Source organism: Actinoplanes sp. ATCC 53533 (genome assembly GCF_003947245.1).
The window spans coordinates 1-57,671 of the sequence record NZ_QHHV01000029.1 but is presented as its reverse complement, the minus strand read 5'-3'; the positions used below and the strand labels follow the sequence as shown (position 1 = coordinate 57,671).

The following is a 57,671-nucleotide window of genomic DNA, read 5'->3' as shown; positions in this document are numbered from 1 at the left end:
ATCCCTCCGGCACGCCTGCGAGGTTAGCTGTCGGGTTCGGGCGGGAAGGTTGCCCGGCCACCGGTGGTGGCTTCACCCCGAGGTCCTCATCGGTTCGCCGCGAGCGGCGTTCCGTGGGACCGAATCTGGGTCCCCCGTCCCTGCCCCCGTATGCCTGTGTCGTTGTTCGCGATCACGATCGCGCCGCTCGGACCGGGGCAGGGCTCGGCGTGGTCCGTGGCGGTGCGAGCGGCGAGCGGTTGCTTACCGGCTCACCCTTGCTACCCGATTTCCGGTCGGACCGCTGGGGTGGTTTCGACTACCGAACGTGTTTGGCACATGGAACACTGTCCGGTTTGTAACCGCGCTGTGACAAATGCCGGTACTTACCGTGTTGAAGTGATCACCATTCGTCGAGGGTTGCGGGTGAAACACAACACACAAAAAGCCGCATCGAGGTCGATCATGGTCTGAGTCAAGGTCAGGAGAATGTGGCCGTAAACGCCCCCAGCGGCGGAAACTCGGCGCCGGGCGGTGGGGTGGAGATCATCCGTTCGGCCGAGGGTGCCGCCCGGCGGTGACCTGGACCGCTCCATCCACAGCGCCACTCGACGTAGTGTCCGTTTCCGGTACCCTCGTCGCCGTGACGGACGGGAAGATGCCCCTACGGGCCAAGGTCGCGACCTCCGTGTCGCGAACCGCTGCGGCGCTCTCGCGGGCGGCGGGCCGCGGCGACGGCTCGGTGATCGGCGGGTGGATAGGTCTCAAGATCGATCCTGACCTGCTGAGAAACCTGGCCGCCGGCCGCGCGATCGCGCTGGTCTCGGGGACCAACGGCAAGACGACCACGACCCGGTTCACCGCGGCCGCCCTCGGCGTGCTGGGCCCGGTCGCCACCAACTCCTTCGGCGCCAACATGCCCACCGGGCACACCTCCGCCCTGGCCAAGGCGGGCGCCACGCCGTTCGCCGTGCTCGAGGTCGACGAGCACTACCTGGCCCGGGTCATCGACGAGACCACGCCGCGGGTGGTGGCCCTGCTCAACCTCTCCCGCGACCAGCTCGACCGCGCCAAGGAAGTCGCGATGATGGCGCAGATGTGGCGGACGGCCCTGGCCGCCCACCCCGACGTGCACGTCGTCGCGAACGCGGACGACCCGATGGTGGTCTGGGCGGCCATCAACACCGAGCACGTCGTCTGGTTCAGCGCCGGCCAGCGCTGGCACGACGACTCGTTCGTCTGCCCGGAGTGCGGCTCGCCCATCGAGCGCGCCAACGGCGACTGGCGGTGCACCGGGTGTCCGTTGCGCCGTCCGCAGGCCCAGTGGACCGTCGAGGACGACGGCGTCGTCGACCCCCGCGGCGACTGGCACCTGGTCAAGCTGCAGCTGCCCGGCCACGTCAACGTCGGCAACGCCGCCACCGCGCTGGCCGTCGCCGCCGAGTTCGGCGTCCGGCCGATCGAGGCGGTCCCCCGGCTGGCCGGGGTCACCTCGGTGGCCGGCCGCTACGCCCAGGTCGATCGGGACGGCCGCAACATCCGGCTGCTGCTGGCGAAGAATCCGGCGAGCTGGCTGGAGGCGTTCGACATGGCCGAGGTCGCGCCGACCCTGCTGTCCATCAACGCCCGCGACCCCGACGGCTTCGACACCTCGTGGCTCTACGACGTCGACTTCTCCCCGCTGCGCGGGCGGCAGGTGCTGATCACCGGCGACCGGGCCTATGACCTGGCAGTTCGGCTGGAAGTGAACGATGTGGCCTTCCGGCACGTTCAGACCTTTGACGAGGCGATCCGGGACAGTCCCCCCGGCCGCCTCGAAGTGATCGCGAACTACACGGCGTTCCAGGACATCCGAGCGGAGTTGGACCGTGTCAACTGAGAGCACCCTGCGGATCGTGTGGATCTACCCCGACCTGCTGTCGACGTACGGCGACCGGGGCAACCTGCTGATCCTGGGCCGCCGGGCCGCGCTGCGGGGCATCCCGGTGGAGACCTACGAGGTCCGCTCGGACCAGTCGATGCCCACCACCGCCGACATCTACCTGATCGGCGGCGGCGAGGACGGCCCGCAGGCGCTGGCGGCCCAGCGGCTGATCACCGACGGCGGCCTGCGCCGGGCGGTGCACCAGGGCGCGGCGGTGCTCGCCGTCTGCGCCGGCTACCAGCTCTTCGGCAGCGCCTTCTTCGCCAAGGGCGCCAAGTGCGCCGGGCTGGACCTGCTGGACATCAGCTCGGACCGCGGCGAGACACGCGCCGTCGGCGAAGTTCGCGGCGACATCGATCCCCGGCTAGGGTTGCCCCCGTTGACCGGTTTCGAAAACCACGGCGGCCGGACCCACCTCGGTCCGGGGGTCGCACCACTGGCCCGGGTGACCGCCGGCATCGGCAACGACGGGCAGACCGAAGGCGCCTGGCACGGCAAGATCCTCGGCACCTACGCGCACGGTCCAGCGCTGGCCCGCAACCCAGCGATAGCCGATCTGCTACTCCGCTGGGCGATCGGCGCGGATAGCCTTACACCGCTCGACGACACCTGGGCCGACCGGCTCAGAGGCGAGCGGCTCGCCGCAGCGGGCGCCTCCTGACCGCACGGCGCTCGACCAGCTGACCTGGACCGACGAGATTTAGGGGAACGCCTGCATGCCTGACACCCTGATCGCCCCGCGGGGCATCGTTAGCCCCGCCACGGACCCTCAGGTCAGCACGCAGCACCCGGCGACCCCGATCGGGTGGCACCGCCGCCTCGCCCGCGTCGGCGTCCTCGCCGTCGTCATCGCCGCGCTGGGCGTGGCCGCCGCGATCCTGCCGCTGCAGGCCATCGCGGACTCGGTCGTCGCCCTCGGGCCGGCGGCCGCCGTCGCGATCGCGGTCGTCGGAGGCCTGCTCCTGTCGGTGCTGGTCCCCCGCACCGCGATCACCCTGGCCTGCGGCGCCCTGCTCGGCCCGGCCACGGGAGCGGCCACCGCGCTGGCCGCGGCCATCATCGCGGCCGTCGCGACCTACTACGCGGGCCGCTGGGCGGGCCGGGGCGTCCTGGGCGCGAGGGCGGGCGGCAAGCTCGACCGCCTGGACGGCTGGCTGAACCGCCGCGGCCTGTCGGCGGTCCTCCTGGTCCGCTTCCTGCCGCTGGCGCCGTTCGGCCTGATCGGATACGCCTACGGCACCACCTCGGTGTGCCGCAAGCGCTACCTGCTGGGCACGACGCTGGCCTCGGTCCCGTCGGCGGTCTCCTACGCGGTGATCGGCGCAGCGGTGGCCTCCCCCGGCTCGATGAACCCCCTGACGCTGGCCCCGGCCGCGATCGGCATCGGCCTGACCACGACAATCGTGCTGCGCTGGCGCCTGGCCGCCCGCCGCGACGCTGCGGCCGCCGCGCTGGCCACTCCGGTCGCCGCCTGACCCACCCCGGCCGGATGAATTCCGACCCCGAACGACGAACGACGAACGGCCCGCCGCGACCGCGGCGGGCCGTTTCGCGCTTCCGGTGCCCTTGCCGGTCCACGCCCGCCCCGCCTACCCGCCATCCCGAAGGGTCACCCCGTCGAGCGGCGGGCAGGCCAGCGATCCCCTGGGCGGGCATGACAGCGGCCGGGTAGGCGAGCAGGCCAGCCACCGGGCCAGGCGGAGCGAGCTGGCGGACCGAGCAGGCCAAGCAGGCCGGCGAGCCACTCAGGCCGTGCAGGCCGCCGCCTGCCGGCTACCGACCGGCGGCTGGGCTAGCGGTTTGCGGCTGGAGCTGACGACTGACGGTCAACGGACGCGGACGGCGGGCAGCGGGCAGCGGGCAGCGGGCAGCGGGCAGCGGAGGATCCCAGCGCCCTCGCCGCGCGTTTCAGGACAACCGGGCGAGGTCCGTGAAGAAGTCCGGGTAGGTCTTGGCGACGCAGCCCGGGTCCGCGATCTCGATCCCCGGCGACCTCAGCCCCAGCAGCGACAAGCTCATCGCCATCCGGTGGTCCTCGTAGGTAGCGAACCGGGTCGGCCGCGGCGTTCCCGGGTGGATCGTGAAGCCGTCCTCGTCCTCGACCGCGTCGATGCCGGCCCGGCGCAGCTCGGTCACCACCGCCGCTACCCGGTCGGTTTCCTTGCCGCGGATGAAGCCGATCCCGCGGACCCGGGTCGGCGAGTCGGCGAAGACCGCCACCGCGGCCAGCGTCTGCGCCGTGTCCGAAATGTCGGCCATGTCGACGTCTACGCCGTGCAGCGGGCCGCCCGCGGTGACCGTCAGCTCGTTCGCCGAGCGGGTCACCGTCGCGCCCATCCGGCCCAGCACGTCCGCGAAGCCGACGTCGCCCTGCAGGCTGCCCGTGCCGAGCCCGCGTACCGTCACCCGGCCGCCCGCGATCGCCGCCGCGCCCAGGAAGTAGGACGCCGCGCTCGCGTCCGGCTCCACCGCGTACTCGGTGGGGCGGTAGAGGGCCGGCGCCACGGTGAGGCCGTCGACCCGCACGCCGAAGGCCGCCATCACCGCCCGGGTCATCTCCACGTAGGGCACCGACACCAGCGGGGAGGTCAGCTCCACGGCCAGGCCCTCGGCCATCAGCGGGCCGGCCATCAGCAGGCCGGAGAGGAACTGGCTGGAGATGTGCCCGCTGACCTCGACCCGGCCGCCACGCAGCGGGCCGCGCACCGTCGCCGGCAGGAACCCGGTCGCGGAGACCTCCGCGCCCAGGTCGCGCAGCGCGTCCAGGACCGGCCCGAACGGCCGGGCGCGCAGCTGCGGGGTGCCGTCGACCACGGTACGGCCGGGACGCAGCGCCGCCGCGGGCAGGATGAACCGGGACGTGGTGCCGGACTGCCGGGCGTCCACGGCCGCGTCCGACGACCCGGTACGGGGGTCCACCCCCGTCACCCGCAGCACAGCCGCCTCGGCGTCCGCGTCGACGGTCGCGCCCAGGGCGACCACCGCGCCGAGCATGGCCCGGGTGTCGTCGGCGAACAGGGCGCCGGTCAGCGTCGAGGTGCCCGGGGTCAGCGCGGCGCAGAGCAGCGCCCGGTTGGTGATGCTCTTCGACCCGGGTGGGCGCACGGTGGCATCCAGGGGCGAGCTCAGCGGGGCGACGGTCAGCACGTCCGGAAGATCAGCCATGTCCGAAATTCTGCCGGGCCGCCGCGCAGCCGCCGCAGCCCGGCCCACCGGTGTCCTGCATGTGGAACGGCCCGCCGCGATGCGACGGGCCGTCCTTCATACAAGAGCGTCAGACCACGACGCTGACCAGCCGGCCGGCGACCACGATCACCTTGCGGGGCTCGCGGCCCGCCAGCACCTCGGCGACCGACTCCAGCGCCGCCGCGCGTACCGCGTCCTCGGTCGTGTCCGGCGCGACCTCGACCCGGCCGCGGACCTTGCCGTTCACCTGCACCGGGTAGGTGATCGACTCGGCGACCAGCTGGGCCGGGTCGGGCACCGGGAAGTCGGCGTACGCCAGCGTGTCGTCGTGGCCCAGCTTGCGCCACAGTTCCTCGGCCAGGTGCGGGGCGAACGGCGACGTCATCAGCACCAGCGGCTCGATCGCCTCGCGCGACACCGTGCCCAGCGGGGTCAGCGCGTTGGTCAGCTGGATCAGCTTGGCGATGGCCGTGTTGAAGCGCAGCTCGTCCATGTCCTCGCGGACCCCGTCGATGGTGCGGTGCAGCACCCGCCGGGTCGCCGGGTCCAGCGGCTCGTCGGTGACCCGCACCGCGCCGGTCTCCTCGTCCACCACCAGGCGCCAGACCCGCTGCAGGAAGCGCTGCGAGCCGACGGCCGCGCGGGTGTCCCAGGGGCGGGACACGTCCAGCGGGCCCATCGCCATCTCGTACACCCGGAAGGTGTCGGCGCCGTACTGCTCGCTCATGTCGTCGGGGGTGACGACGTTCTTCAGCGACTTGCCCATCTTGCCGTATTCGCGGGCCACTTCCTGATCGCCGAAATACCACTTGCCGTCGCGCTCGACGACCTCCTCGGCGGGCACGATGACGCCGCGGGCGTTCCGGAACGCGTACGCCTGGATGTAGCCCTGGTTGAACAGCTTGCGGAACGGCTCGAAGGACGAGATGTGGCCCAGGTCGTACAGCACCTTGTGCCAGAAGCGGGCGTACAGCAGGTGCAGCACCGCGTGCTCGACGCCGCCGACGTACAGGTCCACGCCGCCGCAGTCCGCCGCGTCGCGGGGGCCCATCCAGTAGGCCTCGTTCTCCGGGTCGACCAGCGCCTTGTCGTTGTGCGGGTCCAGGTAGCGCAGCTCGTACCAGCACGAACCCGCCCATTGCGGCATGGTGTTGGTCTCGCGGGTGTAGGTGCGCACCCCGTCGCCCAGGTCCAGCTCGACGGTGACCCAGTCCTTCTTGCGCGACAGCGGCGTCTCCGGGTCGCTGTGCTCGTCGTCGGGGTCGAAGGTGCGCGGCGAGAAGTCGTCGGTGTCCGGCAGGACCACCGGCAGCATCGAGTCGGGCAGCGCGACGGGCAGGCCGGTCTCGTCGTAGACGATCGGGAACGGCTCGCCCCAGTAGCGCTGCCGGCTGAACAGCCAGTCGCGCAGCCGGAACGTGGTCGCGCCCCGGCCGTGGCCGTGCTCCTCCAGCCAGGTGATCATCGCGGCCTTGGCGTCGGCCACGGCCATGCCGTTCAGCCAGTCGCTGTTGATCGCGGGCGCCTCGCCGGTGAAGGCGCCGTCGAAGCCGTCCGGCGCCTGCACCGTACGGATGATCGGCAGGTCGAAGACCTCGGCGAACGCCCAGTCGCGCTCGTCCTGCCCGGGCACCGCCATGATCGCGCCGGTGCCGTAGCCGGCCAGCACGTAGTCGGCGATGAAGACCGGGATGCGCGCGCCGTTGACCGGGTTGGTCGCATACGCGCCGGTGAAGACACCCGTCTTGACCTTGGCGTCGGCGGTCCGCTCCTCCTCGGTCTTGGCCGCGGCTTCGATCCGGTACGCCGCCACCGCCACCGCCGGGCTCGGGTGCCCGCCCGTCCAGGCCGGCTTGGTGCCCTCCGGCCAGGCGGCCGGGACGACCGAGTCGACCAGGGTGTGCTCGGGCGCCAGCACCATGTAGGTCGCGCCGAACAGGGTGTCGGGCCGGGTGGTGAAGACGCTGATCACATCGTCGCCGCCGACCGGGAAGTCCACGTGCGCGCCCTTGGACCGGCCGATCCAGTTGCGCTGCATCAGCTTGACCGGCTCGGGCCACTCCAGCGTGTCCAGGTCGTCGACCAGCCGGTCGCCGTAGGAGGTGATCCGCATCATCCACTGCTTCAGGCTGCGCTTGAAGACCGGGAAGTTGCCGCGCTCGCTGCGCCCGTCCGGGGTGACCTCCTCGTTGGCCAGCACGGTGCCCAGCCCCGGGCACCAGTTGACCGGCGCCTCGCTGACGTACGCCAGCCGGTAGTCGTTGATCACCTGGCGGCGCTCGGTGCCGGACAGCTCGGCCCACGCCCGCCCGTCCGGGGTCTCCCGCTCACCCGCCTCGAACTGCCCGACCAGGATCTCGATCGGCTTGGCCTTCGAGTCGGTGGGGTCGAACCAGGAGTTGAAGACCTGCAGGAAGATCCACTGGGTCCAGCGGTAGTACTCCGGGTCGGTGGTGGAGAAGCTGCGCCGCTCGTCGTAGGCCAGGCCCAGCCGGCGCAGCTGACCGCGGTAGCGCTCGACGTTGGCCTCGGTGGTGATCCGCGGGTGGGTGCCGGTCTGCACCGCATACTGCTCGGCGGGCAGGCCGAACGCGTCGAAGCCCATCGGGTGCAGCACGTTGTATCCGGCCATCCGCTTGTAGCGGGTGTAGGAGTCCGTGCCGATATAGCCCAGCGGGTGCCCGACGTGCAGGCCCGCGCCGGACGGGTAGGGAAACATGTCCTGAACGTGCAGTTTCGGCGCCCCCGCGCGCGGGTGGCCGGGGTCGGCCAGCTCACCGGTCGGGTTCGGCGCGTGGAACGTGCCGCGGTCGGCCCAGTAGGCCTGCCAGCGGGGCTCGATCTCCGCGGCCAGGGCCGCCGTGTAGCGGTACGGCGGGACGTCCGCGTTGCTCTCGGACTCGCTCATCGTCACCATCTCGATCATTGGAAGTCAGTCGACAGGATCACCTACTTCAGGGCACAAAAAAGCCCCTCTCGCAGGAGGGGGCGCCGCGCTGTTCTCTGCTAAGAGATCAACACGGCTTGCTAAGAAGCAGGAACGACCGAGCCATGACTGCATGATACCGGGCGTCCGGTTCTCGCGGCGACCGGTATCAACCTTACCGATTCGTAACCTATCCGATATGCGTGTCCAGTTGACCACAGGCGGTTACTGACGCTAATGCGCCCTCGGCAGCTTGCTGTGACCGGGCTAACCTGTTGGGAACGGGCGGCGAGCGCCGGAGGCCCACGGACCGCCGGCCGCCCGCGAACCTTCGGTTCCTTTTCTACGTAGGCACGTAGGAAGGGGCTTGAACGACATGGAGGAGGCCCGTGACAACGCCAACCTGGGACCAGCCCGGCGGTCCCATGCCGAGTGATGAGTTCCTCGCCGCAAGCGGGGCCATCATGGCCAACATCGAGCAGGTCATCGAGGGCAAGAGCGCGACGGTCCGGCTGGCACTCGCCGTGCTGCTCGCCGAAGGCCATCTGCTGATCGAGGACGTGCCCGGCGTCGGCAAGACCAAGCTCGCCAAGGCGCTCGCCCGCTCGATCGACTGCTCGGTCCGGCGCATTCAGTTCACCCCCGACCTGCTGCCCAGCGACGTGACCGGGGTCAGTGTCTACAACCAGGAGACGCGCGACTTCGAGTTCAAGCCGGGCGCCGTGTTCGCCAACCTGGTGGTCGGCGACGAGATCAACCGGGCCTCCCCCAAGACCCAGTCCGCCCTGCTGGAGTGCATGGAGGAGCGGCAGGTCACCGTCGACGGCACCACCTACGAGCTGCAGGCGCCGTTCATGGTCATCGCGACCCAGAACCCGATCGAGATGGAGGGCACCTACCCCCTCCCCGAGGCGCAGCGCGACCGCTTCACCGCCCGCATCGCGATGGGTTACCCGGACCCGCGCGCCGAGATGGCGATGCTCAACAGCCACGGTGCCCACGACCCGCTGAACGACCTGCGCGCCGTCTCCGACGCCGCCCTGGTCCGCCGGCTGATCGCCACCGCCCGCGACGTGCACGCGTCCGAAGCCGTCCAGCAATACGCGATCGCGCTGGTCACGGCCACCCGGGAGGCGCCGGAGATCCGCCTCGGCGCGTCGCCGCGATGCACCCTGCAGCTCATCCGTACGGCCAAGGCCGTCGCGGCCCTGGAGGGCCGCGACTACGTCCTGCCGGACGACCTGCAGACCCTGGCGGTGCCGGTGCTGGCTCACCGCATCATCCCGACGGCCGACGCCCAGCTGAACAGGCGCACCACCGACGCCATCGTCGCCGAGATCGTGCACCGGCTCCCCCTGCCGCACGACCGCAGCCGCTCGCCGTACGACACGCGTGCGGTCGGCGACACCCGCGGGCAGTACGAGTCCCGGGGGCGCTGACATGCGGGAGGCTATGCGGGGACTGACCACCCGCGGCCGTTCCTTCCTGGCCGCCGGCTCGGCGGCCGGCGTCTCCGCGTTCATCCTCGGGGAGAAGGACCTGCTGCGCGTGGCCATCCTGCTGGCCATGCTGCCGCTGCTGGCCGCGGCGTACGTGGGCCGCAGCCGCTACAAGCTGGCGTGCACCCGCTCGCTGGAGCCCGGCCGCGCGCCGGTCGGCTCCAGCGCGCGGGTCATCCTGCGCCTGCAGAACATGTCCCGGCTGCCCACCGGCACGCTGCTGCTGGAGGACCGGCTGCCGTACGCCCTGGGCAGCCGGCCCCGGGTGGTGCTGGAACGGCTCGGCGCGCACCAGGCCAGCTCGGTGGCATACACGGTCCGCGCCGACGTGCGCGGCCGTTACCCGGTCGGCCCGCTGGTGATCCGGCTGACCGACCCGTTCGGACTGTGCGAGTTGACCCGTTCGTTCCCCAGCGTCGACCGGCTCACGGTCATCCCGCAGGTCGTCCCGCTGCCGGCGGTACGGCTCGCCGGCGAATACGCGGGCACCGGCGACAGCCGCGCCCGCTCGGTGGCCGTGCACGGCGAGGACGACGCGGCGACCCGGGAATACCGGCGCGGCGACGACCTGCGCCGGGTGCACTGGCGCTCCACGGCCCGCACCGGTGAGCTCATGGTGCGCCGCGAGGAGCAGCCCTGGGAGAGCCGGGCCACCGTGGTGCTGGACACCCGGCTGGCCGCGCACCGCGGCGAGGGCCCGACGGCGAGCTTCGAATGGGCCGTCTCGGGGGCCGCCAGCATCGCCATGCACCTGCGCCAGGCCGGCTACAAGCTGCGCCTGGTGACCGGCGCCGGGGTGGACGTCGACGCCACCGAGATCGGCGGCGAGGGCGCGATCCTGGACACCCTCGCCGACGTCAAGCTGACCGACGCCGGCGACATCTCGGTCCTGGTCGACCAGGTCCGCCGGCGTTCCGACGGCGGCCTGGTGATCGGCCTGTTCGGCACGCTCAGCGTGGCCGAGGCCGAGGTGCTGACCGGGCTGCGGGGCAACGGCGCGACCTGCATCGGGTTCGCGATCGACAGTTCGACCTGGGTGAACATGACGTCCGCGGACCGCGTCGAGGCCGACCGGGCGCACGGCGCCACGGCGCTGGCGCTGGTCCGCAGCGGCTGGCGCTCGGTGCCGGTCGCGCACGGCGACTCGCTCGCCGCGCTCTGGCCGGCGGCCGGCCGCGGCTCGCAGGGGTTCGCCTACCGGGCGGCCATGGCGGAGACGGTCGGGCGATGAGGGGAGTTCTACGGTGACCGGGCGACGACGACTGGGGCTCGTGGCGGCGGCCGCGACCCTGCTGGCGGCGGCACCGCTGTCGGCGATCTTCGACACCTGGACCTGGCTGCTGCAGTGCGTCCTGGCGGTCGGCCTGGTCGCCGGCGCGGCGGTGCTGACCCGTACGCTGCGGTTCCCCACCTGGGCGCAGGCGCTCAGCATGGTCGTGGTGCTGCTGCTGACCCTGACCTGGATGTTCCCCAGCGGCGACGAGTTGCTGTCGCTGATCCCGGCACCGGCGACGTTCGAGCACTTCGGCGCGCTGTTCAGCGACGCCGGCAACGACACCCGCTCGTACGGCGTCCCGGTCCCGGACCGCGAGGGCCTGCTCTTCGTCGCGGTCCTCGGCATCGGCGCGGTCGCCATCGCGGTCGACCTGATCGCCGTCGTGGCCCGCCGGCCGGCCCTGGCCGGCCTGCCGATGCTGGCCATCTACTCGGTCCCGGTCGCCGTCTACGTCGACAGCGTCCCGGTGTTCCCGTTCATCGTCGGCGCTACCGGCTTCCTCTGGCTGCTGGTCGCCGACAACGTGGACCGGGTCCGCCGCTTCGGCCGCCGGTTCACCGGCGACGGCCGCGACGTCGACGTGTGGGAGCCCTCGCCGCTGGCCGCGGCCGGGCGCCGGCTCGCCGTCATCGGCGTCGCCACCGCCGTGCTGCTGCCGCTGATCATCCCGGGCCTCAACACCGGCCTGCTCAACACGCTCACCCAGGTCGGCTCCGGCACCGGCACGGGCGGCGCGGGCAGCGGCGGCACCGGGCGGATCAACCTGTTCGCGTCGCTGAGCGGCCAGCTCAACCAGACCCAGGTCACCAACTACGTCCGGGTCAAGACCAACGAGCCGGACCCGTTCTACCTGCGCTTCGGCGTCGGTGACGTGCTGAGCGCCGACGGCGTCGGCAACCGCGCACCGAACGGCCGGCCGCTCTCCCGCGGCCTGGAGGACCCCCGGGAGGGCGGCACCGAGGCCGGCGGGCAGTTCAAGCAGTATCGCGCCGAGGTGGAGATCACCAACGACTTCGGCCAGACCCTGGCGCCGGTCTACTCGACGCCGATCGAGACCGACGGCCTCGACGGCGCCTGGTCCTACGACCCGAACACCCAGGTGGTCTACTCCAACCGCACGACCACCAAGGGCAAGAAGTATTCGTTCGACTACGTCCGGGCCAAATACACCGCCGCCGAGCTGCGCACGGCCCAGGAGCTCCCGCGCGACAACCCGCTGCGCGCCCAGTTCACGACGGCGCCGGACGACCCCCAGGTCAAGGAGCTGGTGGACGGCCTGGTCAAGGGCAAGGACACCGAGTACGACAAGGTCATGGCGATCTACCGGTACTTCTCCCGGGACAACGGCTTCACGTACAGCCTGCAGACCGCGGACCCGAAGGCCGGCGCTTCGGCGATCGCGGCGTTCCTGCAGGGCAAGGCGGGCTACTGCCAGCAGTATTCGGCGGCGATGACGTGGATGGTCCGCGCGGCGGGCATCCCGGCCCGGGTGGCGTTCGGCTTCACCCGCGGCAGCATCCGCGACGGCGACGCGTACGTCCTGACCAACCGCAACGCCCACGCCTGGACCGAGGTCTACCTGGACGGCTTCGGCTGGGTGCCGTTCGACGCGACCCCGGCGGCCGCCGTGGTCGGCTCGAGCCGCTCGGACTGGGCCCCGGACACGGACGCGGTGCAGGCCCCGACGGCGACGTCGACGGCCACGGCCGCACCGGGCGCCGACCCCTCGTCGTCGGCCGGCGCGGCGAACCGCCCCGACCGCGACCCTGACGCGGGCGGCCTCGACGCGGCGGGCTCGACCGGCCAGTCGGTCCTGTCCCCGACGGTCCTGCTGACGGTGGCGATCATCGCGCTGGTGCTGGCGCTGCTGGCGGTGCCGGCCCTGCGCAGAGTCCTGGTTCGCAAGCGCCGGCACGCGGCGACGGTCCCCAAGGCCGCGGCGGTGGCGGCGACCGGCCCGGCCCCGCCGGGCTCCCGCGAGGTCGTGGTCACCACCGAGGCGGTCCGCGCCCGCGAGGACGCACACGCGGCGTGGGACGAGCTGGTGGACACGATGGTCGACTACCGCGTGCCGGTGGACCCGACGGAGACGCCGCGGCACACGGCCCAGCGCCTGGTCCGCGAGGCGGACCTGCGGGAAACCCCGGCGGAGTCGGCGACGCTGCTGGGCCGGGCGGAGGAGCGAGCCCGGTACGCCCGCCAGCCGCTGCAGGGCGGCGAGCTGACGGCGGCGCTGCACCAGGTCCGCAAGGGCCTGGCCAAGACGTCGACCAGGCGCACCCGGCTGATCGCGATCGTGCTGCCGCCGTCGGTGCTGCTCCGGTGGCGGATGGGCATGGGTGACGTGTCGGCCCGCTGGGTGGACGGTTTCAGCCGGGGCCGGGACCTGCTGGTCCGCTTCAGCCCTCGGCGCCTGCTGGCGAACAAGGCCCGCTGACCCGGGCCACCCGCACCACCGACGCCGCCCTGTTGGATCTCGATCCGGCAGGGCGGCGTCTCGGTCGCACGCCCCGGCTTGACGATCAAGGGGCCAGCCATCAACTTTGGCCTTCACCGCCTGTGCACTCGAACAAGAGACGAACACACCCCCACCGAAAGGATCTTGACGGACGGTCACGTCCACCCGGCGGCTTGTTCACGGCCCGTGTGTCGAGTCGGGAAGCGGTGCCGCGCGGCCCGGCCGCAATCTTGGAGCGCTGCGGTGTGCTCGGCACCGCAGCTCATCAAGGTCGCGCCGAGCGACGACGAAATGGGTGGTTTGAGAGGTTAGACGCCAGGAGGTGGGACGGATTGTTCACCCAGCGGTACGCAGCCCCGTATCTCGGGGCTGGGGCCAAGATCTCCCCGCAGCGAGGCTGTGGAGGAGGGCACGCGGCGGCTGGCGGAGTTCCCCGCGGCGTCCTGGGCCGGGCGTAGCAATGAGCGGCGTCCCTCGCCGGGACGCCGCTTCGGTTTGCGGCTCATCGTCAACCGATGAGCGTTGCGGCTCATCGTCAACCGATGAGCGTTGCGGCTCATCGTCAACCGATGAGCGTTGCGGCTCATCGTCAACGATGAGCGTGCGGATACGGCGATGGCGGCCGGATGGCCGCCATTCGTCGCCGCTGGTTGTCGGGGTTAGCGATGGCCCTCGGGACGCTGACGCCAGCGATCCTCGAGTCGTTCGATGAAGCCCGACTTCCGGGTCTGCCGGGTGCGGCGGGTCGCGGTGCCACCGACGGCGTGCAGGTCAGGCGCCTGCCCCTTTCGGCGGCTCTGCATCCCGAACGCTGCGGCGGCCAGCATGACCACGAATCCCGCCACGCCGAGCAGCGTGTTGCTACTCACCGTGCCGTAGACAACCAGCGCTAGACCAGCGACGATCACGAACGCGGCGACCACGAGTCGACGACGAGCGTGGAAACGCGGGTCGCTGGCCCGCACAGCCGAGGCGAATTTGGGGTCCTCGGCAAGCGACTGCTCGATTTGATCGAACAGCCGCTGCTCGTGCTCCGAGAGCGGCACGGCATTCCTCCCCGGGCGCATGTCCGGCCCCCCGGCGTTGGTGCAGGCGGGCCGATGGTGCGAGACAGCCGACCGGCTGCCTTACCGCAAGTCTACGAGGGCGTTGGCGGGTCGGAAAGCGGGACGACCGTCGAGTGCGGGTGATTTTCGGTTCTGCGTTGATCGGTTTGTCCCAAAAGACTGGCCGGTCCGACGATGGAGCGGCCGAATCGGGCCGCCAGGGCGTCCGTCGCGGCCTCCGCCTCGCGCCAGCCGCGCTCCGGCTCACCCAGCGTGAGCTGGCGTGATGCGGACGCCGCGGCGGTGAGCCCCTCGACCCGGACGCCGACGAGACGGATCGGCTCGCTCGCGCGCAGCGCCTCGAACAGCGCCCACGAAGTCGCGAAAATCTCCCGCGCCACATCGGTGTTCGTCGGCATCGTGCGGGACCGGTTGACCGTCCGGAAGTCCGCCAGCCGGATCTTGATCGTCACCGTCCGGCCGACGTGGCCGCCGGCGCGCAGCCGGCCGCCGACCTTGTCGGCCAGCGCCAGCAGGCTGCGCCGGATCGTCGCCGGGTCGGTGACGTCGGTGTCGTAGGTCAACTCGGCGCCGACCGACTTTTCGACGTGCTCGGAGACGACCCGGCGCGAGTCGCGCCCCCAGGCGAGCTCGTGCAGGTGCGCCGCGGACGCCTCGCCGAGCGCGGCACGCAGCATGCCCAGCGGCGCGGCGGCCAGGTCACCCACCGTCATCAGGCCCAGCCTGCGCAGCGTCTCGGCGGCCCGCTCGCCCACGCCCCAGAGCGCGTCCACCGGCAGCGGGTGCAGGAAGTCGAGCACCTGACCGGCCGGGACGACGATGACGCCGTCGGGCTTGGCCCGGGTCGAGCCCAGCTTGGCCACGAACTTGCTCGGCGCGACCCCGACCGAGCAGGTCAGCCGCTGCTCCTCGGTGATCCGGGCGCGGATGTCGCGGGCGATCAGCGCCGGGCGGCCGAGCAGGCGCTGGGCGCCGGCCACGTCGAGGAAGGCCTCGTCCAGCGAGAGGGGCTCGACCAGCGGCGTGACGTCGCGGAAGATCCGCATGACGGCGGCCGAGGCGGCCGAATATTCGGTGAAGTCGGGGGGCAGGAACACCGCGTGCGGGCACAGGGCCCGGGCCCGCATGGCCGGCATCGCGCTGCGGATGCCGTAGCGGCGGGCCTCGTAGCTGGCCGAGCTGACCACGCCGCGGGGGCCGAGCCCGCCCACGACGACCGGCTTGCCGCGCAGGTCGGGGCGGCGGCGGACCTCGACGGCGGCGAAGAACGCGTCCATGTCGACGTGCAGGATCGTGCAACCCGCGTCGTCGGCCTCCGGCCCGAACCGCGGATCACGACCCCGGCCGATGACCTGACTCCGTCCCACGATCAGCAACCTATCCCCGGGGTACGACAAAAAACGACGGCACAGGAACAGGCGGCCACCGACACGAGCGGCGAAGAGCCGATCAGCGGACGATCACCAGCGGAACGGTCATCTCGGCCGCGGTCACCGACCCGTGGTATCCGACCAGCCGCCCGGCCGCCGGCGGCTCCCACCCGCTGGCGACAACCACCGCCCGCCCCTGGCAGATCACCACCACGTCACCGAGCCGGCTCAGGTGCGCCGGCGGCACCGGCCCGTACCAGCCGCCCGCGATCGCCTCCTCGCGGGTGAGCACCCAGGCCGCGTCGCCCAGCACCCCGCGCCACGCGGCGATCACGTCGTCGCGCGCGCCGTCCTCGACGTACAGGTAGCGGACCCGGGGTTCGCCCGAGACCGCGACGATCCCGGCCGCCAGCACCGGGTCCGAGCCAAGGTCAAAACGCCCCTCCAGAGGCACGTTGAGCTGTCCGTGGTCGGCGGTGACCAGCAGCGCGGCACCGGCCGGCAGCCCGTCGACCAGCCGCTCGACGAGGCTCCCGACCTCGACCGCCGCCTCCTGCCAGGGCAGCGAGCCCACCCCGGCCACGTGCCCCTGGTGATCGAGGTCCGGGTGGTAGCCGTAGACCAGGCCGGGCCGGGCCAGCGCCGCCAGCATCCGGGTGGACAGCGCGAGCGGGTCGCCACCGCCGGAGAACGCGGCGCCCCGGTTCGCGGCCACGGTCAGGCCCGTCCCCTCGAACTCCGGCCGGGTCACCTGGGTGACGTTGACCCCCGCGGCGGTTGCCGTCTCGAAGCGGGTGGGCAGCGGCTGCCAGTCGGCCGGGTCGGGATCGTCCTTCCACTGGATGTGGTTGAGGATGCCGCCGTCGGGCTTGCGCAGGGTGAAGCCCAGGACACCGTGCGCGCCGGGCAGCGCGCCGGTGCCGAGAGTGACCAGGCTGACCGGGGTCGTGGAGGGAAAACCCGAGGTCAGGGCCCGGGTGGGCAGCTCGCGCAGGATCGGGGCGTGCGCCGCGGCGACCGGGATCTGGTACGTCCCCAGCCCGTCGACCAGCAGCACCGCGATCCGGTCGACGCCCGCCAGCTGAGCGCCGAGGCCCAGCACGTCCGTGGCGCCGGGCACCCCGAGCACCGCGCTGACGCTGGGCATCAGGTCTGCCAGGCTGGCACTCCCGTACGCGGGCCGCACCGGAGTGAGAGCCTCCGGCGGCAGGTGATCGGTCACGGGCGCCGCGCGAAGAGGTGCAGCTGGGAGGCGATGTCGCGGAACGGCGGCCGGGCGGAGAGCGCCAGCTCCAGCTCCAGCATCGCCTGTGGGTCGGCCTCCACCACGGCGGCCGGCACCAGGTCGGCGAGCACGCGCACCCCGTGGATCTCCTCGACGGTGAGCCCCGCCGCGGTCAGCAGCGCCGACGCGGTCTCCGCGTCGTATCGCCGGCGCAGGGTGTCCCGGACGCCGGCCCGGCCCTCGTCGTCGCCCAGCAGCGCGGCCGCCGCCCCGAGGTTGCCGTTGACCGCCCGGCCCAGCACGGCCGCGGCCCGGCCGGCGACCAGCAGGCTGACGGCACCGCCGGGGCGCAGCGCGGCGCCGATCGCGGCGACGACCTTGGCCGGGTCGTCGACGACCTCCAGCACGGCGTGGCAGAGGATCAGGTCGGCGCTGCCCGGCGCGACCAGCCCGGCGAGCGCGTCGCCGTCGCCCTGGACCGCGCGGACCCGGTCGGCCACGCCCGCGTCGGCGGCGCGGCGGGTCAGCGCGGCGAGGGCGTCGGGGCTGGCGTCCACGACGGTGACGGTGTGTCCCGCCTCGGCGAGCGGCACGGCGAAGCCGCCCGTGCCGCCGCCGACATCCAGCACGGTCAGCTCACGCCCGGCGCTGCGGTCGAGCTCGCGGCGCAGCACGGCCCAGACGGCAGCGGTACGCACGGTGACGGGCGGGCGGGGGGTTCGCGTCGATGCGGTGTCCACCTGCGCAGCGTATCGGCCGGGCGCTGCTCAGAAGGCCGTGAGGACCCCGGTCGTCCGGTTCATGTCGCATCTGTTGCCGAATTTGTGCGACCAGTCCACCCTGCGGCCCTGCCAGGTGCCCTTGACCTGGGCGGTGATCGGCGCGTACTCCATCGTGCACATCATCGCGGCGGGCCTGAGGCGGGCCGGGTCGCCACCGATCCTGGCCAGCGACCGGCAGGCCTGGGCCTTCTTCGGGTGGGCGCCACCGGCCGGGTCGCAGCGCAGCTTCACCGCGGCGGCGTAGCCGGCATCCGCCAGGTAGCTGACCGTGAGGTCGGTCTTCTTCGCCGTGGCCGCGGCGGCCGGGTCCGCCGCCAGCAGGAGGGCGGCGGCGGCCGTGGCGGCGATGGTACGGATCATGACGGTCTCCCCGATGACACATTTCGGTGCGCATCCGGTCTACGCCAGAAAAGGTGCAGGACGCGCAGAACGGAAATATAGTGCCCGTTCAGCGGAAGTCGCGGGAGGCCGGGCTGATCGGCGGGGTGACCGCCTCCAGCCGGTCCGCCACCAGGTTGAGCACCCCCTCGGACTTCTCCAGGCGCCCCCGCACGATCAGCGCCGCGCTGCTGCGGGCCACCCGCCGGTACCGCTGCCACAGCCCCGGCGAACAGGTCACGTTGAGCATCCCGGTCTCGTCCTCCAGGTTGATGAAGGTGACCCCGCCCGCCGTCGCCGGCCGCTGCCGGTGGGTGACGATGCCGCCGACCCGGATCCGGGTGCCGGCCTCGACCCGGCCCAGCCGCGCGATCGGCAGCGCGCCGGCGCGCTCCAGCTCGGCCCGGATGAACTGGGCGGGATGCGCGTCCGGGGACAGGCCGGTCGCCCAGACGTCCGCGACCAGCTTGTCCACCTCGGCCATGCCGGGCAGCGTCGGGGCGGTCATGCCGGTGACCGTACCCGGCAAGCGGTCCGGTTTGTCCTGGGCGGCGGCCCCCGCCGCCCAGAGTGCCTCGCGCCGCGAAAGGCCGAAACCCGCGAAGGCGTCGGCGGTCGCGAGGGCCTCCAGGTGGGCGGTCGAGCATCCGGCCCGGCGCGCGAGATCCGCGAGATCCCGGTACGGTCCGTGCGCGCGCCGCTCGTCCTCGATGGCCTTGGCCAGGTCGTCGCCGAGGGTACGGACGCTGCTCAGTCCCATCCGCACGGCCGGGCCGCCGAGCCCCCAGGCGTGCGGCGGCTCCCCGGGCTCGCCGCCCCAGCGGGTCCGCGCGGTCGACTCCAGGACCGCGGCGGCGGCGCTGCGGTTGATGTCCGGGCGGCGCACCTCGACGCCGTGCCGGCGGGCGTCGTCGACCAGCGACTGCGGCGAGTAGAAGCCCATCGGCTGGGCGTTGAGCAGGGCCGCGCAGAACGCCGCCGGGTGATAGCGCTTGAGCCAGGAACTGGCGTAGACCAGGTAGGCGAAGCTCATCGCGTGGCTCTCCGGAAAGCCGTAGCTGGCGAACGCGGACAGCTTCACGAACAGGTCGTCGGCGAGCTCACCGGTGATCCCGCGCTCGGCCATGCCCTGGTAGAGCCGGGTCTTGATCCGTTCCATCCTCTCCACGGACCGCTTGGAGCCCATCGCGCGGCGCAGCTGGTCGGCCTCGGCCGGGTCGAAGCCCGCGACGTCGATGGCCAGCTGCATCAACTGCTCCTGGAACAGCGGCACGCCGAGGGTCTTCTCCAGCGCGTTGCGCATCAGCGGATGCGGATAGCTCACGTCTTCCAGGCCGTTCTTGCGCCTGATGAAGGGGTGCACCGAGCCGCCCTGGATGGGGCCCGGCCTGATCAACGCGACCTCGACGACCAGGTCGTAGAACTCCCTCGGCTTGAGGCGGGGCAGCGTCGCCATCTGCGCGCGGCTCTCCACCTGGAAGACCCCGACCGAATCGGCCCGGCACAGCATCGCGTAGACCTCGGGATCGTCCAGCCGCATGGTGCCGATGTCCAGGTCGGACTCGATCATGTCGTACGCGTAGTGCAGCGCCGACAGCATCCCCAGCCCCAGCAGGTCGAACTTGACCAGCTCGATCGCCGCGCAGTCGTCCTTGTCCCACTGCAGCACCGTGCGCCCCGGCATCCGCCCCCACTCCACCGGGCACACCTCGATGATCGGCCGGTCGCAGATGACCATGCCGCCGGAGTGGATGCCCAGGTGCCGGGGAAAATTCTGCACCTCGTTGGCGAACGCCACGACGTGGGCGGGAATGTCCTCATTGTCGACCGACGCCACCCCGGGCCGACCACCCCGCCCCCACCCTTGACCGGACTGAAGACCGCCCCACCGGTCGATCTGCTTGCTCCACGCATCCTGCTGCCCGGGCGAGAAACCAAAAGCCTTGGCCATATCCCGTACGGCGGAACGCGGGCGATACGAGATCACGTTGGCCACCTGTGCCGTGTGCTCCCGGCCGTACCGGCGGTAGACGTACTGGATGACCTCCTCGCGGCGGTCGGACTCGATGTCGACGTCGATGTCCGGCGGCCCGTCCCGCTCGGGGGCCAGGAACCGCTCGAAGAGCAGGTCGTACGCGACGGCGTCCACGTTGGTGATGCGCAGGGCGTAGCAGACCGCCGAGTTGGCGGCCGAGCCCCGGCCCTGGCAGTAGATGTCCTGGTCCCGGCAGAACTTCACGATGTCGTAGACCACCAGGAAGTACCCGGGGAAGTTCAGCTCCTCGATCATCTTCAGCTCGTGCTCGATCTGCGCGTACGCCTTCGGATGCGCCTGCGGCGGCCCGTACCGCTCCCGCGCCCCCCGCATGGTCAGCTCCCGCAGCCAGCTCATCTCGGTGTGCCCGGCCGGGATGTCGAAGTCGGGCAGCTTCGGCGCGACCAGGTTGAGATCGAAGGCGAGATCATCACCGAACATCGCGGCGTTCTCCACCGCACCCGGATAGGCGGCGAACCGCCGGCGCATCTCGGCACCGCTGCGCAGATGGGCGGTGCCGGCGGCGGGCAGCCAGCCGTCCATGTCGTCGAGGCTGCGCCGCGCCCGCACGGCGGCCAGCGCGGTGGCCAGCCGGCGCCGCGCGGGGGTCGCATAGTGCACGTTGTTGGTCGCGACGACCTCGATCCCGCGGCCGCGGGCCAGCTCGTACAGGGCGTCGTTACGGTCGTCATCGTACGGATCGCCGTGCGCGCTCAGCTCCACCGCGACGTTGCCGCGGCCGAACAAAGCGACAAGCCGGTCCAGCTCGTACGCGGCGGCGGGCACCCCGCCCCGCGCCAGCGCCCGGGGCACACTGCCCTTGCGGCAACCGGTCAGGACCAGCACGTGGTCACGCAGGACCGCGGCGACGTCCTCCAGGTCGCCGTACGCCGGTTTGCCCTTCTCCTCGCCGTCGAGCTGACCGCGGGAGATGGTGCGGGCCAGCCGGGCGTACCCCTCGGGCCCGTGCGCGAGGGCGAGCAGATGCCGGCCCTCGGGATCGGCCTCGCCGTTCTGCGGCCTGGTGAGATCCAGCGACAACTCGGCGCCGAAGATGGTGGGCAGCCCCAGCTCGCGGGCGGCCTCCGAAAACCGCACGACCCCGTAGAACCCGTCATGATCGGTGACGGCGAGCCCGGTGAGCCCCAGGCGGGCGGCCTCCTCGGCGAGCTCCTCGGGATGGCTGGCACCGTCCAGGAAACTGAAGTTGGTGTGACAGTGCAGCTCGGCGTACCGGTCGCGACTGGCTGCCCGAGCCAGCACCGGCGCCTGATAGGGCTGCCGCTTGCGACTCCAGGCGGGGGAATCCCCGCCGTCCCCGTCGACGGCGAGCGGATCGACGACGTGCAGGTGCCGCTTGCCGGAGAGCGTGCCCTCCAACGTGGACCACGGCATCCGCGGATTATGAAAACTCACTGTCCCGCCCCGTTAGTCATAGAACTCGCTGTCCCGCCCCGTTAGTCATAGAACTCACTGTCTCGCCCCGTTAGTCATAGATGGCCTCGATCGCCCAGTGCCCGGAGACCAGGGAGAGCAGCAAGGCCCGGCCGTCACCGAGAACGACCTGGAACCGCGCCCGGCGGCGGGCCTCGGCCGGGGCCCACCAGCGCTCATCGACCGGCCACGGCCCGGCCCAGCCGGTAATCTCGACGGGAGCGCCGGCACCGGCGGCACCGAGGAGCAGGTAGGCGGGGTCGCCGGTGAGCTCAAGCCGGGCGCTGACACCGACGGGCCGCCGGTCGGCATCGAGCACGACGGCGGGCAGGGCCTGCGGAAGAACCAGGGCGGGCGCGGGGCTGGGCAGGCGACCGGGCCAGGGCGGCATCGGTACGGGCCGCTTGCGCTGCCTCCCCCGCACGGCCTCCTTGCCCGTCCCCCGCCGACCGCCGCCCCCACCCGCGCCCCCATCGCCAGCCCTCTGCCGGTTGTCGCCCCCGGCCGCGTCCTCATCACCAGCCTTTGGCCGGCCGTCGCTTCCGGCGGCGTCCTCATCACCAGCCTTCGGCCGGCCGTCGCTTCCGGCAGCGTCCTTTTCGGCCGGTGGTGCTGGTAGGGCTACCAACGCGGGCGGATCGGTCAGGGCGACCACCGCGGGTTCGAGTGCCGGCAGCGGGGTGGCCGGTTCGCCGGTGGGCCGGTCCGGGGTGCGCTCGTCACCCCACGGGACCAGGCGCACCTGATCGTCCGCGGAACGGCCACCGCCGAGCACGGCCGTCAGCACCGCCTCCGGCCCCAGCAGACCCTGGATGCGGCTCAGTGCGCGATGGGCACGTTCCCGCTCGGCGCCGGCGTCACCCCACAGGCCGGGCTGCAGCCCGAGATGGACGAGAACGCCGTCGGGGACGAGCCGCAGCCGGACCAGCCCGGCGGTGGGCCGGTTCGGCGCGCCCCGGCGGGCGCCGGTGAGCCAGCCGTCGAGCTGCCACCGTACGCGTTCGGCGATGGCCGCGGCCGTGAGCAGGCCCTCGTGCCGCCACACCCGGTGCAGTTCCTGCCCGTCGGCGGTGACCGCCTCGATGCCGAGCCGCGTGCAGGCCAGCCCGTGCGCGGCCAGCCGGTCGTGCAGCCGCTCGGCCAGCACCCGGCCGGCGAACGCGGCGACGTCGACCCGTTCGAGCGGCTCGTCGTAGGTGTCACTGACATCCAGGTCGGGCGGCGGCTGCCGCACCGCGAGCGGCCGATGATCGAGGCCACCGGCGAGCCGGTGCGCAAGCGCCCCGTCGAACCCGAACCGCGTAAGCACATCGGAAGCGGGCAGCGCGGCGAAATCCCCGAGACTCTTGACCCCCAACCGCCGGAGCAGGTCGGCCAACTCGGGCCGCTCCAGCGCATCGACGGGCACGGCGGCAAGAAACTCCCGGGTACGCCCGGAGGCGACAATCGTCCCAGAACGCGCGGCGAGCCCGGCGGCGAAAACCCCATCGGCGATCCCGACCTGACTCTCGACGGCGCAGGCCTGAGCGACCTGCTCAACGATCCGCTCGGCGGCGAGCTCCTCGCCCCCGAAGTATCGCGAGGGCCCCCGAGCGGCAAGCGCACAAGCCCCCGGCCGAATAACCTCGACCCCGACGGCAACCTCCTCGACGGCGGCGACCACCGGCTCGAAAGCCCGGGCATCCCGCCCAGGATCATGATCGACAACAACAAGCTGAGGACAACGACTCTGCGCCTCCCGCCGCCGCAGCCCACGCCGCACCCCATCGGCACGCGCGGCCTCGGAGCAGGCAAGAACCCGGTTCCCATGCAGAACGGCAACGGCCCCGGAAGCAACAACCCCATCAACAATCTCCGCGGCGACAACCGGCCAATCCGGACACCAAAGCAGCAAGGTCCGCACCCCGACAGGCCCGCTCACGCGCACCCCACCCCCGCTCGCCGCTCACCGGCGGCAAGACGCCTTGCCGCCGCAGGCTCGGCGCTCGCAGCCGGCGGCGAAGCTGATGCCGCGGAAAGGATCGGCGTGACAGACGCGAGCAGAGCGGAGCCCGTCGACTCCCTGGTCGCCTGGGCCGAAGACAGCGCCGGCTTGTCAGCGATAATCGCCTGGGTCGAAGACGGCGCCGACTCCACAACGGTGGCGGCGGCCGGGGTCAAAGACGGCGGCGGCTCGTCAGCGGTGGTGACCGGCGACGGGACTGCGGTGGGCCGGGGACGAGTGCCAGAAGCGGGATCATGGGGAGGCGCGACGGAGATCCCCGGCATCCACATGGTGATCTCTTTGGGCCGGGCCGCCGTGCCCCGGCCGCGAGCAACAACGGTGACCTTGCGACGCCGCAGCCGGCCGTGCCCCGCGCCGAGACCTTCCCAATGCCCCTGGGTGACCTGCAGCGTCACATCCGCACCGTCCCAGCGCCCGTAGGGCACCAGAACACACCCCCGCTGCCGGGCCCGGGCAACCAGCCGGCTGGTGATGGAGGGGGAAACCTGCCCCGGCACGGCGATGACGACAACATCAACACCATCGATGAGCGCGGCGACCACAGTCGGCCACTCGGGGCCGGGATCAGGCACAAGCGCAAGCCGATCCAGAGCGATGCCACTCTCCGCGGCGGCAAGCGCACCAAGCGTGGGAACGCCGACGACGGCACACCAGGAACCGGCGCTACTCGCGGCCGAGAGCAGCGCTAGGAGCAAAGAAGTGCTCCCGCTCCCGGTCAGCAGGGCACCCCGGGCAGCGGCATGGCCAGCGCCGGGCAACGTCCCCCGCAGCGACGAAGACCTCCCCCCGCCGAACGAGATTCCGCCAGTGAGCGAGTTGCCCTCAGCGAGCGAAAGGCTCCGGGAGTGCGAAGCACTGTCGGCAGAGCCGCCGACCACCGCGTCTTCCTCGGCAGGACCGCCGCCCCGGCGGTCCTGAGCCCACCCTCCGCCGCTCGAGATGTGAGGAACAGCACCTCCGCTAAGTGAAGCGCCGTCGGAAGGCCCTGCACCGGAGAAGTCGCTGCTCGACCTGCTTGCCGGGGCAGGGTCCCTGCCGCGCAAACCCTTCGCGGCTTCCGCATCAGCGGCAGGAGCAAATCTTGGCGAATCACGGCGCCCTCCAAGCCCAAAACCTCCAAGATCACGGCCGCCATCGAGCGGCACCGCAGCGGAAGTGGGAGCGGGAGCGGGAGCAGAAATGGGAGCGGAAGTGGGGGTGGAGGGTGCGGGGGTGGGGAGGGCGCCTTGGTGGACGGTGGCTCCCGGGGTGATGCCGATCGCGATGGTGCTGCCGCGGCGCAGTCCGCGGCTCGGGAGCAGGTTGCTTAGTTCGGGCAGCACCGGCAGCACCCGCTGCGTCCCGGGCTCTCCGGTGTCACTCGCCGGCCGAATCAGCTCAGCGAGGGCCGCAGCACCGTTGATCATGCGCCCGGCCATTTTCCGCTCCGTTGTTGCGTTTATCGAAGTTGATCTTTGTGGCTATGGGACGCCGGTGTGGTGCGATGAGATCCGGGTGCCGCCTCTTTCCTTGCGGCGCCTGTCCGCCTCGCCGACCACGGTTCCTGCAACCAGTTCAGCGCCCATGCCGATGGGCGTCGAGGACAGCGATCAGCCGGCCGCTCGCGCGACACACCGACAAGGCGACACACCGACAGGGTGGCTCCCGGAACCGGCCGGACCGCGAGGAGTCGTGCGCCCACCCACGCCACGACTGTTGGACAGCAGTGGTCGGCCCCTCGGGCAGCTTGTCTTCCGGAACGGCCACAGTGGTGCCCCGGCGGCTTCCCCTCGCGAGGCAGCCAGGCGGAGCCGGGCCACCTCGACGACCGATCCCGGCCGATCGGGTGCGAGGCCGCGATGGCGGCTGCCGGGCTCGCCTCGGCCGAGGGCTCCGCGTTGCGGTCTTGGTAACCAGGTGGCCCAGTGCGAGCCAAAAGCAACCAAGATCTATCGAAGCGCCCGATAGCCTCTCATTGCTGCTTGGAATAGATCATCTAGGCGGCTTCCAGGGTCGGCTGATAGGCCACACCCAGGGCCGATTCGACCAGGGCGACGAAGCGCTCTGCCGCGCGCAGCAGGTCGTCCGCCTCGCGAGCGCTGACCACCCGGGGGATCCCCGCTTCGGCCGCCGCCCGCTTGGTCGCGGCCAGGGCGAAATAGCTGGCCCAGTCGCTGAACTCCGGTGCCACCAGGACCAGGAGAGACCAGGCGCTCGTCACCCGGCTGCGCTTCGTCGGCGCCGCCGGCCTGGCGCGGGCCGCGAGGACCGCTGCCGCCGCGCGCAGTGCCGCGAGGTGGGCCGCCGCATAGCGCAGGCCGTCCGGGCGGGTGCGGGCCGCTTCCACCAGGCCCTGCCGGGAGATGGCGAGCAGCTGGGCCGGGGTGCGGTGCGGCAGCAGGTTGGCCGGGACCGTGGGTGCCGCCTGGGCTGCCGCCGTAGGCGCGTGCGCCAGCGGGCCGGGGCTTGCCACCGGGCCCGGGATCGGGCTCGGGTAGGCGCTCGGCGGCCTGAGAGTGGGCACCGGGTGGGCCTGGTTGCTCACCATGGTCGTCTCCTCGCGTGTGTTCGCATCCGACGTGCAGGTCGAACCGATCCGCTGCAGAGGAAGGCACAGCGGTGTGGCAGCCGGCCGGGTGTGAAGCTTCCCCACACCACACCCGGCCGGACTTGCCGGCGGGTCCGTCGCCCGCCGCTCGGGGGTCGAGAACAGCGGACGACGGTCCTGCCTTTGTGCTGGCCCGGACCCGCGAATGCCCGGACCTCGCGTGCGACGCTTCGCGGGCGCCGCATCCAGGAGCCCCGCCGCGAACGCGACTCCCAGGTAGTCAGTCCGAGTGCCCTGCTGGCACAGGAGTTCGAACCAATCGAACACTCGTTCTAACTACGAATGAGAGTACACCCCGGGTACGACAAAAAAGCAACATGTGCGGGGTCCCCCGGCAGCGCCCGGGGCCAGCTGGAGATCACCTTTGCGCGAGCCCGGCAGGGAGGGAGGAATTCGCTGGTCAGGGCAGGTGCGCCGGCCCAACAGAACTCGCAGCCCAGACCGCCGGCAAACCTCCACCGGAGCGGTGACGGATCGCGTCGCTCAGCCGCCACCGCGAAACCGGACGTCACCCGAGTCGCCGTCCGGCTTCGCGGGCCAACGCGACCACCCCGCACACGGTGGTCTCCGCAGGGAAGGATGCGCGAGCCGGCCCGGACCACCCCCAACACCATCGTCTCCGTAGGGGAGAAATCGGTGGCCGTTTCGGCACCTACCCCGAGGAGCCCGTGCTCTGGTCTGGTGTTTCCCGAGCGCAACGCGAAGGAGCATCGAGATGAGACACACTTCCCGGCCGCTGATGGCGCTGGCCACCGCGACGATGATCGTGACAGGGGGCGTCCTCGTCGGCGCCGCGCCCGCGTACGCCGACACCAGCTGCACCCCGAAGCAGAAGAAGTCCTTCGCCACGCCGGGTTACAACACCGACCTCGAGGTCCAGGTCTGCGTGGCGAACAGCGGGCCGCACCGCTCGGCACACATCCAGGTCGGCTGGCAGGACGGGGGCAGCAGCTCCACCGACGGCGACCGCAAGTTCGACAAGCTGGTGCTGCACTACCGGCTGGAGCGCAACGACCGGGACTACGCCACCGGCTCCTGCAGCATCGCCGGCCGGGTCAACACCAACCGCTCGGGTGCCTGGGTGTGCGGGACCACCGAGGTCACCTCGTCACTGACCGGCGGCTGGAGCGGCGACGGATACGTCCAGTACGACCTCGACCGTGACGGCGAGGGTTCGAGCAACTGGCAGCTGACCGGTTCGCCGCTGGTGAGGTGAGCACCTGATCGAGACGCGCATGGGCCCGGGCCGGCTCAACCAGCCGGCCCGGGCCGCGAGGAGCCGCCGGCCACGCCGACTCCGGGACCGAGACCGAGACCGACATAAAAGACCAAGCCGACAGACCAGGGCCAATCACCAACATAAAAACCAAAACCACAGACCAAGGCCAACCACCAACATAAAACCAAGCCGACAGACCGAGATCAGCCACCGACATGAAGACCAAGACAGAGCAGTGCCAACCACCGGCGTAGCGGCCGGGACGGCAGACCGGGGTCAGCCGCCGACGTGGATGCCGGGGCGGCGGGCCGGATCGGGCTCGCTCTTGCGGATGATCTCGCGGACCACCGGCGCCGTGTCGCCCCTGCCCAGCAACAGATATCGGAACAGGTGCACCAGCGGGCTGCCCTCCGCCCACTCGAAGTAGCAGTGCGGGCGGACCCCCGTCGCGTCGCGGAGGGCGAGGAGCACCGCGGCGATCGCGTTCGGTGCTGCCGGGCTCTGCACCCTCAGCACCCGGTGTTCGCCCACCTGTTCGCCGTGGACGCGCAGGACCTCGCTGAATTCCGACGGGTCGATCACCGTGATCTCCAGGAACAGGATGTCCGCCGCGCCCGGCACCGGGTTCATGCCTCGCTGCTCGTGCTCCTTGGCCGCGTATTCCTGCTCGTCGCCCGCTTGGCGGCGGTTGGCGACCACGTTGAGCTCGCCGTCGTATCTGATCGAATCCGCGATGAACCGCCTGGCCTGCTCGTCGAACTCGATGCGGTCGGCGCGCAACTCCGTGGTGCGGCTGACCCGGGAGATCAGCGAGACCACGATGATCGCCGCCACGAAGACCGCCGAGATGGCGATGCCGTCCGGCTTCTCCACGATGTTCTCGCCCAGGGCGTACAGCAGGATCAGGGTGAGGATCGTGAAGCCGGCCGTGGCCACGTGCCGGCGGCGGCGGGCCGCCGAGATCGCCACGGCCACCGCGCCCGAGACCATCATCGCCAGGATGCCGGTGGCGTACGCGCCGGCCTGGGCGTTCACGTCCGCGCCGAAGACGATCGTGATGCCGATGCTGATCGCCGTGTAGACCAGCACCACCGGCCGGATCGCGCGGCCCCACTCGGGCGCCATGCCGTAGCCGGGCAGGTAGCGGGGCACGATGTTGATCAGGCCCGCCATCGCGGACGCGCCCGCGAACCACAGGATCAGGATGCTGCTGATGTCGTACGCGGTGCCGAAGACCTCGCCCAGCTTCTCGTGGGCCAGGTATGCCAGCGCGCGCCCGTTGGCCTCTCCGCCCTCCTTGAACTCCTCCGCCGGGATCAGCACGGTGGTGACGAAGCTCGTCGCGAGCAGGTAGCCGCTCATGATCAGCGCGGCGGTGGTGAGCAGCTTGCGGGTGTTGCGGATGCGCGCCTTGAGCCGGTCGGCGGCGGACTCGCCCGGCGCCGCGATCAGCGGCATCATGCTGACCCCGGTCTCGAAGCCGGATAGGCCCAGGACCAGGGCCGGGAAGGCCAGGACGGACGGGCCCAGCAGGTCGAAGAAGCCGGTGCCGTGCGCGCCCAGCGCGTCCACCCAGGTCGACAGCGCGCCGGCGGTGGTGAACACGTCGACCAGGCCGACCACGGTGATCACCGCGCTCAGCACCAGGAAGACCACCACCAGCGGGATGGCGACCTGGACGGCCTCGCTGAAGCCGAGCAGGAAGACGAAGCCGAGGATGAGCAGCAGCACGATGGTGATCAGCACCGCGTGGCCGTGCAGGAAGCCCGGCAGATACGGATTTTCCGACATGTGCACCGTGGCGTCGGCGGCCGACAGGGTGATCGTGATGATCCACGAGGTGACCACGAAACCGAGCAGGACCAGCACGAACAGCTTGCCGCGCCAGAATGGCAGCAGATCCTCGAGCATGGCGACCGAGCCCTGGCCGTGCGGGCTCTCCTGCGCCACCCGCCGGTACATCGGCAGCATGCCGAGCAGGGTCAGCGCCACGATCAGCAGGGTGGCCAGGGGCGACAGCGCCCCGGCGGCCAGCGCCGCGATGGCCGGCAGATAGGACAGGGTGGAGAAATAGTCCACCCCGGTCAGCGCCATGACCTTCCACCAGGGCTGGGTGTGCGAGCCCTCGGCCGCCTCCGGGCCGACCGGCTGGACCCGGTGGGCGAGCAGCCAGCGGGTGACGGCATGCGCGGGCGGCGGCGCCTGCACCGGGGTCTCCACGGACCCTGGCACATTGATCTCGGTGCTCATCGATCTCTTTTCATCGGACCGGCCCGGAACCGATCACCGGTGTCAGGATGCACGATGGGTACGACAGCCCAGACCCGAGGAGTCCCCATGCCCCGCACGATCGTGATCACCGGCGCCAGTTCGGGTGTCGGCCTGGCCGCGGCCCGGCAACTCGCCGCCCAGGGCGAGCAGGTGGTCGTCGTCGGCCGCGATCCCCGCCGGTTGGGCGCCGCGATGGCCGCCGTCCGGGCCGCCGCCACCGGGCCCGAGCCGGACGAGTTCCGCGCCGACTTCGCCGCGCTCGACGAGGTGCGGGAGCTGGCCGCCAAGCTGCTGGCCGCGTACCCGAAGATCGACGTCCTGGCGAACAATGCCGGCGGCATGGTGGGCTCCTATGTCCGCACCGCGGACGGCTTCGAGGCCACGATCCAGGGCAACCACCTGGCGCCGTTCCTGCTCGCCCACCTGCTGCGGCCGGCGCTGCGCGACGGCCGGGTGATCAACACCGCGTCGCGGGCGCACCAGGGCGCCAAGCTCGACCCGGACGACCTCGTCGGCTCGGCCGGAAATTACAGCTCGTGGCGCGCCTACGGGGCGAGCAAGGCCGCGAACATCCTGTTCGCGGCGGAGGCGGCCCGCCGCTGGCCGGAGATCACCTCGGTGTCGTTCCACCCGGGCGTGGTGCGCAGCAACTTCGGCGTGGGCGGGGTGACCCGGTTCTTCTACCGGGTCGCGCCGTTCCTGACCACCCCCGAGCAGGCCGGCGACCTGCTGACCTGGCTCACCACCGCGGAGGTCACCGACGGGGCCTACTACGTGGGCCACAAGGTGACCCGGCCGGATGCCCGGGCCGCCGACCCCGTGCGGGCCGCGCGGCTGTGGGAGACGAGCGCGGAGGCGGTCGGCGTCAAGGACTGATCCGGTACGGGGCACAGCGCCGCCAACCGCACGGCGGAGCCCCGGCACAATGAACGAATGGAGAGTCATCCCAACGTGCTGGCCGTGCAGGCCGCTCTGGAGAACGCCGACGCCCGCACCTCCGACGGCGGCGCGCCGCGGATGGTGGTGTTCGACGAGGGCGTGCACACCGCCGCCGCGGCCGCCGCCGCCCTGGGTGTCGAGGTGGGCCAGATCGCCAACTCGCTGATCTTCGACGCGGACGGTGAGCCGCTGCTCGTGCTCACCTCCGGCGCCCACCGGGTCGACACCAGGAAGGTCGCCGCCGGCCTGGGCGTGGCGAAGCTGGGGCGGGCCACGCCCGAGTTCGTCCGGGCGCACACCGGGCAGGCGATCGGCGGGGTCGCCCCGCTCGGGCACCCGAAGCCGGTACGCACCCTGGTCGACACCGCGCTCGCCCAGTATCCGGAGATCTGGGCGGCGGGCGGCGTACCCCAGGTGGTCTTCCCGATCACCTACGCCGAGCTGCTGCGCGTCACCGGCGGCGCCGCGACCGACGTGGCCTGAGCCGGGTGCCCCCATGAACGACGTCCCGCCGCTGGTCACCCTGCACGTGTGGCGGGTGCCGCGGCGGGCGCTGGGCAGTGCCCTGCTGCGGATGGCGCTCGACCGGCGGCGGCTGCGAGCGCTGCCCGGCGTGCGGTTCGGCAAGTTGCTCGGCACCGGGACCGGGACCGGCTTCGGGCCGGGCGACGCCGATCCGACCCGGTACGCCGCCGTGGTGGCCTGGGACGATCCGGCCGGCGGCGACCTCGGGCGGGTGGCCGCCGCCTGGGACGCGCTGGCCGACGGGTCGGCCCGGCTGGAGCTGACCCCGCTGACCAGCCGCGGGAGCTGGTCCGGGCGGAGCCCGTTCGGCGCGCCGTCGGGAGGACGCACCGACGGGCCGGTGCTCGCGCTGACCCGGGCCCGGCTGCGCCCGGCGCGGGCCCTGACGTTCTGGCGGGCCGTTCCGCCGGTCGCCCGGGAGCTCGCCGCGGCGCCCGGTCTGCTGGCCCGTTTCGGCATCGGCGAGGCGCCGATCGGCTGGCAGGGCACGGTCACCCTCTGGCGCACCGAGGCGGAGCTGACCGGGTTCGCGTACCGTCAGCCGGAGCACCGTGCTGTGATCGCGCGCACCCCGGCCGCCCGGTGGTATGCCGAGGAGCTTTTCGCCCGGTTCGCGGTGCGTGGCATCAGCGGCGACAAGGCCGTGCTGGGTTGGAAAGATTTGGGCTGGTGAGAAGGAGCTTCGACTAGTGGTTGTTTTCCTGCCTGGACCTGTCTGTGGTTACGTGCCGTGGACAGGGCTAGGCGGTGGTCGGGTGGTCCTGTTCGGCGGCTTCGGCGATGCTGAGCGGGACGATGGCGGCTACGCGGCGGCCTCGGTTGGTGAGGTAGGTGATTCGGCCGCGGGTAGACGCGGCGTGCACCACGTCGGCGAGCTGGGCTCGAGCCGCTGCCAAGCTGACCTCATTCATGTTGTTCTGCATACTCTTATGGTAGTTCAAGTACATGGACGTACAGTAGCGTTCATGAAGGTTACCAGGGTGGCGTACTCACACCGGTTGAACACCGGTAAGTACACGGCTCTGGCCGAGCAATGCCGCCATCTGGGCCGGGTTCGCTCCGAGGTATGGCAGCGCTACGGTTCGGTCGGCGGGGCCGCACTGTCGGACCGGCAGGTCCGTGACCGGTGGCTGGCCGACGGCACCCACGTCCAGTTCGGGGTCCTCGCGAACGCATGGAAGGAAACGGTCCGCGACGCGATGGCTGGCATCGCCGCGAGCCGGGCCGCCGCTCAGCTCGCCGTGAAACGAGCCGTGTACCGGCGCACCACCGACCCGGCCGAACACAAACGGCTATTCACCGCCCTGAAATCCGGCCGGTGGGCCGACGATCCGTTCCTGGCCCGGCTGATGCGCAAGTACTTGGCTCGCGGCCACAACCGGACCCGCAACCAGATCGTTGTCCGCGCCGACCAGCACAACACCCGCGCCGACGAGTCCGGCCGATTGTGGCTGGCCGTACCCGGCCTGGTGCAGCGCAAGATGATCCGCATCCCGCTGAACACCACCGTCGCCCCGGCCGGCACGCTGCGGCTGATCCTGCGCAACAACCGGGTAGAGATCCACTACCAGATCGACGCCGCCGACATGCCCTCGTCGCAGCGACCCTGTGGCGCCCGCGCGATCGGCGTGGACAAGGGCTACACCGAGGCCCTGACCGACTCCGACGGCAACCACCACGGCCGGCGTCTTGGCAAGCTCCTGACCGCAGAGTCCGACTACCGCAAGGCCAAGGGCCGCGCCCGCGCCCGGCTGCGCTCGATCGCCAACAATGCAGCCGCCCGGGGCGACCACGGCAAAGCCGACCGGATCCACCGGAACAACCTCGGCACGATGAAACGCGAACGCCGAGCCGCCCGGTGGGAAGCCCAGGTCCGCACCGAAACCTTCACCGCCGTGCACCAGGTTGTCGACAAGGCCTCCACTGTCGTGGCCGAGGACCTGACCAAAACGTTCGCCGGCCGCAAGAATTTCGGCCGTAACACCAACCGGCGTTTGGCGGCCTGGACCAAAGGGGTCATCGCCGAAGCACTCACCAACGTGTCGCAGCGCAGAGGTTCTGCGCTCGTGCACGTCAACGCCGCCTACACCTCACAAGCCTGTCATCGCTGCGGAACCCTCGGGAACCGCAGCGGAGACCGGTTTCACTGCACCTGGTGCAGGGTCGTGTGGCAGGCCGACGTGAACGCCGCGATCAACGTCCTGCAACGAGCCGCCGACCGCGACATCGGCCTGCACACCCCGCACCGCGTGGTGAAGCAGATCTTGCGAGCACGGACCGATCGCCATCGGACCAGACTGCCGGTCCAGGACTCCAGCCGCCACCCAGCGGCGGAGAGCGAAATATCCGAACTGCTCAGCAATGAACAGGAAGCAGAGCGATGAGGCTCGTGCCCTGGCAGCCGGACGACATGCTCCGGCGGCTGGACGACGTGGTCAGCGTGTACGGCGAGGCGATGGGCTACCGCGCCGAGCTGTTGCAGACCCGGCGCGGGTACATCGGTGCCCACGTACGCCGCGCCGGTTTCCGGGCCGTCGCCACCCTGACCACCGACGGTCACCTCGCGGGCTTCGGCTACGGCTACGTCTCCGGACCCGGCCAGTGGTGGCACGACCAGGTCCGCTCCGCCCTCGACGAGGCCGGCCGGCGGCGCTGGCTGGGTGACTGCTTCGAGGTCGTCGAGCTGCACGTCAAGCCCAGCGCGCAGGGCCACGGCATCGGCGCCCGGCAGTTGCGCGCGCTGCTGTCGATGGCCGACGGCGCGACCGTGCTGCTCTCCACCCCGGAGGCCGACGAGCTGAAGTCCCGGGCCTGGCGGCTGTACCGGCGGTTCGGCTTCGAGGACGTGCTGCGCGACTTCATCTTCCCCGGCGACGAGCGGGCGTTCGCGATCCTCGGGCGCGGGCTGCCGCTGGCCGGGCGGCCGGCGGTCGAGGACGCCCCCGGCATCGTCGGCATCTGAGCCCGCCCGCGGCGGAAAACCCATGCGAGTTCGTTATTCGAGCGTGGCAGGGGCCTTACCGTGGGCACTGCTCGGCGGGCTGGTCCTGACCCAGATCTGCTATCCGCTCACCGGCGGCGGGCTGCGCGCCGGCCTGACCGTGCTCACCGTCGTGCTCGGCTACCTGCTGTCGGTCTCGCACGCGCTGCTCACCCGCGGGGTCCGCGGCGCCGCGGCGCTGGTCGCGACCGCGACGCTGGGCGGCTTCGCGGTGGAGGCGGTCGGGGTGGCGACCGGTTTCCCGTTCGGCACCTACGACTATTCCGGCCAGCTCGGCCCCAAGCTGCTCGGCGTACCGCTGATCATCCCGCTGGCCTGGACCTGGATGGCCTGGCCGGCCTGGCTGGCGGCGCTGCGGCTGGCCCGGTCCACGCCGGCGCGGATCGCCCTCGCCGCGGCCGGGCTGGCGGCGTGGGACCTGTTCCTCGATCCGCAGATGGTCGCCGAGGGCTACTGGACCTGGGATTCCCCGACGCCCGCGCTGCCCGGTGTGCCCGGCATCCCGGTCGGCAACTACCTGGGCTGGCTGGGCTTCGCGGTGCTGCTGATGGCGGGCCTCGCCGCCGCCGCGGGACCGCGCGCCGCCGTGGTCCTGCCGGGGGACACACCGATGCTCGCGCTCTGGTGGTGGACGTACGCTTCCTCCGTGCTCGCCCACGCGGTCTTCCTCGGCCTGCCGGCCTCGGCGCTGTGGGGCGGCGCGGGCATGGGCGCGGTCGTGCTTCCGCTGCTGCTCCGGCGCGCTCTTCCACGGGTACGGGCATGAGATGGCCGACGCTCCGACGGGTACGGGCATGAGATGGCCGACGCTCCGACGGGTGCGGGCATGACGTGGCTGGCGCTGCTGCCGTTGATCGTGCTGACCGGGCACGCGATCGTCAACGCCGGACTGCTGCGCCGCCCGCGTGCCGGGGCGGCGACCACCGAACGGGTCGCCGTGCTGCTGCCGCTGCGCGACGAGGCGGAACGAGTGACCCCATGCCTCACGGCGCTGCTGGGCCAGACCGGCGTGCCGCATCTGGAGATCCTCGTGCTCGACGACGGTTCCGCCGACGGCACGGCGGAGGTAGTGCGGGAGGTCGCCGGGGACAAGGTGCGGCTGCTGACCGGCGCGCCGCTGCGGGCCGGCTGGCTCGGCAAACCGCACGCGTGCGCGCAACTCGCGGCCGCCGCTGGTGACGTGGACGTGCTGGTCTTCGTGGACGCCGACGTCGTGCTCGCCCCGAGCGCCGTCGCCGGCGGTGTCGACCTGCTCCGCTCCGCCGGGGTGGGGCTGCTGTCGCCGTACCCGAGGATCGTCGGGGCCGGGCGGCTCGTGCAGCCGCTGCTGCAATGGTCGTGGCTGACGTTCCTGCCGCTGCGCGCGATGGAACGCTCGCCGCGCCCGGCGCTGGCCGCGGCCGGCGGCCAGTGGCTGGTGCTGGACCGGGCGGACTACGAGCGGGCCGGCGGGCACGCGGCGGTCCGCGACGACGTGCTGGAAGACATCGGACTGGCCCGGGCGGTCAAGCGCGCCGGTGGCCGGATCGCCCTCGCCGACGGCTCCGCGCTGGCCGACTGCCTGATGTACTCCTCGTGGGCGGAACTGCGCGACGGCTACAGCAAGTCGATGTGGGCGTCGTTCGGCTCCCCGGCCGGGGCCGCCGCCGTGGTCGGGCTGCTGGTGCTGCTCTACGTCGTGCCGCCGGTGGCAGCCGTGGTGCTGGTGGGCGCCGGGGCGGTGGAGCTGGCCGGGTGGGCGCTGGCGGCGTACCTGCTCGGGGTCGCCGGCCGGGTGGTCTCCGCCCGGGCGACCGGCGGCCGGGCCTGGCCCGACGCCCTGGCCCAGCCGGTTTCGATCCTGCTCTTCGGCGCCCTGGTGGTGCGATCCTTCGCCCTGCGCCGGCGCGGCCGGCTCTCCTGGCGCGGGCGGCCGGTATGAACCGCCGGGATGCGGTCGGTCGTGGCGCGACGGAGCGGGGGCCGCTGGCATGAGCCGGGTTGTGGTGATCGGGGCCGGGGTGGGCGGGCTGGCCGTCGCCGCGCGGCTGGCCGCCGCCGGGCACCGGGTGACCGTGCACGAGCGCGCGGCGACAGTCGGCGGCAAGCTGGGCCGTTACGAGCGCGACGGCTTCCGCTTCGACACCGGCCCGAGCCTGCTCACGCTGCCGCAGGTCTTCGCCGACCTGGGCCTCGACCTGTCGCCGGTGGCGCTGGACCCGGTGGTGCGGCACTGCTTCCCGGACGGCTCGGTGCTGGACTCCTCGTCCGATCCGGACGTGTTCCGCGCCCGCGTCGAGGCCGCGTTCGGGGCCGCCGCCGGGGCGGACTGGGCCCGGTTCTGGGTGCGCGCGGAGCGGATCTGGCGGGCCTCGTGGCGCTCGGTGCTGCAGCGCGAGGTCACCCCGGCGGCGCTGGCCGCGCTGTCCTGGCGGGTCGGCGACCTGGCCGCGATCGCGCCCTGGCGGTCGCTGCGGTCGCTGGGCCGGCAGCACCTGCGCGACCCGCGGCTGCGCATGCTGGTGGACCGCTATGCGACCTACACGGGCGCCGATCCGCGCCGGGCCCCGGCGGCGCTGGCCGCGATCCCGTACGCGGAACTGACCTTCGGCGGCTGGTATCTCGCCGGCGGGCTCGGGGTGCTGGCGACGGCGCTGCTCGACCGCTGCCGGTCGCTGGGCGTGGAGGTCGTCACCTCATCGCCGGTCGAGCGGATCCGCTCGGCCGCGGGCCGGGCCACCGGCGTGCGGCTGTGCTCCGGCGCCGAGGTCGACGCCGACGTGGTGGTCGCCAATGTGGACGCCCTCTCGGTCTACCGCGACCTGCTGCCGGCACCGGCCCGGCTGGGCGGGCTGGCCGCGCGCAGCCTGGCGGGCTTCGTCCTGCTGCTCGGCGTCCGCGGGCAGACCCCGCAACTGGCGCACCACACGGTCTTCTTCCCCCGCGACTACGACGCGGAGTTCGCCGCGGTCTTCGGCTCCCCCGGCACCGGCGCCCGGGCCCGGCCGCCGTCGGACCCGGCCGTCTTCGTGACCCGCGCGGCGGATCCCGCGGTGCGCCCGGACGGCACGGAGGCCTGGTTCGTGCTGGTGAACGCGCCCCGGCACGGCACGTCGTTCGGGGCGGTCGACTGGCGCCGGCCCGGCCTCGCCGACGCCTACGCGCGGCACATCCTGGACGTGCTGGCGGCTCGCGGGCTGGACGTGCGGGACCGGCTGCTGTTCACCGAGACCCGGACCCCGGCGGATCTGGCGGACGCCACGGCCGCGCCGGGCGGGGCGATCTACGGTACGGCGGGCGGCCTGACCCGGCCGGCGAACCGTGGGCCGGTGGCCGGGCTGTTCCTGGTGGGCGGCTCCACCCATCCGGGCGGCGGCCTGCCGATGGTGACGCTGTCCGCGAAGATCGTCGCGGACGAGATCGGCCCCGCCTGAGCTGACCCGCCCGATAAGGTGCCGGGATGTCTGCCGCCTTCACCGCTTTTGTCGCGGAACGCTCGATCCCCCTCGGCACCGTGGATCCGGAGGCGCCGCTGGACGATCTCGAGCCGCTGGCCGAGCTGGTGGGCGACGCCCGGGTCGTCGCCGTCGGGGAGAGCGCGCACCACGTCCGCGAGTTCTACCAGTGGCGGCACCGGCTGCTGCGGTTCCTCGCCGAGCGGTGCGGCTTCACGGTCTTCGCGATGGAGTCCGGCTTCAGCGAGGGCCTCGCGGTGGACGCCTGGGTCCGCGGCGGGCCCGGTGACCTCGACGAACTCGCCGAGCGGGGCATCACGTACCGGATGGGCCGCTGCCCGGAGATGCGCGACCAGCTCCGCTGGATGCGGTCGTCGCCGCTGCCGCTGCGCTTCTCCGGAGTGGACGTTCCCGGCTCGACCGCCTCGCCGCTGCCGGCGCTCGACAGCCTGCGGCGCTACCTGAGCGAGATCGACGCCGACGCCGTGCCGCTGGTCGACCGGATCGCCGGGTACGCCCGGGCCTACGCCGGCGAGCACACGCTGCTCGCCTACACCGCGTACGCCGGGATCGACCGCGCCGACCGGGATCGGGCCACCGCCCTGCTGGCCGACCTGGCCACCCGCTTCGACGCCCTCGCCGTCGAGTACACGGCGGCCGCCGGCGCCGAGGCATACCGGGTCGCCCGGCACGAGCTACGCCTGGCCCGGCTGCTGGACCAGGGGCTACGCGGCTTCGCGGCCGGACCGGACGGCGAGTTCACCCATCCGAAGGTCGCCGCCCGCGACCGGGGCATGGCCGAGACGGTGTTCGAGCTGCTCGGCCCCGACACGAAGATCGTGCTGGCCGCGCACAACACGCACATCCAGCGCAGCCCGGTCGTCACTCCGGCCTTCGCGCTCTCGGCGATGGGCCATCACCTCGCCCATCGCCTCGGCCGGGACTACGTGTCGATGGCGGTGACCGCGCAGACGGGCCGAACCTCCGCACGCCGGGCCGACCCGGAGGCGCCCGGCGGCGTCGCGATCATCGGCGCGGACCTGCCACCGGCGCCGGCGGACAGTGTGGAGGCCGCCTTCTCACCGCCGACCGTGCCCCAGGTGGTGGACCTGCGGGCGGCGCGCGGCCGGATGCCCGGCCCGGAGAAGATCCGGTTGAGCGAGGGCTTCCTGGACACGCCGGTGCTGGACGCCTTCGACCTGGTGGTCAGCATCCCGGAGATCACCACCGCCGAGCAGGTCGCATCACGGTAATTCCTTCGGGGGGTGAGCTGGCAGGGCGGGGCGGTGCAGCCGGCGGGTGCAGGCACGCGGAGTTCAATGAGACGCTCGTCCTGCTGGCAATCGAGAATCCTCGGTATCGGCAATGCTGGGGCGCCCGGGTGGCTCCGGACGGAATCGAGGAAGACCTCTACTACTATTGCAGCAATATCTTCAAAAGCTGGGCCCGGGCGTGGGAGCTCAAGAAGATCGATGAACGGCAGGCGCGGGAATATCTCCGGGGTTTCTTTGACAGCGAGGTTCCTCGACTGTTCTTCGAAAGACACGGCGACTGGCATCGGCGCGGGCAGAACAGAACCCACCGCGAACGATTTCAGGAATTCGCCAACGAGGAATACCTGCGAGCAATCAAGGCTGGACCGCCACCTCGGAGGTACGAGCAGCACCCGGCTCGACAATCAACGCGCAAGCCGCAGCTCACCAGACTTGAGACCGGCGACGAAGTTTTGCCACTCCACCCCGTCGAAGGTGAGAACCGTTCCCGGTGACCTGGAGTTGCGCAGACCGACGCCTCCGTCAACGACCGCGACTTCCACGCAGTGGCTCTCTCCTACACAGTATCGGCTCCGGCGCCATGTGTTCTCCGCCGAGGCAAGGCGATCTGCAGGCATGGCCAAACTCCTTGACGGCTACAAGTCGGGGCGTGCCCCATGGACGGGACATCCGACCACTCAAATGAATCGGCGGGGTATTCCAAATGACCGGCCACAGCGAGCAGCGAATATGCGAAGCACGTTCACAGCCGTCTGCCGTTGCCGCCGCGAAACGGTAGCAGAAAGCCACCCCAATATGTTCGCACCCCCGTCCGGCCCCAGGTGGCAGATAAGCTAATCCCGTCCGCCACACACGGTGACATCCGGCGACTTCGCGTCGGTAGTAGCGGCGACCTTCGGTGTCGTTACGCAGCTGGACGACGGCCATGATGTGCAGGACCCGGTTGATACACCGGTTCCCGGCCCGCGACAGCCGGTGCCGGTTCTGGTCGCCGGAGGACGCGTCGATCGGTGCGGCGCCGTTCCAGGACGCGAAGTGAGAGCGGCTGGTGAACCGGCTGACGTCACCGATCCCACCGGTCACCTCGACCAAGCCTGGCCGGGCTGCGGTCGTACGACCAGTAACAAGTAGCCGCTTTGAGCGGAGGCCGCCGCCTTCGACCTGGTGGTCAGCATCCCGGAGATCACCACCGCCGAGCAGGTCGCGTCACGGTAGTTCCTTCGCGGCCGCGTGGCCCGCGTCGGTGGCGCGGCGCAGGAAGTCGGCGACCACGGCCAACTCGGCGTCCGAGTAGTCCGCGCAGATCTCGTCGATCGAGCGGTTCATCCCGGCCAGCATGCCGTAGAGCTCACCCTGGCGGTTCCGCAGCGAGCGGATCTGCACCGCCCGCCGGTCGCTTTCCGCGCGCTCGCGGATGATCCAGCCGCCGCGCTCCAGCCTGTCCAGGATGCCGGTCATGGTGGCCGGGTGCAGGCCGGTGAGCCGGGCCAGGGCGGTCGGGCTCAGCGGGCCCGCGCGGTCGATCAGGTCGAGGCAGTCCAGGTCGGCGTCCTTGAGTTCGAGCCGGGTGGCCACCTGCCGGCTGAACACCGACAGCTGGTTGCGCGCCAGCCGCAGCGACTCCTTCACGGCGGCCACGAGACGCCGCCGAGATGTTACGTTCGCCATATTGTATGGACTCCAAAATACTTTACTATGAGATTCATATCGTACGGCTGTCGAGCAAACTGAGGAGCTTGTCATGATGCTGATCACGGGAGCCACCGGGAACGTCGGCCGCGAGGCGATGCGGCTGCTGGGCGACCGCGGGGCAGGGGTGTCCCGGGACCCGGCCCGCAACACGCCGCTGGAGGCGCTCGCGCACGTCGAGGCGGTCCTCTACAGCCCGCGGGCCGCCACCCCGGAGCTGCTGGCCCGGGCGGCCGAGCGCGGCGCCAAGCGGGTGGTGGTGCTGTCGGCAGCCACTGTGGCCCACCCGGCCGGCGACCCCCGCTTCATCGCGGAGTTCCGCGCGGCGGAGCAGGCGGCGCAGCGGTCGGGTCTGGAGTGGACGATCCTGCGCTGCACCGACTTCGCCGCGAACGCGCTGGCCTGGGCGCCGCAGATCCGGGGGACGGGGGTCGTGCGGGGCGCGTACCCGCAGGCCGTCACCTCGACCGTCGACGAGCGTGACGTCGCCGCGGTGGCCGTACGGGCGCTGCTCGAGCCCGTGCACGCCGGGCGGACGTACCTGCTCACCGGGCCGCAACCACTCACCCAGGCCGGCAAGGTCCAGGCGATCGGCCGGGCCACCGGCCGCGAGCTGACCTTCGCGGAGCTCGCGCCGGAGCAGGTGCGCCAAGGCATGCTCGCCGCCGGCCTGCCGGCGGAGATCCCCGACCGGCTGCTGGGCTCGCTGGCCGACTATGCGCTCGCCCCGGGACCGTCCTCGACGACCGTGGCCGACCTGCTCGACCGGCCGGCCCGGACCTTCGCCGACTGGGCCGCCGACCACGCCGAGGCCTTCCGCTGACCCACCACCGACCTTCCGCGGCACGCCGCGGCGCCAACCCGGCCGCCGGGCCGACGCAAAAGCGGGCCACCGCGCTGGCACGAAAGCCGACCACCCAGCCGGCACGAAAGCCGACCGCCCGGCCGGCGCGAGAGCCGGCCGGGCCCCGCTCAGAGCGGCTGGACGCCGAACGGCAGCTCGCCCGTCGCGATGTGGTCGAGCAGCGTCGCGCGCAGCGCCTCCGCCGCGTGCGGCAGCACCGCCCGGCGTCGGTGCGCCAGCGCGATCGTGCGGCGCATCCCGGGCGGGGCCAGCGGCGTCGCCCGCAGCAGCGGCCGGTTGACCAGCACCATGCTGGGCACCAGCGCCACCCCGAGCCCGGCCTCGACGAACGCCAGCACGGCGTCCATCTCGCCGCCCTCGACCGCGAAGCGCGGGGTGAAGCCCGCCCGCCGGCACGCCTCCAGGGTGACGTCGCGCAGGTCGTAGCCGGGCCGGAACATCACCAGCGGGGTGTCCCGCAGCTCGGTCAGGGCGAGCTGCGGGTTGGCCGTCGGCGGCGGGCCGGTGGCGACCGACGCGACGACCAGGCTCTCGCGCAGCACCGGTGCGGCGTGCAGGGACGCGTCGACGCCGTGTTCCGGGTGGACGATCAGCGCCAGGTCGAGGTCGCGGGCCAGCAGGTCGGTGATCAGGTCCTGCGAGCTGCCCTCGTTGACGTGCAGCTCGATGTCCGGGTGCTCGGTGCGGAACCGGCGCAGCACCATCGGGACCAGCGACGAGCAGAGGCTGGGGGTGGCGCCGACCCGGACCCGGCCCCGGCGCAGCCCGACGATCTCCTGAACCGCGTCGCGGGCGGCGTCCGCGTCGGCGACCATCCGGCGCGCCAGGGGCAGCAGGGTGTCGCCGGCGGCGGTGAGGGCGACCGCGCCCCGCACGCGCTCGAAGAGGGGGGCGCCGAGCGTCTCTTCGAGGGTGTGAATCTGCTTACTTAAAGTTGGCTGAGAGACATTCAGCGAGTCGGCCGCCTGGGTGAAGTGCCGCATTTCTGCCACTTTTACGAAGTATCTGAGCTGTTGGAGCTGCACCTCCATAGCCTACGTCTATGATTACCCAGACGATCATGCATTAGACGAATCGCCCGGAGCTTCCTAGCGTTCAGGGTGTGGCGGTAGACATCAGCACTCCCAGAGCTCCGCGGGCGACGGTCAGGCCCGCGCCGCGCCGCGGCGCGCGCTCCTCGCTCGCGTTGAAGATCCTCATGGCGGTCACCGGGCTGCTGCTCGTGGGCTTCCTGTACGCCCACATGATCGGCAACCTGAAGATCTTCTTCGGCGCCGAGGCGTTCGACCACTACGCGCACTGGCTGCGCACCATCGCCGAGCCGCTGCTCCCGCACGGCTGGTTCCTGTGGATCATGCGCTTCGGCCTGGTCGTCGCCGTCGTCGGGCACATCGTCGCGGCCGTGATCCTGACCCGCCGCGCCAAGAAGGCCCGGCCGGTGAAGTACGTCCACCGGCCCAAGGTGCAGGGCAGCTACGCGGCCCGCACGATGCGCTGGGGCGGCGTCATCATCGTGCTCTTCGTGATCTACCACCTGCTCGACCTGACCACCGGCACGCTGAACCCGGCCCCGGCCGGCTCGGATCCGTCCGCGCGGGTCATCGCCGACTTCAAGGCCGAGCAGTGGTACGTGACCTTGTTCTACGTGCTGTCCATCGTGGCCGTCGGCTTCCACCTGCGGCACGGCCTGTTCAGCGCGGCCCGCACGCTGGGTCAGCGCACCGCCCGCGGTGAGCGCCTCGCCCGCGGCGCCGCGCTGCTGCTTTCCGTCGTCCTGGTGGTCGGCTACCTGTCGGTGCCGTTCGCCGTACTCACCGGATTGGTGGACTGACCATGTCGTTCTGGATCGACGGCGAGGACATCGCCGACCAGGCCGCGCCGGACGGGCCGATCGAGACCCGCTGGGAGCGCCGCAAGTTCTCCGCGAAGCTGGTCAACCCGGCCAACCGCCGCAAGCTCTCCGTCATCGTGGTCGGCACCGGCCTGGCCGGCGGCTCGGCGGCGGCGACGCTGGCGGAGGCCGGCTACCGGGTCCGCTCGTACTGCTACCAGGACAGCCCCCGGCGCGCGCACTCGATCGCCGCGCAGGGTGGCATCAACGCCGCCAAGAACTACCGCAACGACGGCGACTCGGTCTACCGGCTGTTCTACGACACGGTCAAGGGCGGCGACTTCCGCGCCCGCGAGTCCAACGTGTACCGGCTCGCCGAGGTCAGCGTGAACATCATCGACCAGTGCGTGGCGCAGGGCGTGCCGTTCGCCCGCGAGTACGGCGGCCTGCTCGACAACCGCTCGTTCGGCGGCACCCAGGTGTCCCGCACGTTCTACGCCCGGGGCCAGACGGGTCAGCAGCTGCTGCTGGGCGCGTACCAGGCGATGGAGCGGCAGATCGGGCTCGGCAACATCGAGATGTTCGCCCGGCACGAGATGCTGGAGCTCGTCGTCGTCGACGGCAAGGCCCGCGGCGTCGTGGTCCGCGACCTGGTCACCGGCGAGATCACCACCGACCTGGCGGACGCCGTCGTGCTGGCCTCGGGCGGCTACGGCAACGTCTTCTTCCTCTCCACCAACGCCAAGGGCTGCAACGTCACGGCGGGCTGGCGCGCGCACCGCAAGGGCGCCCTGTTCGCCAACCCCTGCTACACGCAGATCCACCCGACGTGCATCCCCGAGTCCGGCGCGCACCAGAGCAAGCTCACCCTGATGAGCGAGTCGCTGCGCAACGACGGCCGGGTCTGGGTGCCGAAACGCGGCGACGACAAGCGGGCGCCGGGCGACGTTCCCGAGGAGGACCGCGACTACTACCTGGAGCGGATCTACCCCTCGTTCGGCAACCTGGTCCCCCGCGACATCGCCTCCCGCGCGGCGAAGAACGTCTGCGACGAGGGCCGCGGCGTCGGCCCCGGCGGGCTCGGCGTCTACCTGGACTTCGCGGACGCGATCAGCCGGCTGGGCAAGCCCGCCGTCGAGGCCAAGTACGGCAACCTCTTCGAGATGTATCAGCGCATCACCGGCGAGGACCCGTACGAGGTGCCGATGCGCATCTACCCGGCGGTGCACTACACGATGGGTGGCCTCTGGGTCGACTACGACCTGCAGTCCACCATCCCCGGCCTGTTCGTGATCGGTGAGGCGAACTTCTCCGACCACGGCGCCAACCGGCTCGGCGCGTCCGCGCTGATGCAGGGCCTGGCGGACGGCTACTTCGTGCTGCCGAACACGCTCAACAACTACCTGGCCGCGGGCCCGTTCGAGAAGATCTCCCCGGACCACGAGCAGGTCGTCGCCGCGCGCAAGCAGGTCACCGACCGCCTCGACAAGCTGCTGAGCGTCAACGGCGACCGCACGGTCGACTCCTTCCACCGCGAGCTCGGCCACATCATGTGGGAGTACTGCGGCATGGAACGCACCGAGGAGGGCCTGACCAAGGCGATCAGCCTCATCCGCGGCCTGCGCGACGAGTTCTGGACCAGGGTCAAGGTGCCCGGCACCGGCGCGGAGCTCAACCAGAACCTGGAGAAGGCCGGCCGGGTCGCCGACTTCTTCGAACTGGGCGAGCTCATGTGCATCGACGCGCTGCACCGCGCCGAGTCGGCCGGCGGCCACTTCCGCGCCGAGAGCCAGACCCCCGACGGCGAGGCCATGCGCCACGACGACGAGTTCGGCTACGTCGCCGCCTGGGAGTTCGGCGAGACGCCGACGCTGCACAAGGAAAAGCTCGACTTCGAATACGTTCACCCGAGCACTCGGAGCTACAAGTAATGGACATCCAGGTACGCGTGTGGCGCCAGCAGGGCCCGTCCTCCGCCGGGAAGATGGTCACCTATGACGTCAAGGACATCTCCCCGGACGCCAGCTTCCTGGAGATGCTCGACGTCCTGAACGAGAAGCTCATTCTCGACGGCGACGACCCGGTGGCGTTCGACCACGACTGCCGCGAGGGCATCTGCGGCATGTGCGGCATGATGATCAACGGCGTGGCGCACGGCCCCGAGCGCGCGACGACGACCTGCCAGCTCCACATGCGGCACTTCTCCGACGGCGACACGATCGACGTCGAGCCGTGGCGCGCGGCCGCCTTCCCGGTGGTCAAGGACCTGGTGGTCGACCGCGGCTCGTTCGACACGATCATCCAGGCCGGCGGCTACATCACGGCGCCGACGGGCACCGCCCCGGACGCGCACGCCACCCCGGTCCCCAAGCTGGACGCCGACGCGGCCTTCGAGGCGGCCACCTGCATCGGCTGCGGCGCGTGCGTGGCGGCCTGCCCGAACGGCTCGTCGATGCTGTTCACCGCGGCGAAGGTGGCGCACCTGGGCCTGCTCCCCCAGGGCCAGCCGGAACGCGACAGCCGGGTGGTGGACATGCTGCAGGCCCAGGACGACGCGGGCTTCGGCGGCTGCACCAACATGGGCGAGTGCACGACGGTCTGCCCGAAGGGGATCCCGCTGACCCTGATCGGCCGCCTCAACAACGACTACCGCAAGGCCATCGGCAAGCGATAGCCCGGCGGACCCGGCCGGCCCGACGCGCGTGGAGACATCGCGCCGGGCCGCCCGGCTACCGCGCGGCGAAGGTGACCTCCGGGTAGCGGGACGACGGCCGGTCCAGCAGTTGCTGTGGCCGGTGGCGCAGGTGCAGATCGAACATCGCCAGGTGGTACCGGCGAGTGATCTCGTTCGCCCGCGGCCCGGTGGTGGTCGCCCCGATGTCGATGCCGAGCTGGTCGGCGAACAGCGCCAGGTCGGTGAACGACGAGTGCACCGTGCCGGCCACCACCATCCAGCGCTTCCAGCCGGTCAGCCGGCTCCAGTCGTCGTCCCAAGAGGAGTCGTGGCCACCCGGGGAGTGCTCCGGCACCCCGATGAACATGAACGGCCGGGACAGGCCGCCAGCCGGGACGATGCTCCGCGTCGCGCCGTCCATGTCGATCCCCGCGTCGATGCGGCGGTCGGCGGCCATGGCGGCGATCGAGCTCGCGCCGCCGGCCGAGTGACCCGACATGCCGACCCGGGTGGCGTCGATCAGCCCGCTGCCCCGCCACGCCGGGCGCGGGCCGGTCAGCCGGTCGAGCACGAAGGAGACGTCGGCCGCCCGGACCCCGTACAGCTTGTGGAAGAACGCGTCGTTCTCGACGAGGTCACACGTGGCGCAGGTGGCGATCCGGCCGTCGGGGAAGGTGACCGCGTACGTCTCGTGGGTGTGGTCGATCCCCACCACCACGTAGCCGTGGCTGGCCAGCTCCTCCGCCAGGCTGGACAGTGTGCCGCGGGGCTGCGTGTAGCCGGGCGAGAGCACGACCAGTGGCAGGCTGTGTGCCCGGCCGGCCGGCTTCGCGTCGACGTACGCGTTGGTGCGCACCGTGCTCAGGATCTCCGGGGGCAGCTCGGTGTTCCGTTTGCCCAGCACGTACAGCTTGGACTCCGCCGGGGTCATGTACCGGGCGCGGCGCCGGCCCGGTGCGTCGGTCGGGTACCAGACGGTGACCATGAGCTCGCGGGCGGCGGTGCCCGGCACCCACGGATCGGGGCGGGACGTGTCCTTCAGGTAGACGGCGGTGGTGCCGACCGCGTGGCGGCCGGTCGGCCGGGCCAGGTGCAGGGTGTCGCCGGTGGTCGCCGGCGCCGGCGCGGGATTCGCCGCCAGCACCAGCAATCCCGCGGTGATCGCAACGGCGGCGCGGGCCAGCCGTACGGGCAGGGAGTGAGTCATGGTCCATTCCTCTCGACGGGGTGTCACTCGGTGCGGAGCGCGGTGACCGTGCGGGTGCCGGCGGCCCAGCCGGCCGGCAGGAGCGCGCCGCCCACCGCGATGACCAGCCCACCGAAGCCGAACAGCAGCAGCTCGGCCGGCTGGTAGACGTTGACGACCGAGCCGGGCAGGGTGAAGCCCACGCTGCTGCCCATGGCGCCGAGGACCGTGCGCTGCAGCACCACCCCGACCGCCGCGCCGACCGCGCCGCCGATCAGGCCGGTGACCACGACCGAGGAGATGACCATCGCGGTCGTCTGCCTTGGCGTCATCCCGAGGGCCTTGTGTACGCCCAGGTCGTGCACGCGTTCGCGGGTGTCCAGGACGACGACGTTCAGCACGCCCAGGCCGGCGACGACCACCAGCATGACGCTGAGCAGGGCGGTCAGTGCGTTGATGATGAGCACGAGCTCATCGGTCCCCTCCTCGCGGGCGTCCGCCCATGCGCCGAGCGGCTGCAATACCGGCTTCAGCGCCGACGCGTACGCCTGGGCGTCGGTCCCGGGCCGCAGGGTGACGAAGAAGGTCTCCGGCGCCAGGTCGGGCTCGGCGGCCCGGAGGGTCGCGAGGTCGGTGAGGATCTGCATGCCCTTGTCGTCGGTGTTGAAGACCTCCCCGACGATCCGCACGGGCACGCCGGTGCCGTGGTCGGTCAGCACGACGGTGTCGCCGACCTTCTTGCCGGCGGCGGTCAGGAACGGCGTGGAGACGACGATCTCGCCCGGTCCGGACAACCAGGTGCCGGAGACCATCCGGTAGTAGTGGGCGCCGCCGGAGCCGGTCATGGCGACGGTGGTGAGCGCACCGGTGATCCCGGCGACGGTCACCTCGGTCCGGGCCTGGCCAAGGTATGCGGCGGTGCCGGCCTGCGCGGTGATCGCCGCGACGACCGCCGCGGGATCGGCGAAGGCCCCCGGCCCCGACACCTGTTGCACACCCGCCGGCGGCTGGCTGCCGGGCTCCGGCCGGCTGCTCATCGCCGGCGGTATGGCGCCGACCTGGACGTCGGCGATGTCCTCGGCCTCCTGGACCCGGCCCAGGGACGTGCCGAGACCGACGGCGAACGTCACGGCGGCGGTGCCGAAGGCGATCGCGGCGACGATGCCGGCCGAGCGCAACGGCCGGGCGAAGGGATGGGCGAGGCCGAGGGTCATCGGCCGGGGCAACCGGACCCTGCCGGTCAGCCGGGAGGCCCACTGTCCGCGTCCGGGCCGGGGCGTACGGCCGACGGCGAGCGCGTCGACACTGCGCAACCGGCCGGCCCGCGCCGCCGCGGCCCAGGCGGTCAGCGCCACCACCACGAGTGCGCCGCCGGCCACAAGCGCGTCGACCCACAGCGACACGCCGGTGTCGGACGTGCCGTAGAGCCGGTTGGTCTCCGCCAGGATCGGCACGGTCAGCAGGTTCCCGGCGACGACACCGAGCGCGGCGCCGACCGCGGCGGGGATCAGCGCCTGGCCCAGGTAGGCCCGGACGACCTGGGACGGGGTGAAGCCGAGCGCCTTGAGGATGCCGATCCGGTAGGTGCCGGTGCTGACCGCCCCCGCGATCACGTTGCCGATGATGAGCACCGCCATCACCACACCCAGCACCCCGAACGCGATCAGGAACGGCACCAGGAGCACGGTCTGCCCGACGGCGTCCTGCCGGGTGACGAGCCAGGACACCGCGCCGGTGAGGGCGCCGGCCGGCACGGTCGCGGCGACCGCCGTCTTGGCCGTGTCGACCTGCGCCGCGGTGTCGGCGGCGGTGAGGCGGTAGAGCATCTGGTATCCGGCCGGGCCCTGTCCCGCGGTCCAGGCGGTGACCTGGGCTGGGGTCACCCAGGCATCGGCGGTGCGGCTGACCGACCGGGCGAGGCCGACGACCGTCACGGTGGGACTGCCGGATTCCTCGGGCAGCGTCCACACCGTACCGATCTTGATCGGTGGTCCCTGGAAGCGGCCGTCCACGGCCAGGACCAGCTCGCCGGGGGCCGTCGCCCACCGCCCCTCGGTCAGGTTGACCTGATCGACCGGGCCGTCCGGGCCGGATCGGCCGACGACCGTCATCGGTGGCCTCCGGTGCCCGCCGTTCTGGGCGCTGATCTGGGTGGTCGGGAACGGCCCGGCCGCGGCGCTGACCCCGGCGGCGCTCGCGGACGCGGTCAGCTCCGCCACCGTCGCCTTGGCCGGGTCGAACTGCGCGGTCAGGTGCGCGCCCTGCTGCTGGCCGAAGGCCCGGTCGAACGGCGCCCGCGAGGCGAGCAGCAGGGAGCCGCCGAGCACGGCCGCGGTCACCGCGATCAGCACCACCATGGCGATCACGACGGTCTGCACCCGGTGGCGACCCGCTCCGGCGCGGACCACCCGTCCCAGCGTGCTCATCGGACCGGCTCCATCGTGTCCGCGGCGACGCGCCCGTCGAGCAGCTGCACGGTACGGGTGGCGCAGCGCTCGGCGAGGGCCAGGTCGTGCGTGACCAGGACGATCGTCTGACCGTCGGCGTGCAGCTCGCTGAGCAGCCGCTGGACGTCCTCGCCGGCGGCGGTGTCCAGCGCGCCGGTCGGTTCGTCGGCCAGCAGCAGCGCCGGCCGGTTCATCAACGCGCGCGCCACGGCGACCCGCTGCCGTTCCCCGCCGGAGAGCCGGCCCGGGTACGCGGACGCGTGCCGTTCGACGCCGAGCACGCCGAGCAGTTCGGCGGCGCGGCGCTGCGCGACGCCGCGGGCCATCCCGGCGAGCTGGGCCGGCAGCATGACGTTGTCGGCGACGGTCAGGTCGTCGAGCAGGTTGAAGAACTGGAACACCAGGCCGATCCGGGCCCGCCGGTACCGCGCCGAGGCGGCCTCGCCGAGCCGGTCCACCGAGACCCCGTCCACCGTGACGGTGCCGCTGCTCGGCCGGTCCAGCCCGGCTATGAGGTTGAGCAGCGTGGACTTGCCGCTGCCGGACGGGCCGAGAATCGCCACCGCCTCGCCCGGCCGCACACTCAAGGACAGCTCCCGCAGCGCCGGGGGCCCGTCGTCGTAGCGGCGGGTCACGTCTCGCAGCTCGATCAAGGGCTCGGTCATGGTGGTCTCCTCGGTCTCGTCGGGTCAGGTAGCGAACTGGCATGGGTTTTCCGCTGCGGGCTGGCTCAGCGGCGTTGACGCTAGGTGCGCGCCCGCACCGGACACATCGACAGTCGGAGGCATCTTCGGTACCGCATCGGGATGAGCCCGGGATGGCGTCATCCTTGAGATGTAGGCGTGCGAGGTACCCCGCACCGGTCCCGAGGCGGATACCGCCGCACCGCCGCGGCGACGAGAATGGGTCGGTGACCGAACGCGCGATGCTGGGCCGGCTGCGGGCCGGGGCACGGGCGCTGACCCGCCCGGCCGACCCGCTGCCGCCGCTGTCGCTTCGGAGCCGGGTGTTCGACGCCGTCCTGGCGCTGGGCCTCGGTCTCGTCGGGATCCAGGCGGGCGACAGCGGCATACAGGACGAGCGATGGAGCGCGGTCTGCCCGGCGGCGCGAGCCGGCGGCGGGCCGGCGGCGGCGTGCGAGCCGCCATGGCCGCCGTTCCTGCCGATCGAAAACAACCAGTCCACCGCCGCGACGGTCACGCTGCTCCTGCTGGTGGTGCTGCCGCTGGTGTTCCGGCGCCGTTATCCGCTCGGGGTGCTCTGGACCGTGCTCGTCCTGGCCGTGGCGGTGGACGAAAACCCGGCCGCGCTGCGGATGTCGTTCTTCGCCTGCGTCATCGCCGGATACACCGCCGCGGTCTTCAGCCCGTACCGGGTGCCCGCGCTGGCGAGCCTGCCGGTGGCGGCGATGCTGCACGTGACGCTGCAGTCGGACGCCAGCTCGGTGGCGGACGGCGCCGTGCCGTTCCTGATCCTGCTGCCGATCGCCGTCGCGGCCGACGGCCTGCGCCGGTGGCGGCACCGCGCCGACGAGGGCCAGGCGCGGATGTCGGCGATGGAACACGAGCAGGCCGAGGCGCTGCGCCGGGCCACCGAGCACGAACGGGCGCGGATCGCCCGGGAGCTGCACGACGTGGTGACACACAACGTCAGCGTGATGGTGATCCAGGCCGGCGGGGCGCGCAAGATCATGGACTCGGCGCCGGACCAGGCCCGGGAGGCGCTGCTCGCGGTCGAGGCCAGCGGCCGGTCGGCGATGACCGAGCTGCGCCACGTGATGGGTCTGCTCACCATGCAGGGCGTGGGCCCAGACCCGGCCGGCGACGCGGAGCTGGCACCGCAGCCGGGTCTCGACGGGCTCGACGGGCTCGTGCAGCGGATGCGCGACACCGGCGTGCCGATCGAGCTGGTCCGGAGCGGGCAGCGGATGCCGCTGCCGTCCGGGATAGAGCTCACGGTGTACCGGCTGGTGCAGGAGGCGCTGACAAACGTCGTCAAGCACGCGGCCGGCGCGTCGGTGCGGGTGACCCTCGCCTACGGCGATGACCATCTGCGGGTCGAGATCGCCGACACCGGCGGCCGGCCCGGCGCCTCGGCCGGCACCGGCACGGGGCGAGGGCTGATCGGCCTCCGCGAGCGGCTGGCCGTCTACGGTGGAGTCCTGCAGGCCGGACCGCGGCTCAGCGGCGGATACCGCGTCCAGGCCCGGATCCCGGTGGAGGCGTCGTGACCACAGCGCTGCGGGTGGTGGTCGCGGACGACCAGGCGCTGGTCCGCGCCGGTTTCCGGATGATCCTGACGGCCGACGGCATCGACGTGGTCGCCGAGGCGACGAACGGGGCCGAGGCCGTCGACGCGGTCCGCCGGCACCGGCCCGACGTGGTCCTGATGGACATCCGGATGCCCGAGATGGACGGGCTGGCGGCCACCCGGCACATCCTCTCCGGCGCCGGCGAGGCGCCGCGGGTCATCATGCTGACGACGTTCGACCTCGACCACTACGTGTACGCGGCGTTGACCGCCGGGGCCAGCGGCTTCCTGCTCAAGGACGTCACCCCCGAGCATCTGGTGAGCGCCGTTCGGCTGGTCCGCGACGGCGACGCGATGCTGGCGCCGGCGATCACCCGCCGGCTGGTCGAACGCTTCGCCCACCGCGACGCCGACGTGCCCGTCACCCACCGCGACCTGACCGTCCTGACCCCGCGCGAGCTGGAGGTGCTCGGCCTGCTGGCGCAGGGCTTGAGCAACGCCGAGCTGGCCGCCCGGTTGCACCTGTCCGAGGCGACGGTGAAGACCCACGTCGCCCGGATCCTGGCCAAGCTGGGGCTGCGGGACAGGGTCCAGGCCGTCGTCATCGCATACCGGACGGGTCTGGTCAATCCCTGACTCCGCCGCCCACGGTGGAGTTCGAGGCGATCGGGGCGGAGGAACCGATCCACCGGGGGGTCGCTCGACCGGGTGAGCGCTCCGCCCGGCCGCGTCTGGGCGCGACATTCCTCCATACGGTGATCTTTCCGTCCCGTCCCGAGGAGTTGTTGTGAAACGTCGTTACCTAGCGGTCGCCGTGGTCGCCGCGATCAGCGCAACCGCCGGCCAGGTCCCCGTCTCAGCTCCGGCCGCCGCGGCGGCTCCCGACGGCTGGGGACAGGCCGCGGCCCACGCGACCGGCGACTATTACAACGCGGGCGAAACCCGGCTGACCCCCGCCGCCGCCGGCAGGCTGAAGCCGCGCTGGAACGTCCCGCTGGAGAACGCGATCTGTGCTGCCCCGGCCGTGCCGTTGGTCGGCGCGAATCGGCTGGTCACCGCCGCGTCGTACCGGATCAGCGGCTATGACGCGACCACGGGCGCGCTGGCCTGGCGGACACCCGCACCCAGCAAGAAGACCAGCATCAGCCTCGCCGCGATCGTGGGGACCAGACTCGTCGCCCAATCCCGGGACTGCCGATCCGGCAAGACCTTCCTGACCACCCACAACGTGACCACCGGCAAGGTCCTCTACAGCAAGCGGATCCCCGAAACCATGTACAACGTGCTCGTCGACAAGGGCATCGTGGTCGGGGGTGTGTGGGACGCGGCGATCAGCAAGTACGGCATTCGGGCGTACCGCATCGCCGACGGCTCGCCGGTATGGGCACGGCAGGGATCAATCGCCGGCGAGACAGTGGCCGCCGGCGGAAAGATCCTGGTGGTCGGCGACGACACGACAACCGCGGTCGATGTCACGACGGGCAAAGCGCTGTGGCCGGCCGACGCGGGTTGCTTCACCCCGATCGGCGCGTCCCCCGACGGCGCGACGTTCTACATGCGATGCGGGCCGGACGAGCGAATCCGCAGCGTCAGCGCGGCCACGGGAGCGGTTATCAGGACATTCCCGAGCCACGGCGCGACCTCCGGATTCGCCACTGACGGCGAGCGGCTCTACCTGCACAGCTTCGCCCACGAGCTGATCGCCATCGACGCGCACAACGGCCGCAGGGCCTGGACGGCCACCTTCACCGAGGACGCCCCCATCATGTTCGCGGTCGGAGGCGGAGTGGTGTACGGCTGGCGGGACAACGGTCACCCGTTGTCGGCGTTCGAGGCGCGCACCGGCAGCCCGATCAAACTCGACGCGAAAACCTCGGCATTGCAGGGCGCACCGATGGTGGCGAACGGCCGGCTGTACGGCAGGACCGGGTCAACGGTGACCGCGTACGCGCCCTGACGATCGCTGCCGGCAGATACCGTGCTCATTCGGATCTGTTCCGCGCGGTGGGAGGTCAGGCGATGTCGGTGGATTCGCATCCTGGCCACGGCGCCCGGCTTGACGCGATGCGCGGAGGCGAGCTCGGCGCATCCGTCCGGGCCGCCGATCCCCACCCGTACGCATAGGTCATGCTGGGTCGATGACGTGGTGTCGCGGTGCGGATCCCAGCACCTGGGCAAGTCTGCCGGAGCGCGCAACCACGAGTTCTCGAGGCTGTGTCACTACAGCGTCTTTGAGCTCGCGCTAGCCAACACCCATCGACTTCTGGATCTCGATCAGCGCAGGAGAAATTGAATCAAGGCTCGCCTTCATCTCACCCCTGTGCTTCTTGCGAAAGAGTATCGTGTCGCGCTGCTCGAGGAGCGCTTCGAATGTGCCGTCGAGAGCTGAGAAGGCTACTTCGGTTGCTGTCCCTTTGATCAGATCTCCACACCTCAGCCGGGCGTCCTGATATCGCCGGTGCAGCCGATCCAACTCCTCCCGACCACCGGGAAACAGATCCTTGCCAAGCTTACCGATGGGCCGAAAGAGGACATCATCGATGTCGACCTCGGACTCCGTGCGCATCGCCCAGTACGCGACTCCAGCCAGCATCGCAGCCACTGGCGTCAAGACCAGGGGAGATCGCTGGAGCGCGGCGCCGAAGTACCCGAGCAGGGCCCTCTCAAGCTCTCGTCCATTGTCGACACAATCGGCTACGAGCGCCCGCTTACGTCGCTCCCGCTCTTCAGATGCGCGCGTCTCAGCCGATCTGACGGCACCCTCCTGAACCCTCGCCTGCATTCGTGCGACGAGAACTTGCCAGGTCGCCACCGTGACGGCCAATGCCGCAATCAACGCCGAGGCGATCGCCACGGTAACCTCGGTTTTCACGAAAAAAATCGTACTTACTCCCGACAAGCCAAGCCTTTATGAATCAATTTCGCAATGCGGGGTAATCCCGGGCACTTGTCCGCCCGACATGGCCAACCCGCGTGGCGAGATCTCCGGTTGAGAATGCAGTGCGAAAGGTATCGATATCTGCCCTGTCGCCGGCCGGATCCGGACGCCGCCGGGCCGCTGCGGGCTGAGGAACTCAAGGCTGCCGGCCGCGATGACGTGCTCAGTGAGCTCGCCGATCTTCGCGAGGTTCTGGCCGCCTTGACGACCGCGTTCGGATTCACCGGAGTACAGGTGAAGGCAGTTGCGGCCAGCAAACGGTCCGTGCGCGACGGCTTCAGCCGCCGCCTCTGGCTCCAAGAGGTACGGATTCCGTAGTCGAGGCACGGCCGACACCATCCCGGCGGAGGGAATTCTTTCGAAGTCGAGCCTTGCACAGAAAGTGACGGATCAGCTGCGGCCCTCGTGCGATGACAGCGGCAGAAGAGGAAGCCGCGGAGCGGCGCCCGTCAGCTTGTCGGGCTCCTCCCCACCGTTCATTATGTCCGCATGTACTACGTCCACGCCGAGGTGCTCCGTTGGGTCGACGACGAGTGGCCGGGAAGGGTGCAGGTGCGCCTCACCGAGTCGGACGGCACTGCCGCAATGCTCGTCGACAAGGTCCCGATTTTCGACGCCGATGATCGGTTGGAACCAGGAACCGACCTCCCGATGGGCATCGAAATCCCGTGCGACTTGCTCGACTGGACCCCGGACCAGGACGGCAAGCGGACCGCCCGCGTCCGCCTGCACTTCCACCTCGAGGACCAAGATGGTCGGACGATCTTCAACGTCACTGAAGGCGCGCTCGTTCAGCGCTCGTAGGAGTCCGGACCACCGGTCGTCGGCGTTGGTGTGCCTCCGCCAACGCCAAGGTGCGCGACTTGCGGCAGAAGAGAGGACGACGGAGGTCATGACTAAATCAGGCGAGAATATTCTCGCGAGTCAGTTTCGCGCCGCTTTATACTTATCTAACAGGGAGATGAGACTGTGCTTTAGGTCTCCCGTAAAGTCATCGCTAGGCATATTTCGGAACTCCGCTTCGGATATCCACTGCACCTCGGAGTGATTTGCGGACCAAGGTTGATTATTCCCCACTCTTCGACAGAGGAATCTAATGCCAGGAATTACGGGCTCATTAGGTTCTCGTATCTCATAGAAGTTGTGTATGTCGGCAAGCACGTCGACGTCCAGTCCAAATTCTTGTCGGAAGTGTCGCCTAATTCCTTCTGCAAAGGTTTCCGAGTTTGCTAGCTGTCCGCCGCACCCTTCGAGCTTTCCGGGGAACAGCCGCCGACTCAACGATCGACGCGCGAAAAGCAGCATCAGCTCGCCGGGGCGCTCTTCATAGAAGCATGTCCCTGCAACGTGAACCTCCGGGGTTTCGCGAAGTCGTTCCCGCGTAATGAACTGGCTCGCAATCTCAACACTGACCCACACCGGCACGTCGCCCACCCCGCGCAGCTTTCGGATCTGCGGCGCAAGACCTGTGGCGGTTCGAGGCAGCTGCGGGAAGTCATCGCGGTCAATCACAATCCCGAACGGTCTAGCTTCTCCGCAAAGGCGGGAGCACTTATTTAAATTGTGACCCGCCCAATCATCGCCGACCTTGATGACTTTGCCGCGGACAATGCCCCATCCGAGCGTAAGGTCGGCAGTGTGGCCCACCCTGCCTGCAAAACTACGGCAATGTCCTTTAAAGTCTGCTTCTACGCGTTTGACGGTAGTGAGAAGTTGGGACAACAATCTCGTGATGGCGTCGGGAGAAGCACCTTCCTTGATCTCCGACACGAGCATTGCCCCGTCCCCCAGGGGCTTGATCTGGTATTTCGGAGAAGGGAATCTTGTGTGAAGGATCTGAAGAAACCCCTCGATAAAGGCGCCCAGATTGATGAATACCTCGTTTGCTTCAGCCCATTTGGTAAACCCGCGGACGTCGACGAATATCGCTAGCACGTTCTTGTCTTCCGCCATGCTGGCCTCGCTTCCCGCAATCTCGTCGCGCCGAATTCCCACGTGGCATTAACCCGATCCGTCCGCTGTGCAGAGACAATCTCCAAGGTGGAAGGTAGTAGATGGAGGGCTCGAACGCCAGACTGACGCGCGGGCAAGTCCCCGTCACCACGCGGTTCGAGTCAAACGCCGCCAGCATGGTAAAGGGGACTGGCCATGTCATTCATGTCACCCCCCATATTGCTACAAGCGATCAGTCCGCGTCAGACTGGCTTTGCCTTTAATGCACCGCGACGTAGCAATCGAAGAATCGGATCAGTTGCCCAATGGCCTGTGATGTACAAACTTGCCAGACGGCTGGCCTCACTTGCTGCCGGCGACGACAGGAAGCGACGCCTTGCACGCCAAGCGGCACTGGCCTCGATCAGTCGAATTGCTCACCACTTGGCCACTGAGGCTTTCCGAGTAACGGCCTGAGTGCTCAGGGTGGCGAGTCTGTTGTCGAGGGGGGACACGCCGGAACCCTTGTGGTGCCACGAAAGAGCGCAGAACCCCGGTAGGAAGTGGACTTCTCACGGAACACTTCACACCAGGGGTCCTGCGCCACCATGAGTGTCACATACACCGCCAGCCTGCCCGTATCCGAGGACACCGTAGTGTTCGTGTCCGCTCTGCTGCACGCTGAACGTCGTCGTCTCGGGACCAGGGCCGGAACCCGTTCGCTGGGCTGTTACCGCCAGGCGATCCTGGTCCTACGCTGGCTGCTCGACGGCACCCGGATCACCCAGTTGGCCATCGACAACGAGGTCAGCCGTTCGACCGGGTACGCCTATCTGCACGAAGGCCTCAGCGTGATCGCCGACCAGGCACCCGGCCTGTCATCGGTCCTGCTCGCCGCGAAAATGGCCGGCTACGCGCACGTCAACATCGACGGCACGCTGATCGAGACCGACCGGTCCCGCACCCCGGGCCCAACTCCCGGCGTCGATCTCTGGTGGTCAGGAAAGCACGCCAACCATGGCGGAAATGTCCAGGTCATCACCGCTCCGGACGGCTGGCCGCTCT

Annotated in this window: 46 protein-coding genes, 2 pseudogenes and 1 riboswitch (1 of these 49 running past the window's edge); of the genes and pseudogenes, 26 read left to right on the top strand and 22 right to left on the bottom strand. The window is 71.2% G+C overall.

The window, feature by feature from the left end; genetic code table 11:
• Positions 1–119: riboswitch (cyclic di-AMP (ydaO/yuaA leader) on the bottom strand (it extends 3 nt beyond the left edge of the window).
• Between the two features lie 518 nt (positions 120–637).
• From DMB66_RS11765 to DMB66_RS11755, 3 genes are read left to right on the top strand one after another with little or no spacing between them, the layout of a single operon-like run.
• A complete protein-coding gene (locus tag DMB66_RS11765) occupies positions 638–1,858 on the top strand; it encodes a MurT ligase domain-containing protein (RefSeq protein ID WP_125804096.1) in 1,221 nt (406 codons plus the stop codon).
• On the top strand, positions 1,848–2,564 hold the full coding sequence (locus DMB66_RS11760) for a type 1 glutamine amidotransferase (protein ID WP_125804084.1): 717 nt from the start codon (positions 1,848–1,850) through the stop codon (positions 2,562–2,564). The genes DMB66_RS11765 and DMB66_RS11760 overlap by 11 nt, the downstream gene beginning before the upstream one ends.
• Before the next feature lie 55 nt (positions 2,565–2,619).
• Entirely contained in the window at positions 2,620–3,378 is a 759-nt protein-coding gene (locus DMB66_RS11755) for a TVP38/TMEM64 family protein (RefSeq protein ID WP_125804083.1), read from the top strand.
• 433 nt (positions 3,379–3,811) lie between these two features.
• Here the strand turns inward: DMB66_RS11755 and aroA are convergent, their stop codons facing one another.
• Positions 3,812–5,068, bottom strand: coding sequence for a 3-phosphoshikimate 1-carboxyvinyltransferase (gene aroA, locus DMB66_RS11750; protein ID WP_125804082.1), 1,257 nt, complete (start codon positions 5,066–5,068; stop codon positions 3,812–3,814).
• A 109-nt stretch (positions 5,069–5,177) separates the two neighbouring features.
• Positions 5,178–7,997, bottom strand: a complete 2,820-nt coding sequence (gene leuS / locus DMB66_RS11745; protein WP_125804081.1) for a leucine--tRNA ligase — start codon at positions 7,995–7,997, stop codon at positions 5,178–5,180.
• A 407-nt stretch (positions 7,998–8,404) separates the two neighbouring features.
• Here leuS and DMB66_RS11740 point away from each other — a divergent pair, with 407 nt between their 5' ends.
• The 3 genes from DMB66_RS11740 to DMB66_RS11730 are packed head-to-tail and all read left to right on the top strand — an operon-like array spanning position 8,405 to position 13,227.
• Positions 8,405–9,454 carry a MoxR family ATPase gene (locus tag DMB66_RS11740; RefSeq protein ID WP_125804080.1) on the top strand — a complete coding sequence of 350 codons (1,050 nt, stop codon included), beginning with the start codon at positions 8,405–8,407 and terminating at the stop codon, positions 9,452–9,454.
• 1 nt (position 9,455) lies between these two features.
• The gene (locus DMB66_RS11735) at positions 9,456–10,745 is read left to right on the top strand and encodes a DUF58 domain-containing protein (protein ID WP_125804079.1); all 1,290 of its coding nucleotides are present in this window, start codon (positions 9,456–9,458) and stop codon (positions 10,743–10,745) included.
• Between the two features lie 13 nt (positions 10,746–10,758).
• Positions 10,759–13,227 (top strand): DUF3488 and transglutaminase-like domain-containing protein, encoded by a 2,469-nt coding sequence (locus DMB66_RS11730; RefSeq protein ID WP_125804078.1) that lies wholly within the window; start codon positions 10,759–10,761, stop codon positions 13,225–13,227.
• Positions 13,228–13,907: 680 nt separating this feature from the next.
• Here the strand turns inward: DMB66_RS11730 and DMB66_RS11725 are convergent.
• The 9 genes and pseudogenes from DMB66_RS11725 to DMB66_RS11685 form a co-directional block, all read right to left on the bottom strand.
• On the bottom strand, positions 13,908–14,294 hold the full coding sequence (locus tag DMB66_RS11725; RefSeq protein WP_125804077.1) for a DUF3040 domain-containing protein: 387 nt from the start codon (positions 14,292–14,294) through the stop codon (positions 13,908–13,910).
• Between the two features lie 92 nt (positions 14,295–14,386).
• Positions 14,387–15,682 carry a DNA polymerase IV gene (locus DMB66_RS11720; protein WP_125804076.1) on the bottom strand — a complete coding sequence of 432 codons (1,296 nt, stop codon included), beginning with the start codon at positions 15,680–15,682 and terminating at the stop codon, positions 14,387–14,389.
• An 82-nt stretch (positions 15,683–15,764) separates the two neighbouring features.
• Positions 15,765–16,832 (bottom strand): alkaline phosphatase family protein, encoded by a 1,068-nt coding sequence (locus DMB66_RS11715; RefSeq protein WP_125804095.1) that lies wholly within the window; start codon positions 16,830–16,832, stop codon positions 15,765–15,767.
• A 71-nt stretch (positions 16,833–16,903) separates the two neighbouring features.
• Positions 16,904–17,650 (bottom strand): methyltransferase domain-containing protein, encoded by a 747-nt coding sequence (locus DMB66_RS11710; protein WP_125804075.1) that lies wholly within the window; start codon positions 17,648–17,650, stop codon positions 16,904–16,906.
• A gap of 27 nt (positions 17,651–17,677) precedes the next feature.
• The gene (locus DMB66_RS11705; RefSeq protein WP_125804074.1) at positions 17,678–18,052 is read right to left on the bottom strand and encodes an SSI family serine proteinase inhibitor; all 375 of its coding nucleotides are present in this window, start codon (positions 18,050–18,052) and stop codon (positions 17,678–17,680) included.
• 88 nt (positions 18,053–18,140) lie between these two features.
• Positions 18,141–21,521, bottom strand: coding sequence for an error-prone DNA polymerase (locus DMB66_RS11700; RefSeq protein ID WP_125804073.1), 3,381 nt, complete (start codon positions 21,519–21,521; stop codon positions 18,141–18,143).
• 70 nt (positions 21,522–21,591) lie between these two features.
• Positions 21,592–23,460 carry a DNA polymerase Y family protein gene (locus DMB66_RS11695; protein WP_125804072.1) on the bottom strand — a complete coding sequence of 623 codons (1,869 nt, stop codon included), beginning with the start codon at positions 23,458–23,460 and terminating at the stop codon, positions 21,592–21,594.
• 203 nt (positions 23,461–23,663) lie between these two features.
• Positions 23,664–24,422 (bottom strand): annotated as a pseudogene (locus DMB66_RS65830) (hypothetical protein); the annotation flags it as partial.
• Positions 24,423–25,519: 1,097 nt separating this feature from the next.
• Positions 25,520–26,071, bottom strand: a complete 552-nt coding sequence (locus DMB66_RS11685; RefSeq protein ID WP_158647215.1) for an SAV_6107 family HEPN domain-containing protein — start codon at positions 26,069–26,071, stop codon at positions 25,520–25,522.
• A gap of 775 nt (positions 26,072–26,846) precedes the next feature.
• Between DMB66_RS11685 and DMB66_RS11680 the strand changes: the two genes are divergently transcribed.
• The gene (locus DMB66_RS11680) at positions 26,847–27,347 is read left to right on the top strand and encodes a hypothetical protein (protein WP_125804071.1); all 501 of its coding nucleotides are present in this window, start codon (positions 26,847–26,849) and stop codon (positions 27,345–27,347) included.
• 279 nt (positions 27,348–27,626) lie between these two features.
• Here the strand turns inward: DMB66_RS11680 and DMB66_RS11675 are convergent, their stop codons facing one another.
• A complete protein-coding gene (locus tag DMB66_RS11675; protein ID WP_125804070.1) occupies positions 27,627–29,600 on the bottom strand; it encodes an APC family permease in 1,974 nt (657 codons plus the stop codon).
• An 87-nt stretch (positions 29,601–29,687) separates the two neighbouring features.
• On the opposite strand from DMB66_RS11675, the gene DMB66_RS11670 reads away from it, so the two are divergent.
• The 3 genes from DMB66_RS11670 to DMB66_RS11660 are packed head-to-tail and all read left to right on the top strand — an operon-like array spanning position 29,688 to position 31,758.
• Positions 29,688–30,497: an SDR family NAD(P)-dependent oxidoreductase gene (locus tag DMB66_RS11670; protein WP_199752260.1), complete on the top strand. Its 810-nt coding sequence runs from the start codon at positions 29,688–29,690 to the stop codon at positions 30,495–30,497.
• 57 nt (positions 30,498–30,554) lie between these two features.
• Complete coding sequence (locus DMB66_RS11665) at positions 30,555–31,043, top strand: YbaK/EbsC family protein (protein ID WP_125804069.1); 489 nt, start codon at positions 30,555–30,557, stop codon at positions 31,041–31,043.
• Positions 31,044–31,056: 13 nt separating this feature from the next.
• Positions 31,057–31,758 (top strand): monooxygenase, encoded by a 702-nt coding sequence (locus DMB66_RS11660; protein WP_125804068.1) that lies wholly within the window; start codon positions 31,057–31,059, stop codon positions 31,756–31,758.
• Positions 31,759–31,825: 67 nt separating this feature from the next.
• Here DMB66_RS11660 and DMB66_RS65825 read toward each other — a convergent pair whose 3' ends face one another.
• Positions 31,826–31,996, bottom strand: coding sequence for a type II toxin-antitoxin system prevent-host-death family antitoxin (locus DMB66_RS65825; RefSeq protein ID WP_125804092.1), 171 nt, complete (start codon positions 31,994–31,996; stop codon positions 31,826–31,828).
• 18 nt (positions 31,997–32,014) lie between these two features.
• Between DMB66_RS65825 and DMB66_RS11650 the strand changes: the two genes are divergently transcribed.
• From DMB66_RS11650 to DMB66_RS62520, 7 genes are read left to right on the top strand one after another with little or no spacing between them, the layout of a single operon-like run.
• Positions 32,015–33,469, top strand: a complete 1,455-nt coding sequence (locus DMB66_RS11650) for a zinc ribbon domain-containing protein (protein WP_370318359.1) — start codon at positions 32,015–32,017, stop codon at positions 33,467–33,469.
• Positions 33,466–34,047 (top strand): GNAT family N-acetyltransferase, encoded by a 582-nt coding sequence (locus DMB66_RS11645; protein WP_125804067.1) that lies wholly within the window; start codon positions 33,466–33,468, stop codon positions 34,045–34,047. Before DMB66_RS11650 ends, DMB66_RS11645 begins: the two co-directional genes overlap by 4 nt.
• A 22-nt stretch (positions 34,048–34,069) precedes the next feature.
• Positions 34,070–34,852 (top strand): carotenoid biosynthesis protein, encoded by a 783-nt coding sequence (locus DMB66_RS11640; RefSeq protein WP_125804066.1) that lies wholly within the window; start codon positions 34,070–34,072, stop codon positions 34,850–34,852.
• Positions 34,853–34,912: 60 nt separating this feature from the next.
• On the top strand, positions 34,913–36,007 hold the full coding sequence (locus DMB66_RS11635) for a glycosyltransferase family 2 protein (protein ID WP_125804091.1): 1,095 nt from the start codon (positions 34,913–34,915) through the stop codon (positions 36,005–36,007).
• Between the two features lie 49 nt (positions 36,008–36,056).
• A complete protein-coding gene (locus DMB66_RS11630) occupies positions 36,057–37,499 on the top strand; it encodes an NAD(P)/FAD-dependent oxidoreductase (protein WP_125804065.1) in 1,443 nt (480 codons plus the stop codon).
• A gap of 26 nt (positions 37,500–37,525) precedes the next feature.
• Complete coding sequence (locus DMB66_RS11625) at positions 37,526–38,773, top strand: erythromycin esterase family protein (protein WP_125804064.1); 1,248 nt, start codon at positions 37,526–37,528, stop codon at positions 38,771–38,773.
• The gene (locus DMB66_RS62520) at positions 38,764–39,288 is read left to right on the top strand and encodes a DUF6082 family protein (protein WP_370318360.1); all 525 of its coding nucleotides are present in this window, start codon (positions 38,764–38,766) and stop codon (positions 39,286–39,288) included. Before DMB66_RS11625 ends, DMB66_RS62520 begins: the two co-directional genes overlap by 10 nt.
• Here DMB66_RS62520 and DMB66_RS11620 read toward each other — a convergent pair.
• The 3 genes from DMB66_RS11620 to DMB66_RS11610 all read right to left on the bottom strand — a co-directional run bounded on the left by DMB66_RS11620 (position 39,199) and on the right by DMB66_RS11610 (position 40,423).
• Positions 39,199–39,411, bottom strand: a complete 213-nt coding sequence (locus tag DMB66_RS11620) for a DUF397 domain-containing protein (RefSeq protein ID WP_125804063.1) — start codon at positions 39,409–39,411, stop codon at positions 39,199–39,201. The genes DMB66_RS62520 and DMB66_RS11620 overlap by 90 nt on opposite strands.
• Entirely contained in the window at positions 39,317–39,877 is a 561-nt protein-coding gene (locus tag DMB66_RS63630) for an IS110 family transposase (protein WP_233624488.1), read from the bottom strand. Before DMB66_RS63630 ends, DMB66_RS11620 begins: the two co-directional genes overlap by 95 nt.
• Positions 39,878–40,000: 123 nt before the next feature.
• The gene (locus DMB66_RS11610) at positions 40,001–40,423 is read right to left on the bottom strand and encodes a MarR family winged helix-turn-helix transcriptional regulator (RefSeq protein ID WP_233624484.1); all 423 of its coding nucleotides are present in this window, start codon (positions 40,421–40,423) and stop codon (positions 40,001–40,003) included.
• A gap of 112 nt (positions 40,424–40,535) precedes the next feature.
• Here DMB66_RS11610 and DMB66_RS11605 point away from each other — a divergent pair, with 112 nt between their 5' ends.
• Complete coding sequence (locus DMB66_RS11605) at positions 40,536–41,306, top strand: NAD(P)H-binding protein (RefSeq protein ID WP_125804061.1); 771 nt, start codon at positions 40,536–40,538, stop codon at positions 41,304–41,306.
• 149 nt (positions 41,307–41,455) lie between these two features.
• Here the strand turns inward: DMB66_RS11605 and DMB66_RS11600 are convergent, their stop codons facing one another.
• Positions 41,456–42,379 carry a LysR family transcriptional regulator gene (locus tag DMB66_RS11600; protein WP_125804060.1) on the bottom strand — a complete coding sequence of 308 codons (924 nt, stop codon included), beginning with the start codon at positions 42,377–42,379 and terminating at the stop codon, positions 41,456–41,458.
• Positions 42,380–42,534: 155 nt separating this feature from the next.
• Here DMB66_RS11600 and DMB66_RS11595 point away from each other — a divergent pair, with 155 nt between their 5' ends.
• Genes DMB66_RS11595 through DMB66_RS11585 form a run of 3 tightly spaced genes read left to right on the top strand, consistent with a single transcriptional unit; the run spans position 42,535 to position 45,853 of the window.
• Positions 42,535–43,179 (top strand): succinate dehydrogenase cytochrome b subunit, encoded by a 645-nt coding sequence (locus DMB66_RS11595; RefSeq protein ID WP_255440563.1) that lies wholly within the window; start codon positions 42,535–42,537, stop codon positions 43,177–43,179.
• A gap of 2 nt (positions 43,180–43,181) precedes the next feature.
• Positions 43,182–45,110, top strand: a complete 1,929-nt coding sequence (locus DMB66_RS11590) for a fumarate reductase/succinate dehydrogenase flavoprotein subunit (protein WP_125804059.1) — start codon at positions 43,182–43,184, stop codon at positions 45,108–45,110.
• Positions 45,110–45,853, top strand: a complete 744-nt coding sequence (locus DMB66_RS11585; RefSeq protein WP_125804058.1) for a succinate dehydrogenase/fumarate reductase iron-sulfur subunit — start codon at positions 45,110–45,112, stop codon at positions 45,851–45,853. Before DMB66_RS11590 ends, DMB66_RS11585 begins: the two co-directional genes overlap by 1 nt.
• A gap of 55 nt (positions 45,854–45,908) precedes the next feature.
• Here DMB66_RS11585 and DMB66_RS11580 read toward each other — a convergent pair whose 3' ends face one another.
• From DMB66_RS11580 to DMB66_RS11570, 3 genes are read right to left on the bottom strand one after another with little or no spacing between them, the layout of a single operon-like run.
• Positions 45,909–47,060, bottom strand: a complete 1,152-nt coding sequence (locus tag DMB66_RS11580) for an alpha/beta hydrolase (protein ID WP_125804057.1) — start codon at positions 47,058–47,060, stop codon at positions 45,909–45,911.
• Between the two features lie 23 nt (positions 47,061–47,083).
• Complete coding sequence (locus DMB66_RS11575) at positions 47,084–49,465, bottom strand: ABC transporter permease (RefSeq protein ID WP_125804056.1); 2,382 nt, start codon at positions 49,463–49,465, stop codon at positions 47,084–47,086.
• Positions 49,462–50,151 (bottom strand): ABC transporter ATP-binding protein, encoded by a 690-nt coding sequence (locus DMB66_RS11570; RefSeq protein ID WP_125804055.1) that lies wholly within the window; start codon positions 50,149–50,151, stop codon positions 49,462–49,464. Before DMB66_RS11570 ends, DMB66_RS11575 begins: the two co-directional genes overlap by 4 nt.
• 245 nt (positions 50,152–50,396) lie before the next feature.
• Between DMB66_RS11570 and DMB66_RS11565 the strand changes: the two genes are divergently transcribed.
• The 3 genes from DMB66_RS11565 to DMB66_RS11555 all read left to right on the top strand — a co-directional run bounded on the left by DMB66_RS11565 (position 50,397) and on the right by DMB66_RS11555 (position 53,693).
• A complete protein-coding gene (locus DMB66_RS11565) occupies positions 50,397–51,716 on the top strand; it encodes a sensor histidine kinase (RefSeq protein ID WP_233624483.1) in 1,320 nt (439 codons plus the stop codon).
• Positions 51,713–52,372 (top strand): response regulator transcription factor, encoded by a 660-nt coding sequence (locus DMB66_RS11560; protein WP_125804054.1) that lies wholly within the window; start codon positions 51,713–51,715, stop codon positions 52,370–52,372. The genes DMB66_RS11565 and DMB66_RS11560 overlap by 4 nt, the downstream gene beginning before the upstream one ends.
• A gap of 151 nt (positions 52,373–52,523) precedes the next feature.
• A complete protein-coding gene (locus DMB66_RS11555) occupies positions 52,524–53,693 on the top strand; it encodes a PQQ-binding-like beta-propeller repeat protein (protein ID WP_158647214.1) in 1,170 nt (389 codons plus the stop codon).
• Between the two features lie 285 nt (positions 53,694–53,978).
• On the opposite strand, the gene DMB66_RS11550 is transcribed toward DMB66_RS11555, so the two are convergent.
• Positions 53,979–54,608, bottom strand: a complete 630-nt coding sequence (locus DMB66_RS11550; protein WP_125804052.1) for a hypothetical protein — start codon at positions 54,606–54,608, stop codon at positions 53,979–53,981.
• Between the two features lie 555 nt (positions 54,609–55,163).
• Between DMB66_RS11550 and DMB66_RS11540 the strand changes: the two genes are divergently transcribed.
• Positions 55,164–55,478, top strand: coding sequence for a hypothetical protein (locus tag DMB66_RS11540; RefSeq protein WP_125804050.1), 315 nt, complete (start codon positions 55,164–55,166; stop codon positions 55,476–55,478).
• A gap of 120 nt (positions 55,479–55,598) precedes the next feature.
• On the opposite strand, the gene DMB66_RS11535 is transcribed toward DMB66_RS11540, so the two are convergent.
• Positions 55,599–56,627 carry an NUDIX domain-containing protein gene (locus tag DMB66_RS11535; RefSeq protein ID WP_125804049.1) on the bottom strand — a complete coding sequence of 343 codons (1,029 nt, stop codon included), beginning with the start codon at positions 56,625–56,627 and terminating at the stop codon, positions 55,599–55,601.
• A 587-nt stretch (positions 56,628–57,214) separates the two neighbouring features.
• Here DMB66_RS11535 and DMB66_RS11530 point away from each other — a divergent pair.
• Positions 57,215–57,671: pseudogene (locus DMB66_RS11530) on the top strand (IS5/IS1182 family transposase); the annotation flags it as partial.

Bases quoted from the DNA above. Each gene is read 5' to 3' on its own strand.
- DMB66_RS11765 (WP_125804096.1), top strand. From the start codon at position 638: ATGCCCCTACGGGCCAAGGTCGCGACCTCCGTGTCGCGAACCGCTGCG.
- DMB66_RS11755 (WP_125804083.1), top strand. From the start codon at position 2,620: ATGCCTGACACCCTGATCGCCCCGCGGGGCATCGTTAGCCCCGCCACG.
- aroA (WP_125804082.1), bottom strand. From the start codon at position 5,068: ATGGCTGATCTTCCGGACGTGCTGACCGTCGCCCCGCTGAGCTCGCCC.
- leuS (WP_125804081.1), bottom strand. From the start codon at position 7,997: ATGAGCGAGTCCGAGAGCAACGCGGACGTCCCGCCGTACCGCTACACG.
- DMB66_RS11735 (WP_125804079.1), top strand. From the start codon at position 9,456: ATGCGGGAGGCTATGCGGGGACTGACCACCCGCGGCCGTTCCTTCCTG.
- DMB66_RS11715 (WP_125804095.1), bottom strand. From the start codon at position 16,832: ATGCCCAGCGTCAGCGCGGTGCTCGGGGTGCCCGGCGCCACGGACGTG.
- DMB66_RS11705 (WP_125804074.1), bottom strand. From the start codon at position 18,052: ATGATCCGTACCATCGCCGCCACGGCCGCCGCCGCCCTCCTGCTGGCG.
- DMB66_RS11685 (WP_158647215.1), bottom strand. From the start codon at position 26,071: ATGGTGAGCAACCAGGCCCACCCGGTGCCCACTCTCAGGCCGCCGAGC.
- DMB66_RS11680 (WP_125804071.1), top strand. From the start codon at position 26,847: ATGAGACACACTTCCCGGCCGCTGATGGCGCTGGCCACCGCGACGATG.
- DMB66_RS11675 (WP_125804070.1), bottom strand. From the start codon at position 29,600: ATGAGCACCGAGATCAATGTGCCAGGGTCCGTGGAGACCCCGGTGCAG.
- DMB66_RS11670 (WP_199752260.1), top strand. From the start codon at position 29,688: ATGCCCCGCACGATCGTGATCACCGGCGCCAGTTCGGGTGTCGGCCTG.
- DMB66_RS11665 (WP_125804069.1), top strand. From the start codon at position 30,555: ATGGAGAGTCATCCCAACGTGCTGGCCGTGCAGGCCGCTCTGGAGAAC.
- DMB66_RS11660 (WP_125804068.1), top strand. From the start codon at position 31,057: ATGAACGACGTCCCGCCGCTGGTCACCCTGCACGTGTGGCGGGTGCCG.
- DMB66_RS65825 (WP_125804092.1), bottom strand. From the start codon at position 31,996: ATGAATGAGGTCAGCTTGGCAGCGGCTCGAGCCCAGCTCGCCGACGTG.
- DMB66_RS11650 (WP_370318359.1), top strand. From the start codon at position 32,015: ATGGTAGTTCAAGTACATGGACGTACAGTAGCGTTCATGAAGGTTACC.
- DMB66_RS11645 (WP_125804067.1), top strand. From the start codon at position 33,466: ATGAGGCTCGTGCCCTGGCAGCCGGACGACATGCTCCGGCGGCTGGAC.
- DMB66_RS11640 (WP_125804066.1), top strand. From the start codon at position 34,070: ATGCGAGTTCGTTATTCGAGCGTGGCAGGGGCCTTACCGTGGGCACTG.
- DMB66_RS11635 (WP_125804091.1), top strand. From the start codon at position 34,913: ATGACGTGGCTGGCGCTGCTGCCGTTGATCGTGCTGACCGGGCACGCG.
- DMB66_RS11630 (WP_125804065.1), top strand. From the start codon at position 36,057: ATGAGCCGGGTTGTGGTGATCGGGGCCGGGGTGGGCGGGCTGGCCGTC.
- DMB66_RS11625 (WP_125804064.1), top strand. From the start codon at position 37,526: ATGTCTGCCGCCTTCACCGCTTTTGTCGCGGAACGCTCGATCCCCCTC.
- DMB66_RS11620 (WP_125804063.1), bottom strand. From the start codon at position 39,411: ATGCCTGCAGATCGCCTTGCCTCGGCGGAGAACACATGGCGCCGGAGC.
- DMB66_RS11605 (WP_125804061.1), top strand. From the start codon at position 40,536: ATGATGCTGATCACGGGAGCCACCGGGAACGTCGGCCGCGAGGCGATG.
- DMB66_RS11600 (WP_125804060.1), bottom strand. From the start codon at position 42,379: ATGGAGGTGCAGCTCCAACAGCTCAGATACTTCGTAAAAGTGGCAGAA.
- DMB66_RS11590 (WP_125804059.1), top strand. From the start codon at position 43,182: ATGTCGTTCTGGATCGACGGCGAGGACATCGCCGACCAGGCCGCGCCG.
- DMB66_RS11585 (WP_125804058.1), top strand. From the start codon at position 45,110: ATGGACATCCAGGTACGCGTGTGGCGCCAGCAGGGCCCGTCCTCCGCC.
- DMB66_RS11580 (WP_125804057.1), bottom strand. From the start codon at position 47,060: ATGACTCACTCCCTGCCCGTACGGCTGGCCCGCGCCGCCGTTGCGATC.
- DMB66_RS11575 (WP_125804056.1), bottom strand. From the start codon at position 49,465: ATGAGCACGCTGGGACGGGTGGTCCGCGCCGGAGCGGGTCGCCACCGG.
- DMB66_RS11570 (WP_125804055.1), bottom strand. From the start codon at position 50,151: ATGACCGAGCCCTTGATCGAGCTGCGAGACGTGACCCGCCGCTACGAC.
- DMB66_RS11540 (WP_125804050.1), top strand. From the start codon at position 55,164: ATGTACTACGTCCACGCCGAGGTGCTCCGTTGGGTCGACGACGAGTGG.
- DMB66_RS11535 (WP_125804049.1), bottom strand. From the start codon at position 56,627: ATGGCGGAAGACAAGAACGTGCTAGCGATATTCGTCGACGTCCGCGGG.